This is a genomic window from Streptomyces sp. NPDC032940, assembly GCF_040636935.1.
Taxonomy (GTDB): domain Bacteria; phylum Actinomycetota; class Actinomycetes; order Streptomycetales; family Streptomycetaceae; genus Streptomyces.
In genome coordinates this window covers 259,458-316,987 of sequence record NZ_JBEZVJ010000005.1, presented here as the reverse complement: position 1 = coordinate 316,987, position 57,530 = coordinate 259,458, and the positions used below count along the sequence as shown (strand labels likewise).

48 protein-coding genes and 1 pseudogene (2 of these 49 cut by a window edge) are annotated in these 57,530 nt (G+C 72.1%); 32 read left to right on the top strand and 17 right to left on the bottom strand.

What is annotated here, in order from left to right; translation table 11 throughout:
- Positions 1–998, top strand: the 3' portion of a protein-coding gene (locus AB0E77_RS09985; RefSeq protein WP_361568157.1) for an alpha/beta hydrolase. It extends 592 nt beyond the left edge of the window; the window shows 998 of its 1,590 coding nt (coding positions 593–1,590); its start codon lies off the left edge, out of view; it ends in the stop codon at positions 996–998.
- 301 nt (positions 999–1,299) lie between these two features.
- Here AB0E77_RS09985 and AB0E77_RS09980 read toward each other — a convergent pair whose 3' ends face one another.
- The 3 genes from AB0E77_RS09980 to AB0E77_RS09970 form a co-directional block, all read right to left on the bottom strand.
- A complete protein-coding gene (locus AB0E77_RS09980) occupies positions 1,300–2,526 on the bottom strand; it encodes an MFS transporter (RefSeq protein WP_361568154.1) in 1,227 nt (408 codons plus the stop codon).
- A 160-nt stretch (positions 2,527–2,686) separates the two neighbouring features.
- Positions 2,687–4,072, bottom strand: coding sequence for an amidohydrolase family protein (locus AB0E77_RS09975; RefSeq protein WP_361568151.1), 1,386 nt, complete (start codon positions 4,070–4,072; stop codon positions 2,687–2,689).
- A 211-nt stretch (positions 4,073–4,283) separates the two neighbouring features.
- Positions 4,284–5,051, bottom strand: a complete 768-nt coding sequence (locus AB0E77_RS09970; RefSeq protein WP_361568148.1) for an Atu4866 domain-containing protein — start codon at positions 5,049–5,051, stop codon at positions 4,284–4,286.
- Between the two features lie 389 nt (positions 5,052–5,440).
- Between AB0E77_RS09970 and AB0E77_RS09965 the strand changes: the two genes are divergently transcribed.
- Positions 5,441–5,740, top strand: a complete 300-nt coding sequence (locus AB0E77_RS09965) for an Atu4866 domain-containing protein (protein ID WP_061441713.1) — start codon at positions 5,441–5,443, stop codon at positions 5,738–5,740.
- A gap of 191 nt (positions 5,741–5,931) precedes the next feature.
- Here AB0E77_RS09965 and AB0E77_RS09960 read toward each other — a convergent pair whose 3' ends face one another.
- The 3 genes from AB0E77_RS09960 to AB0E77_RS09950 all read right to left on the bottom strand — a co-directional run bounded on the left by AB0E77_RS09960 (position 5,932) and on the right by AB0E77_RS09950 (position 8,832).
- Positions 5,932–6,804, bottom strand: a complete 873-nt coding sequence (locus AB0E77_RS09960; RefSeq protein ID WP_359577798.1) for a helix-turn-helix transcriptional regulator — start codon at positions 6,802–6,804, stop codon at positions 5,932–5,934.
- Positions 6,805–6,889: 85 nt separating this feature from the next.
- Positions 6,890–7,765 carry a helix-turn-helix transcriptional regulator gene (locus tag AB0E77_RS09955; protein ID WP_030856485.1) on the bottom strand — a complete coding sequence of 292 codons (876 nt, stop codon included), beginning with the start codon at positions 7,763–7,765 and terminating at the stop codon, positions 6,890–6,892.
- 389 nt (positions 7,766–8,154) lie between these two features.
- Positions 8,155–8,832 (bottom strand): GntR family transcriptional regulator, encoded by a 678-nt coding sequence (locus AB0E77_RS09950; RefSeq protein ID WP_345594212.1) that lies wholly within the window; start codon positions 8,830–8,832, stop codon positions 8,155–8,157.
- 150 nt (positions 8,833–8,982) lie between these two features.
- Here AB0E77_RS09950 and AB0E77_RS09945 point away from each other — a divergent pair, with 150 nt between their 5' ends.
- Both AB0E77_RS09945 and AB0E77_RS09940 read left to right on the top strand, forming a co-directional pair.
- Complete coding sequence (locus AB0E77_RS09945) at positions 8,983–9,405, top strand: VOC family protein (protein ID WP_055469143.1); 423 nt, start codon at positions 8,983–8,985, stop codon at positions 9,403–9,405.
- Entirely contained in the window at positions 9,402–10,163 is a 762-nt protein-coding gene (locus tag AB0E77_RS09940) for an SDR family oxidoreductase (protein WP_361568145.1), read from the top strand. The genes AB0E77_RS09945 and AB0E77_RS09940 overlap by 4 nt, the downstream gene beginning before the upstream one ends.
- Before the next feature lie 378 nt (positions 10,164–10,541).
- Here AB0E77_RS09940 and AB0E77_RS09935 read toward each other — a convergent pair whose 3' ends face one another.
- The gene (locus tag AB0E77_RS09935) at positions 10,542–10,967 is read right to left on the bottom strand and encodes a hypothetical protein (RefSeq protein WP_361568142.1); all 426 of its coding nucleotides are present in this window, start codon (positions 10,965–10,967) and stop codon (positions 10,542–10,544) included.
- Positions 10,968–11,711: 744 nt separating this feature from the next.
- Here AB0E77_RS09935 and AB0E77_RS09930 point away from each other — a divergent pair.
- A complete protein-coding gene (locus AB0E77_RS09930) occupies positions 11,712–12,812 on the top strand; it encodes an IS110 family transposase (protein ID WP_356558462.1) in 1,101 nt (366 codons plus the stop codon).
- A gap of 1,473 nt (positions 12,813–14,285) precedes the next feature.
- On the opposite strand, the gene AB0E77_RS09925 is transcribed toward AB0E77_RS09930, so the two are convergent.
- The 3 genes and pseudogenes from AB0E77_RS09925 to AB0E77_RS09915 all read right to left on the bottom strand — a co-directional run.
- Complete coding sequence (locus tag AB0E77_RS09925; RefSeq protein ID WP_359578382.1) at positions 14,286–14,813, bottom strand: transposase; 528 nt, start codon at positions 14,811–14,813, stop codon at positions 14,286–14,288.
- A complete protein-coding gene (locus tag AB0E77_RS09920; protein WP_081239670.1) occupies positions 14,810–15,349 on the bottom strand; it encodes a winged helix-turn-helix domain-containing protein in 540 nt (179 codons plus the stop codon). Before AB0E77_RS09920 ends, AB0E77_RS09925 begins: the two co-directional genes overlap by 4 nt.
- Positions 15,350–16,342: 993 nt before the next feature.
- Positions 16,343–16,468: pseudogene (locus tag AB0E77_RS09915) on the bottom strand (MarR family transcriptional regulator); the annotation flags it as partial.
- Positions 16,469–16,714: 246 nt separating this feature from the next.
- Between AB0E77_RS09915 and AB0E77_RS09910 the strand changes: the two are divergent.
- The 5 genes from AB0E77_RS09910 to AB0E77_RS09890 all read left to right on the top strand — a co-directional run bounded on the left by AB0E77_RS09910 (position 16,715) and on the right by AB0E77_RS09890 (position 21,418).
- Positions 16,715–17,896 (top strand): tyrosine-type recombinase/integrase, encoded by a 1,182-nt coding sequence (locus tag AB0E77_RS09910; RefSeq protein ID WP_193458522.1) that lies wholly within the window; start codon positions 16,715–16,717, stop codon positions 17,894–17,896.
- Between the two features lie 29 nt (positions 17,897–17,925).
- On the top strand, positions 17,926–19,392 hold the full coding sequence (gene pcaC / locus AB0E77_RS09905; RefSeq protein ID WP_361568139.1) for a 4-carboxymuconolactone decarboxylase: 1,467 nt from the start codon (positions 17,926–17,928) through the stop codon (positions 19,390–19,392).
- Positions 19,393–19,444: 52 nt separating this feature from the next.
- Positions 19,445–20,080, top strand: a complete 636-nt coding sequence (locus AB0E77_RS09900; RefSeq protein ID WP_361568136.1) for an MBL fold metallo-hydrolase — start codon at positions 19,445–19,447, stop codon at positions 20,078–20,080.
- 71 nt (positions 20,081–20,151) lie between these two features.
- Positions 20,152–20,931 carry an exodeoxyribonuclease III gene (locus AB0E77_RS09895; RefSeq protein WP_361568133.1) on the top strand — a complete coding sequence of 260 codons (780 nt, stop codon included), beginning with the start codon at positions 20,152–20,154 and terminating at the stop codon, positions 20,929–20,931.
- A 79-nt stretch (positions 20,932–21,010) separates the two neighbouring features.
- Positions 21,011–21,418, top strand: coding sequence for a DUF6278 family protein (locus AB0E77_RS09890; RefSeq protein ID WP_361568130.1), 408 nt, complete (start codon positions 21,011–21,013; stop codon positions 21,416–21,418).
- 5 nt (positions 21,419–21,423) lie between these two features.
- Here AB0E77_RS09890 and AB0E77_RS09885 read toward each other — a convergent pair whose 3' ends face one another.
- Positions 21,424–22,182: a hypothetical protein gene (locus tag AB0E77_RS09885; protein WP_361568127.1), complete on the bottom strand. Its 759-nt coding sequence runs from the start codon at positions 22,180–22,182 to the stop codon at positions 21,424–21,426.
- A 105-nt stretch (positions 22,183–22,287) separates the two neighbouring features.
- On the opposite strand from AB0E77_RS09885, the gene ggt reads away from it, so the two are divergent.
- Complete coding sequence (gene ggt, locus AB0E77_RS09880) at positions 22,288–24,114, top strand: gamma-glutamyltransferase (RefSeq protein ID WP_361568125.1); 1,827 nt, start codon at positions 22,288–22,290, stop codon at positions 24,112–24,114.
- A gap of 6 nt (positions 24,115–24,120) precedes the next feature.
- Here the strand turns inward: ggt and AB0E77_RS09875 are convergent, their stop codons facing one another.
- Together AB0E77_RS09875 and map are read right to left on the bottom strand one after the other, a co-directional pair.
- Positions 24,121–26,649, bottom strand: coding sequence for an ATP-dependent Clp protease ATP-binding subunit (locus AB0E77_RS09875; protein WP_361568122.1), 2,529 nt, complete (start codon positions 26,647–26,649; stop codon positions 24,121–24,123).
- A 303-nt stretch (positions 26,650–26,952) separates the two neighbouring features.
- Positions 26,953–27,738 (bottom strand): type I methionyl aminopeptidase, encoded by a 786-nt coding sequence (gene map, locus AB0E77_RS09870; protein ID WP_361568120.1) that lies wholly within the window; start codon positions 27,736–27,738, stop codon positions 26,953–26,955.
- A 63-nt stretch (positions 27,739–27,801) separates the two neighbouring features.
- On the opposite strand from map, the gene AB0E77_RS09865 reads away from it, so the two are divergent.
- The 9 genes from AB0E77_RS09865 to AB0E77_RS09825 all read left to right on the top strand — a co-directional run bounded on the left by AB0E77_RS09865 (position 27,802) and on the right by AB0E77_RS09825 (position 38,570).
- Entirely contained in the window at positions 27,802–28,053 is a 252-nt protein-coding gene (locus AB0E77_RS09865) for a helix-turn-helix transcriptional regulator (RefSeq protein ID WP_361568118.1), read from the top strand.
- Positions 28,054–28,148: 95 nt separating this feature from the next.
- Complete coding sequence (locus AB0E77_RS09860) at positions 28,149–29,558, top strand: hypothetical protein (protein ID WP_361568115.1); 1,410 nt, start codon at positions 28,149–28,151, stop codon at positions 29,556–29,558.
- A gap of 176 nt (positions 29,559–29,734) precedes the next feature.
- Positions 29,735–30,577: a nitrilase-related carbon-nitrogen hydrolase gene (locus AB0E77_RS09855; protein WP_361568112.1), complete on the top strand. Its 843-nt coding sequence runs from the start codon at positions 29,735–29,737 to the stop codon at positions 30,575–30,577.
- Positions 30,574–31,857: an aspartate aminotransferase family protein gene (locus AB0E77_RS09850; protein WP_361568109.1), complete on the top strand. Its 1,284-nt coding sequence runs from the start codon at positions 30,574–30,576 to the stop codon at positions 31,855–31,857. The genes AB0E77_RS09855 and AB0E77_RS09850 overlap by 4 nt, the downstream gene beginning before the upstream one ends.
- 84 nt (positions 31,858–31,941) lie before the next feature.
- Positions 31,942–33,516, top strand: coding sequence for a PucR family transcriptional regulator (locus tag AB0E77_RS09845; RefSeq protein WP_361568107.1), 1,575 nt, complete (start codon positions 31,942–31,944; stop codon positions 33,514–33,516).
- A 102-nt stretch (positions 33,517–33,618) separates the two neighbouring features.
- Positions 33,619–34,461, top strand: a complete 843-nt coding sequence (locus tag AB0E77_RS09840) for a nitrilase-related carbon-nitrogen hydrolase (RefSeq protein WP_361568104.1) — start codon at positions 33,619–33,621, stop codon at positions 34,459–34,461.
- Positions 34,462–34,489: 28 nt separating this feature from the next.
- Complete coding sequence (gene hydA, locus AB0E77_RS09835) at positions 34,490–35,896, top strand: dihydropyrimidinase (protein WP_361568101.1); 1,407 nt, start codon at positions 34,490–34,492, stop codon at positions 35,894–35,896.
- A gap of 11 nt (positions 35,897–35,907) precedes the next feature.
- Positions 35,908–36,930: a TIGR03842 family LLM class F420-dependent oxidoreductase gene (locus tag AB0E77_RS09830; protein WP_361568098.1), complete on the top strand. Its 1,023-nt coding sequence runs from the start codon at positions 35,908–35,910 to the stop codon at positions 36,928–36,930.
- 113 nt (positions 36,931–37,043) lie between these two features.
- Positions 37,044–38,570: an NCS1 family nucleobase:cation symporter-1 gene (locus AB0E77_RS09825; protein WP_361568096.1), complete on the top strand. Its 1,527-nt coding sequence runs from the start codon at positions 37,044–37,046 to the stop codon at positions 38,568–38,570.
- Between the two features lie 16 nt (positions 38,571–38,586).
- Here the strand turns inward: AB0E77_RS09825 and AB0E77_RS09820 are convergent, their stop codons facing one another.
- From AB0E77_RS09820 to AB0E77_RS09810, 3 genes are all read right to left on the bottom strand, one after another.
- The gene (locus tag AB0E77_RS09820; RefSeq protein WP_361568094.1) at positions 38,587–39,252 is read right to left on the bottom strand and encodes a hypothetical protein; all 666 of its coding nucleotides are present in this window, start codon (positions 39,250–39,252) and stop codon (positions 38,587–38,589) included.
- Between the two features lie 139 nt (positions 39,253–39,391).
- On the bottom strand, positions 39,392–40,456 hold the full coding sequence (locus AB0E77_RS09815) for a biotin/lipoate A/B protein ligase family protein (protein WP_361568091.1): 1,065 nt from the start codon (positions 40,454–40,456) through the stop codon (positions 39,392–39,394).
- 89 nt (positions 40,457–40,545) lie between these two features.
- Positions 40,546–41,238, bottom strand: coding sequence for a GNAT family N-acetyltransferase (locus tag AB0E77_RS09810; RefSeq protein ID WP_361568088.1), 693 nt, complete (start codon positions 41,236–41,238; stop codon positions 40,546–40,548).
- Positions 41,239–41,413: 175 nt separating this feature from the next.
- On the opposite strand from AB0E77_RS09810, the gene AB0E77_RS09805 reads away from it, so the two are divergent.
- The 9 genes from AB0E77_RS09805 (at position 41,414) to AB0E77_RS09765 (ending at position 51,489) form a co-directional block, all read left to right on the top strand.
- Positions 41,414–43,249 (top strand): gamma-glutamyltransferase, encoded by a 1,836-nt coding sequence (locus AB0E77_RS09805; protein WP_361568085.1) that lies wholly within the window; start codon positions 41,414–41,416, stop codon positions 43,247–43,249.
- A gap of 118 nt (positions 43,250–43,367) precedes the next feature.
- Complete coding sequence (locus AB0E77_RS09800) at positions 43,368–44,222, top strand: inositol monophosphatase family protein (protein ID WP_361568082.1); 855 nt, start codon at positions 43,368–43,370, stop codon at positions 44,220–44,222.
- Between the two features lie 110 nt (positions 44,223–44,332).
- Complete coding sequence (locus tag AB0E77_RS09795; protein WP_361568079.1) at positions 44,333–45,742, top strand: NAD(P)/FAD-dependent oxidoreductase; 1,410 nt, start codon at positions 44,333–44,335, stop codon at positions 45,740–45,742.
- On the top strand, positions 45,739–46,248 hold the full coding sequence (locus tag AB0E77_RS09790; RefSeq protein WP_361568077.1) for an O-acetyl-ADP-ribose deacetylase: 510 nt from the start codon (positions 45,739–45,741) through the stop codon (positions 46,246–46,248). The genes AB0E77_RS09795 and AB0E77_RS09790 overlap by 4 nt, the downstream gene beginning before the upstream one ends.
- Before the next feature lie 113 nt (positions 46,249–46,361).
- Positions 46,362–47,951, top strand: a complete 1,590-nt coding sequence (locus AB0E77_RS09785; protein ID WP_361568074.1) for an ABC transporter substrate-binding protein — start codon at positions 46,362–46,364, stop codon at positions 47,949–47,951.
- Between the two features lie 20 nt (positions 47,952–47,971).
- Positions 47,972–48,940 (top strand): ABC transporter permease, encoded by a 969-nt coding sequence (locus AB0E77_RS09780; RefSeq protein WP_361568072.1) that lies wholly within the window; start codon positions 47,972–47,974, stop codon positions 48,938–48,940.
- A gap of 5 nt (positions 48,941–48,945) precedes the next feature.
- Positions 48,946–49,842 carry an ABC transporter permease gene (locus AB0E77_RS09775; protein ID WP_361568069.1) on the top strand — a complete coding sequence of 299 codons (897 nt, stop codon included), beginning with the start codon at positions 48,946–48,948 and terminating at the stop codon, positions 49,840–49,842.
- Positions 49,839–50,825, top strand: coding sequence for an ABC transporter ATP-binding protein (locus AB0E77_RS09770; protein ID WP_361568066.1), 987 nt, complete (start codon positions 49,839–49,841; stop codon positions 50,823–50,825). Before AB0E77_RS09775 ends, AB0E77_RS09770 begins: the two co-directional genes overlap by 4 nt.
- A complete protein-coding gene (locus tag AB0E77_RS09765; protein WP_361568064.1) occupies positions 50,818–51,489 on the top strand; it encodes an ATP-binding cassette domain-containing protein in 672 nt (223 codons plus the stop codon). Before AB0E77_RS09770 ends, AB0E77_RS09765 begins: the two co-directional genes overlap by 8 nt.
- Positions 51,490–51,578: 89 nt before the next feature.
- On the opposite strand, the gene AB0E77_RS09760 is transcribed toward AB0E77_RS09765, so the two are convergent.
- The gene (locus tag AB0E77_RS09760; RefSeq protein WP_361568061.1) at positions 51,579–52,196 is read right to left on the bottom strand and encodes a CGNR zinc finger domain-containing protein; all 618 of its coding nucleotides are present in this window, start codon (positions 52,194–52,196) and stop codon (positions 51,579–51,581) included.
- 166 nt (positions 52,197–52,362) lie between these two features.
- Between AB0E77_RS09760 and AB0E77_RS09755 the strand changes: the two genes are divergently transcribed.
- The 3 genes from AB0E77_RS09755 to AB0E77_RS09745 form a co-directional block, all read left to right on the top strand.
- Complete coding sequence (locus tag AB0E77_RS09755) at positions 52,363–53,106, top strand: phosphodiesterase (protein ID WP_361568058.1); 744 nt, start codon at positions 52,363–52,365, stop codon at positions 53,104–53,106.
- Between the two features lie 217 nt (positions 53,107–53,323).
- On the top strand, positions 53,324–57,238 hold the full coding sequence (locus AB0E77_RS09750; protein ID WP_361568056.1) for a glycoside hydrolase family 2 TIM barrel-domain containing protein: 3,915 nt from the start codon (positions 53,324–53,326) through the stop codon (positions 57,236–57,238).
- A gap of 49 nt (positions 57,239–57,287) precedes the next feature.
- Positions 57,288–57,530, top strand: partial view of a DUF72 domain-containing protein gene (locus AB0E77_RS09745; protein ID WP_361568053.1) — the 5' end (the start) only. Its footprint extends 648 nt past the window's final position; the window shows 243 of its 891 coding nt (coding positions 1–243); it begins with the start codon at positions 57,288–57,290; its stop codon lies off the right edge, out of view.

Here is a 57,530-nt window from a genome sequence, read left to right as displayed (position 1 = left end):
TACGCGCGTTCGCCCGGGCCTGCCAGAGCGAGTCGGGCGCGGTGCTGGATCACGTCGGCACCCAGGAGGCCGCACGTGACCTCGACCTGATGCGCCACGTCCTGGGCGACGAGAAACTCAACTACTTCGGCATCTCCTACGGCACACAGCTCGGCGGCGTCTACGCACATCTCTTCCCGAAGCGTGTCGGGCGCTTCGTCTTCGACGCCGTGGTCGACCCCACCGAGGACGCCCTGCACGGTGCCCTCGGCCAGGCGAAGGGGTTCCAGGGCGCACTGCGCAACTTCCTGGAGGACTGCGCACGGCAGGACTCCTGCTTCTTCGAAGGCACGAACCCGCAGCAGGGCGAGAAGGACATCATCGCGCTGCTCGAGCGCCTGGACACCGACCCCCTGCCCACGGAGTTCGGGCGTCCCCTGACGCAGAGCCACGCCCTCAACGGCATCGCCGCCGCCCTCTACGACCAGGAGAGCTGGCTGCTGCTCAGGGGCGGACTGGCCGCCGCCATGGACGGCGACGGCAGCGCACTGCTGCTGCTCTCCGACCTCCTCAACGAACGGATCGACGACGACGGATACGCCAACATCAACGCAGCCAACACCGCGGTGAACTGCGCGGACTACAAGGACCGCTTCACCCTTGAGGACGTACACCGTCACCTGCCCCGATTCCGCACGGCATCTTCAGTGTTCGGCGACTGGATGGCCTGGGGGCTGCTCCAGTGCACCGGCTGGCCCGCTGACGGCCACGCACCCACCGTCGAGGTATCGGCCGACGGCGCGAACCCAGTCCTCGTCATCGGCAACACCGGTGATCCGGCCACTCCCTACGAGGGTGCCAAGAAGATGGCGGACGAACTGGGAGAGAAGGTCGGCGTCCACCTCACCGTGGACGGCGAGGGGCACGGCACCTACGCCGTCAACGACTGTCTGACCGAGCTGGTCGACGCGTATCTGCTCGACGGGACGGTCCCGGCGAACGGCACCGTCTGCTCGTGACGTTGGCGTCCCCGCGGCTTCCCTGAGCCACCGTCCCCAGCGGCGGGCAGGTCCGCTGCCCGCCTCGGCAGACCGTTTCCGCTGCCCGCCCGGACAACGCTTCTACTCCGTCCGATGCGCCTCGATGGCCGGCATCCGCACCGGACGGACTCCGCTGCCGAGCCCGGGGCGTGCGGCCGGCGGCGGTTCCGGCTCTCGCGGGCCGGCCCGTGGTACGCCGGGGGAGCAGCGGTCGGCGTACGGCTGTCGGGGGAGGTCCTTGCGGGGGCCGATGCGCTGTGTGCCGGGCCGGTGGCGGGGGTCAGGGGGTGGGGTGGCGCATGGCCGGCAGGATCAGGGAGGCGCCCAGAAGGAGCACCCCGGCGACGACGAGCAGAATGCCGTCGAAGCCCAGTCCCGTGAGCGCACCGGCGAGCTGTGGGCCCAGGCTGGCGCCGATGAACATGCTGCACCCGTAGAGGGCGACCGCCGCACCACGTGCCTGCGGGGCGTTGGCGTTGATGGTCTCGACGACCGCGGGCGCCGCTACCGCGACGGCGGCCACGAACAGCAGCAGGGCCAGGGCGAGCATCGCCGTGTGACCACCGAGGAAGGAACCGGTGGCGACGGTGAAAGAGGCCAGAGTGAAGGCGAGAGCCGCGCGCAGGGGCGCGGGCAGCCGCCCGAGCACGGGGACCAGCAGGGGTACGGCGATCAGGGCGGGGAGCGCGCTGGCCCGCAGGGCGAGGATCGCCGTGGAATTGCCGGTGACGGCCGGTGGGCCCGCGATGGCCACCGCCGTGTAGAGGGAGACGAAAGCCGTCATCAGGGCGACGGTGGACAGGCACAGGGCGCCCAGCCGCGGCTGTCGCAGCAGCCGCGGCATCGCCGCGAACGCCTGCAGCAGTCCGCCGTCGGTGCCTCCACGCGGAGTGGGTCGCAGGACCCGGCGCACCGGGAACAGGTTCAGGGCCATCAGCACGGCACTGATCCAGAAGACCGCACGCCAGCCGATTCCGGCCGCAACGGCCTGCGCGCCGACCTGAACAACGACGGCGGCGGCGAGCATGCCACTGGTGATGCAGGTGAGGGAGGTGCCGCGGTGTCGAGGCGCGATGTGCCGGACGACGTAGGAGAGCGCGGCAGGGGCGAAGGTCGCGGCGGTCAGTCCCTGCAGGCTGCGCAGCACGACGGCGGTGGGAAGGTCGGAGACCGCGCTGACCGCCGCGGTGGACGCCGTGGCGGCCGCGAGCCCCACGGTGATCACGGCGCGTGGTCCGTAACGGTCGCAGAGCGGGCCGGCGAAGAGGAACCCGGCTGCGTAGGCGAAACCGAACGCCGTCGCCGTCCACGTGACCTGACCGGGTGTGGTGCCGAACTCGGTGGCCATGGGGTGCAGCAGCGCCAGGACGGTGTACATCTGACCGACCATCAGCATGCCCAGCGTGGCGAGCAGCGCTGTGGTCCTGGCGGCCGGGGCCCAGCCTGGTGGCCGACCGGGCGTTCCGCTCCCGGTCGTGCGATCGAGTGCGCTGGTGGGGTGGGACATGGGGACTCCGAAAGAACGTCTGGTGGTTCCGTGTGCGGCATGACCGGCCGATGGCATGCGCCGGGGACCGGGTCGCCCCCGGCCGGCGAGGGGCCGGCCGGGGGCGGTGACGGGATGATCAGGCTGCGTGGGGGGCCGGCCGGGGGCGGTGACGGGATGATCAGGCTGCGTGGGTGTTCAGCACGTACTCGCGCGAGGCGCGGACCTCGCTGCGCAGGGCGGGCAGGTCGACGTCGAGGACCTGTCCGTCCCACTTGCGGGGCTCGCCGTTGATGAGGACGGTGCTGATGTTGCGGGCGTCGGAGCCCAGTACGAGGGTGCCGATCGGGTCGTTGAGCGGCATGTTGTTGAGGTCCTCGGCCTGGATGACCAGCAGGTCGGCCTTCTTGCCGGGGGTGAGTGAGCCGGTGACGCCGGCGAGGCCGTTGGTGCGGGCGCCCTGGAGGGTGGCGAAGTCCAGGACGTCGTGGGTGGTGATGCGGACCGGCTGCCGGCCGGTGCCGTGGGCGGCGTTGACGGCCCGCATCCGCTGGATGGCGTGCAGGGCCCGCATCTGGGTGAACATGTCGCTGGCCAGGGCGACTTCGACGTCGATGCTGAGCCCGGGACGGATGCCGACGGACAAAGCCTCGTCGACGGCGGGGATCGCGGTCTCCAGGCCGATCTGGGCGTCGGAGGTGGGGGCGAGGGCCACGGTGGTGCCGCTTTCCCCCATCGCCTTCCATGCTTCGGAGGTCAGTCCGGTGGCGTGGATGAGCGTGACGTCGCTGCCGAGGATGCCGTCCTTCGCCCAGTTCAGGATCACCTCGGAGGAGGCTGTGCCGAAGACCGCGTCCACGCTCACCCCGATGCCCAGGTCCTTGGCGACGCGGGCGAGTTCGGGGCCGTAGGCGAGGGCCGGGCCGGCGATCTCGTCGGTGGCGAGCGTCGCCAGGCGCAGGGTCAGCAGCTGGTCGTCACTGTGGAAGTACTTCTCCCTGAGGCGTGTCAGGTCGCCGGGCCACTGCTTGTCCCAGTCACCGAAGTGCGGGCCCATGGAGGCGTGTACACCGCGGATGCCGGTGTCGCGGAGGGCCTCGACGGCGGCGTCGGAGTGTTCGGGGGTGCGGGAGTTGTGGGAGAAGTCGAGCATGGTGGTGATGCCGCTGTCGATCGCGGTGAGGGCGGCGAGCTTCGTGCCGGTGTACATGTCCTGGGGCCGGTAGACGGTGGCGTAGCCGGCCAGGGTGGACATGACGTAGGCGCCGAGGTCGTCGACGTCCGGCATGATCCGGCGCAGCTGGGCCTCCCAGGCGTGCCGGTGGGTGTCGACGAAGCCGGGACTGAGGACGGCGCCGGTGGCGTCGACGACCACGGCGTCACCGGCCTCGAGACCGGGACCGACGGCGGTGATGGTGTCGCCCTCGACGAGCAGGTCGGCGTTGGGCAGGACACCGAGGTCGGCGTCCATGGTGACGACGGTCGCGCCGGTGAACAGGATGCGCCGTTCGGCCGCGGGGCGACGGCGGAGCTGTTCGAGGGCGGCGATGGCGTTGACGTGGGTCATGGAAAAGCTGCTTTCAGTACTTCGGGGAGGGGGAGGGCTGCCGGGAACGCCCGGCAGCCCGGTTTCCGGTTCTGGCGGGGCCGGCCCCGGCAGCCAGGGCGCCGTTCACCCGGGCGTCGCGCGTCCAGGACCGAAAGGCTGCGGAGGCACGGTCCGGGCCCGGTGTTGTCGCCGTGTGCGCGGGCGGCTCGGCCGTTGCCGGCCGGGCGGCTCAGCCCAGCTTCATGACGTAGCCCGCGTGGTGCAGCTCGTCGCCCTTGAACTGTCCGTAGGCCCAGAAGCCGAGGTCGTCCAGGTAGTCGATGCGGTCGCCGTCGATCCAGAACCGCCCCTGGTAGGCGTGGGGGCGGCCGCCCCGTGTCTCGTCGTAACGGCCGTCCGCGGTGAGTTCCTGGTGCAGGAAGTCCTGCCGGTCGATCCAGACGCCGAGCCGCGGGCTGCCGGTCAGGTCCGGAGCGGCGGGGATGCCGGCCTGGGGGGTTGTGGGCCCGCCGGGGATTTCGGTGCCCGACCACCGGACGGGACGGCCGGCCGCGACCAGTGCGCGGACCTGCTCCGGGCGGGACATGAGGGTGGCCACCGCGCTCGGCACGTCGGCGGCGAGTGCGTCGGGTACCACCAGGAAGTCGGTGTTGTTGCCGGGCGTCAGCGTCGCGACGTACTCCGAGCGCCGGCCCCGGCCGCCGGCCAGGGCGACGGTGTCCACGACGGCGGGGACGATGGTCGTGCCCGTGCAGTCGACGACGATGGCGTTGTCGTCCTGTGCCGCGGTGATGATGCCGGGGCCGACGCCGACGATCAGGTCGCCGACGAACAGGATGTCGGCACCGGTCATGGTCCCGATCAGCGGGTCCATCGTCACGATCCGGGCGTTGGTGAACAGGACGGGGCGGCCCCCGTCGTTCGAGAGGATCTCGTCGAGCGCCTCCGGGTGCCAGCTCAGGGCGCCGGTGTGGGCGTGGGTGTCGTTGGTGGTCATCGTTTTCCTCAGGGGTTCGGCTCTTCGGTCCGCCCGGCGAACGAAGCGGGCTTCCTCACGGGCGGGTCGCGGCTGCTCGGCCGTCACGGCAGCCGCATGACCACCAGGTTCGTCCGGCCGGACAAGCGGAACCAGGCCGCCGTGCACCCGGGTGCACGGCACCCACCCATGCCCGGCCGGAGGAGAGCGGAAGGGGCCGGCACCATGGCCGGCAGGGAGATGACGGTCCGGCACAGGCCCGGCGCAGAGCGTCGGGGAGATCTGTCCGCCCCGGCACGTCACTTCCGCTCCGTTCCGCCCCGCATCATGGGTGCACGGCTCCCAGGAAGCCCGTACCCGGGGACGCGGCGGCCTGGCCACGTTCCGTCATGGGGCCCGAGAGTGAAGCCATGACCAGCAACGACACGCCTCGCGCTCCGCACCCGTACGTCGGGATGTGGGTGACCGCGGACGGATTCATCCGCCAGGAACTACTGCCGAACGGCCGCTACGACGAGGCCCGGGGACGGCGCCGGAGTGCCTACACCGGCCGGTACACCGTCAGCGGCAACCACATCGACTACGTCGACGACACAGGTTTCACCGCCACGGGGGACGTTCGTGACGGCGTTCTCTTCCACGAGCATCTGGTGCTCTACCGTGAGGGCGATCAGCGCGTCCGGCGGGAAGGTACGGGGTCGCGCGGCTGAGGGACCTGATCCTGGTTTCCCGTGGGGCCGTCGGTTCCGGGCGGCGACGCCGGGAACGGGCGGCCGACGGTACGAGGCACGGTTGCCCTCACCGGCCCGAACACGTCCAGATGCCACAGTGAGGGCTCGTCGCCGGCCGGCGAGCCCTCCTTCTCGTGCAGGGCCCTTTCACAGGCGGGGCCACACAGCAGTCAGCTGTTGCCGGACGACAGCGAAACCTCGCGCACCACCTCTACCGACGCCTCTTCGCCGGCACCGGATTGGAGCACGGCGAAGGCGGCCGCGGTGGCGCTCGCCGGCTCTGCCTGGTAGACGACCAGCTGCTGATGCGGGGCTCCCCCGACGGTGAAGGCCGAGAACTGGATCTCTAGAGCACCCACCTCGGGATGCGACAGGTACTTCTCCTGCTGCGTCTTGCTCCTGACCTCGTGCCGTGCCCACAGCCCGGCGAACTCGGGACTCCTCCCGCGGAGCGTGTCGACGACCTCGGTGATCCGCGGGGACTCGGGGTCGTGTCCGAAGGCCGCACGCAGTTCGGCCACGCACGAGTGGGCGGAGTCGTCCCAGTCCCTGTAGAAGGCACGTCCCGCCGGGTCGAGGAAGACCATGCGAGCCAGGTTGTCGAACCGTTGGAATCCGCTGTGCAGGGCCGCGGCGAGCGCATTGCGCGCCAGGATGTCCAGGGCCGGGCCCAGAACGAAGGCGGGGGTGTCGGGCCAGCCGTCGATCAGCCGCAGAAGGTGGGGGTGGACCCTGTCGTCGCCGGCCGGAACACCGCGACGTTCCTGGGGCGCCCTGGTGAGCCTGCGCAGATGGTCGTGCGCCTCGTCACTGAGGCGCAGGGCGGCGGCGACCGCGTCGATCACCTGCGGGGACGGGCTGGACTCCCGTCCCTGTTCCAGGCGCATGTAGTAGTCGGCGCTCACCCCGGCGAGCATGGCGACCTCCTCACGGCGCAGCCCCGGCACCCGCCGGCGCCCGTGCTCCGGAAGCCCCACGTCCAGCGGTTTCAGGGCTTCGCGCCGTGCTCTCAGAAAGTCTCCCAAGGGAGTGGTGTCGCTCATTGTTCCAACCTAACGGAGAGGCCGGCCCGCCCTTCGTCCCTCTCGTGCGGGCCTGGCCGGTGGACCCGGCCCGAACGGCGGCGACTCAGTCGAGCGCGGCGCCGGCCGCCGGCTCCTCGGCCACTGCGCCGGCACTGAGGGAGCCGAGCAGGGACAGTGCGTCGGCGGACGCCGTGCCTGGTTCGGCCTGGTAGACGACGAGCTGCTGCGTCGGGGCGCTGTTGACGGTGAAGGACTCGAAGTGCAGTTCCAGGTCACCGACCTGAGCATGGTGGAAGCGTTTCGCCTCCCGCGTCTTGGCGCGCACGTCATGCCGCGCCCACAGCGTGGAGAAGTCCGCACTTCTCAGGGACAGCTCACCTACGACCTGGCTCAGGCGCGGATCCTCGGGATCGATGCCGGCCGCACGGCGCAATGTGGCCACCGTCGACTCGGCCGCACGGTCCCAGTCCCGGTGAAACCGCCGCGCGACCGGGTCCAGGAACGTCATGCGCAACAAGTTGTCACTGTGAGTGAAGTCGGCGTGAAGAACGCTCGCGAGCCGGTTACGGGCCAGGATGTCCAGTACGGGGCTCATGACGAAGGCAGGCGTGTCACGCCACGTGTCGAGGAGACGCCTGAGGTGCGGGGCGACTCGTTCCACGCGCGGTGCTCGGCGTGTCCGGCGGGTGGTCGGGCCGGCCACGCGGTGCAGGTGGGCCATCGCTTCGCCGTCCAGCTGCAGTGCCCGCCCCACGGCCTCGAGGATCTGCCGGGACGGATGCCGCTCGCGGCCCTGTTCGAGACGCGTGTAGTAGTCGGAACTCACCCCCGCGAGGGCGGCCACCTCCTCACGTCGCAGACCGGGCACCCTGCGACGACCGGAGGTGGGAATCCCCACGTCGCAGGGGCGCAGGCGGGCGCGCCGCGCCCGGAGGAAACCTCCCAGCGTGTTGTCGACGAGCTCCTTCTCTCTGTCCATACGTCGAGGCTAGAGCGGCGCGACGCACTGCCGTAGGGGCGAGGGAGGGTGCGCTTACCCTGGGAACAGCACACCCTGGACAGTCATACCCTTGTTCGAGTCGGCGACGGCCTTGCTCTCCGAGGGCGGCACAGGCCGAGTGCTTCCCACCCGTCGCAGGTGAAGCGCCGCGACTGGTGAAGCGCCGCGACTCCTTAGCACTGTCTTGGCATGCGTCTGCCTGGCCGGTCCCGCCCTGCGCCGGGAGATCCGAGCCGTTGCGACGTGGTGACGAACCGGAACCGGAACCGGAGCCCACCCACAGCCACTCGCCGCTTTCCGGCTGCCTGGCGCATACGGGCACGCTCAGGTACGGCTGGACGCCTCGGTGCCTGACGTGGTGCCTGACGTCACGGTGCGGTCGGCAGACCGGCCAGCAGACTGCGCCGCGCGGATTCCACATGCTCTTCGGCCCGGCGGGCCAGCGTCCGGATGTCGCCGGAGCGCAGGAGAGCGGCCAGCTCGCGATGCTCGTCGACCACGCGTGCGCGGTAGTGGTCGTAGGCCACGTCGACGCGGCGCAACTGGAACAGGTGCACCTGAGAGCGGATCGCCTCCCAGGCGGAGGTGAGCCTGCCGTTCCCGGCCGCGGCGTAGATCTGGTCGTGGAAGGCGATGTCCAGCGCCACCAGCCGGGGGGCGTCACCGCCCTCGGCGATCTCGGCCGTCATCTCGGCCACCAGCCGATCCAGCGCGCACAGCTGCTCCGCGGTCGCGGCTCGCCGCGCGGTGGTCGCGGCCAGGCGGTCCAACGCGGCCCGCAGCGCGTAGACCTCCTGCGCGTCCTCGGCCGTCACCCTGATGACGGTGGTGCCGCGGTGCCAGCCGCCACGCACCAACCCCTCGTGCTCCAGCTGGGCCAGTCCTTCCCGGACCGAGCCACGGCTGACCCCGAGGCGTTGGGCCAACTCCACTTCGCGCAGTGGGGCTCCGGGCGGAAAGTGACCCGAGAAGATCGCGGCGCGCACCAGGTCGGCGGCTTCGTCGGCCAGCCCGCGCCGGGCGGCCTTCGGCAGTGCAGATGACATGCCGCCATGTTGACATCCGGACAATCGGAACCACCAGACCGGCCAGGCGACTCGCCCCGGACTTCCAGCCGACTCTTGTCCTAATGTTGACATTGAGACATCGGGTGGGTCAGGCTGCCCTGGCCGCCGACTCCACCAGAGGGGACCCCGATGCCACACCGACCCGCCTTCCACCTGGCAGTCCCGGTCGACGACCTGGTCGCCGCCCGCGGCTTCTACGGACAGGTGCTGGGTCTGCCCGAGGGGCGCAGCGCCGACCACTGGGTGGACTGGAATCTCGAAGGCCACCAGTTGGTGACCCACCTGGTACCGACCGTGCCGCAGCCGGCGGGTACCAGCGTGGTGGGACAGCACCGGGTGCCGATCCCGCACTACGGTCTCCTGCTGCCCGAACAGTCCTTCCACCAGTTCGCCGAGCGGTTGCGAGCCGCGGGGGTGCGCTTCGACATCGAACCGCATCGCCGTTTTCCCGGCGAACCCGGCGAACAGTGGACCATGTTCTTCCGCGACCCCGCGGGCAACGCCCTGGAGTTCAAGTCCTTCCGTGACGAGTCGATGGTGTTCGCCCGATGAGGGGCGTGCTCGTCACCGGTGGATCGCGGGGCATCGGCCGCGCCGTCGCGAGGGCCTTCGCCGCTGGCGGTGACCGTGTCGCGGTGCAGTACGCCGGTCGCCGTGCGGACGCCGAACGGACGGTGCGCGAGCTTCCCGGCACCGGGCACACGCTGCTGCAGGCCGACCTGGGCGAGCCAGGTGCGGCCGAGCGGACCGTGGCCGAGGCGGTGGCCGCGCTCGGTGCCGTGGACGTGCTGGTGAACAACGCGGCCCTGGCACCCGCGGCGGACACCCGGCACCCCATCGCCGAGACCTCGCTGGAGCACTGGCAGCAGGTCTGGCGGCGGATGGTCGACGTCAACCTGCTGGGCGCGGCCGACTTGTGCTGGGCCACAGCCCACCACCTCGTCGACCGGGGCACCGGCGGGGCGATCGTGAACATCGGCTCGCGCGGCGCGTTCCGGGGCGAACCCGATTTCCCCGCCTACGGGGCCACCAAGGCCGCCCTGCACGCCCTCGGTCAGTCACTGGCTGTGGCCCTGGCTCCGCACGGCATCGCGGTCACCTCCGTCGCGCCCGGGTTCGTGGCCACCGAACGGCAGAAGGGGAAGTTGTCCGGCCCGGAAGGCGAACGTCTTCGCGCGGAGAGCCCTTTCGGGCGCGTCGGCACCCCGGAGGAGGTCGCCGCCACGGTGCATTTCCTCGCCTCCCCGGCCGCGGCATGGGCCTCGGGAACCATCGTCGACCTCAACGGCGCGTCTCACCTGCGCACTTGACACCCAACCGTGCGAGAGAAGAACGGCGCGCGTGTGGGGCCCCGCCCACGCAGGGGACCAGCTCGGCCTGGAGGTGACGGTGCGCGGGAAACTGGAACCGCTGAGAACGAAGATGGCCGAGCTCGTCGATCGCGGCGGTACGGGCCCACGGCGAACGCAGCCCGACTCACCCGGCCGTCGTCGCCCTCGACCGACTCGGCATGACCGCTGCCCGAGCGACAGGAGTTGTCGCGCTCGGAGGTCCTGGCGCCGGCCTCGGCCGCACTCCGTGCCGCCGAGGCCGATCACCTCCCGCTCGAGCCGGGCGGCATCGGACCGTCCCTGCCACACCACGTGGCCCTGCAGCAGGATCCCCCGGGCGGATGCGCCTCTTCGGACCTACGCGCCGGCACGTGCTGCGCGTAGGCGACGGGCCTGGCTCACCAGCCGTGAGCTGCCCCGCCGGTCGGCTATCGGGTCGAGTCCCGGTATCTCGCCCTGGGCTCCGATGCGTTCGGCGCACTCGGCGACCACGGTGAGCAGTTCGCCGAGGCCACGGGACTCGGCGGGGGAGAGGTCTTTGGACAGGAACGGTGGCAGTGCGTCACGCAGTACGGTCCAGACGGTGCGGTACGCGCTGGTGGACGCGGCCGTTCCCAGGGAGTCCGCCAGGCGGCTCGGAGTGACGATCCCGATGAGCATCAGCGCACTGAGGTCGGTGGCGAGCGCACCGGGATCCAGCTTCTTGCGTGCCGCCAACAGCAGCAGTGCGTCGACCGCGGCGATTCTGTCCTCCTGGCGCTGGACGCCGAGCCCGCCGGCCACCACCAGGGACGTCGCGGGCCCGCTCGCGCCGGGGTGACTGCGCGAGCACGGGCAGTACAGAGCAGACGTTCTAATGACGGACCCGGCGGGTTCGTCCGAAGGATCACGCCCCGCCGATGAGGGCAGAAACGTGTCGCGAAGCGCGGGCGGCCTTCCCGCTCCGCATCTCACCTGGCGTCGAAGGACTCCCGTGCCTCCTCGATCTGGGGCATGTACGTCCGTACCCAGTCCAGGAGGACATCGACGGGCGGGCGCATGTTTTTCCCCAGCGGAGCGACCCGGTACTCCACAGCCCCCTTGCGGTGAATGGGCCCCATCGGGGTGCTGATCACGGAGTGGAGCCGCTGCCGTAGCCGACGAGGATACCACCTCCTTGCGTGACGCCCCCCCGTCAATATCGGTCAGGAGTGGACGAAAGGAAACGTCTTGTCAATCCACCTAATCAGATTGAGCATCGGTTCGGGCGAAGCCATCCGGCAATGATCGAGTCATGCCGCTGTGCCGGGTTCGATGGGACGGTTGTGCAGCGCCATCCCGGACGGGGTCTGACTCGTGAGATCTATGACCGAAGTGTCCAGTCACGGACCTGTCGACTGCCGTTGCGGGATGCTGCCTGCCGCCGAGCCACAGGGCGTGTCCCAATAGGGGCCTTGCCACGATCAGGCGCCATCACGGTTCAGACCGCCCGAGCAGGCCGGTGCCATCCACCCAGCCAGCACGTCATCACGTGGGAGGCCGACCACCATGAAGACCCGACAATGCAGCACCTCCTCGAGCACGGATCCTCTCGTTCGGCGCGAGGTCGTCCTGGGCGTGGACACGCACGGCGAGGTGCATGTCGCCGCCGTGATCTCCCCGCTCGGGAAGGTCCTGGGAACCGAGTCCTTTCCCGCGACGGCGGCCGGCTACCGACAACTGCTTGTCTGGGCCCGCAAACGGGGGACGGTGCGCCGGGCCGGCGTGGAGGGCACGGGCACCTTCGGTGCGGGCCTGTCCCGTTATCTGCTTGCTCAGCAGATCCAGGTGTTCGAAGTGAACCGGCCCGACCGGTCGGCCCGCCGGTTGCTCGGTAAGTCGGACCCGCTCGATGCGCAGGCCGCAGCGCGAGCCGTGCTCAGCGCTCGCGCCCGGGCCCAGGCCAAATCCGGCGACGGACCCGTGCACAGCGCCCGGATCTACAAACTCGCCAAGGACTCTGCGGTCAAGGCCCGCACCCAGGCGATCAACCAGCTCAAGGCCGTCCTGGTCATCGCCGACCCCGCCCTGCGGGAACGCATGTCGAGCCTCGGCAACGCCGAGCTGTTCCGCACCTGTGCGCGCCTCGGCCCGCACGACGGTGGTGGGGGAGACGAGGACGCGGTGGCCCAAGCCACCCACATGACATTACGCATGCTCGCCGAACGCATCGAGCAGCTCACCGGACAGATCAATGAGCTGAACCAGCGACTGACCCGGCTCGTCGAACGCCACGCGCCGCAACTGCTCGTACCGGTGGGCATCGGTCCGGACAGCGCCGTCACCCTGCTGATCACCATGGGGGACAACCCTGAGCGGCTCAACACCGAGGCGTCCTTTGCTGCCCTTTGCGGAGTCAGCCCCATCGAGTACTCCTCCGGCCGGCGGAGCACGCGTCGGCTCAACCACGGCGGCGACCGGCAGGCCAACGCCGCCCTGCACCGCATCGTCTTCACCCGCCTGCGTCACGACCCACGCACCCAGGAGTACTACGAACGCCGCACCCAGGAGGGCAAGACCCGACGTGAGATCATCCGATGCCTCAAGCGATACGCAGCCCGCGAGGTCTTCAACCTGGTCAGACCAGCTTCCCGCACCCCTGCGTTATAGGGGCGTCCGTGTGACGAGAAGCCCCGCAGGTGCTCCGGCGGGGCCGCTGAGTGCGTGGGGTTTCTTGTCCGCCGTGAGCACCGCCGCACTCGGGTTCTCCGCTCCCGAGCGCCGAAGCATGGACGCGGTGACGACACACCTCTTACGGCCGACGCACAGCATCCGACCCGGGAACTCTTCGCGACCAACCAAGTCGTAGCCTTCACCCCTGCAAAGCCCAACACCTTTGTCTGTTCCCTCCGATGTTGCGCGGCCCGCGTGGAGCGACCGCGACGGCATTGCCAGAGGCGATGGTCGCCAGCCTGCCAATCGTCACCGCGGAGGACTTTGCCCGCTTCACCGCGCGACCGCATCGCTCCGCTGGCCTTGTAGCGGGTGGCATCCCTACACGTCGCCCGCTGCCGAACGCTGCCCGCAACCCGGGACCTGGCCTGGAACGTCAGGGCAGTTGTGCCACAGTGCGGTCCGCTTCCTGTAGGCGCTCGCTACAAGGGGCTCATGACTCGACGAAGCCCCGCCGGCTCGGCGGGGCTTCTGTGCGCAGGGGTTATGACGGAGTGCAGCGACTGGTGTGGGCACCGTTGTACTCCGGCTCTCCGCTTTCGAGCACGCGGAGCAAGGACGCGGTGACGACACGCGTGGTACGTCCGATGCGCAGCACGCGGCACGGGAACTCTCCGCGACGCACGAGGTCGTAGCCCTTCGCCCGAGAGAACCCCAACGCCCTGGAAGCGTCTTCCACGCTGCCCGTTCCGTCCCAGGTGGCGCGGATGTGCGTAGGGCTGTAACGGGTGCCTTGCACCTCGTTGGTCTGTCCGTGCAATTCGGATACTCCAGTTGCTAAGGCGGTGCGGCTTGCGCGCAGCTGATGGCGTTTGAAGCTGCTGAAAACGTCTGGCGCCAATGCATGTGGCAGGGCCAGTGGGGCACGGTGCCGACCCGGAAATTGATCAAAACAGCAAGTGACATAAGTGAGGTCACCCGCCTTGCGCGCTTAGGTTGATGCCGATGAGCAGGCCACCGTGCTGCATGTCAACTTCATTCCCGGGTGCACTCGGGATGCAATAGAAATCGGTCTCCTGCGGTACGGGGAGGTGGGGAGACTGTTATGTGCATCGCAGGATCTTGAGCGCCCACGGCATCTGTTCCACAGCAGCTCTGCGGCAGCGCAGAGAGCTGAGAGCCGTGCGACGCTTTGAATTGACAGCCGTTTTGACGATTCCTTTCGACGTAGGTGCAGGTAGTGGCGGTGGACCATCAATGATCCGGGGAGACGCCGGTTTGGCTAACCGGCGATCCCGCGCTATGTTGCTTCGCTTCGCAACATGTCCGCGCAATGTGCGTCCGCTCGTGTAGTCGACTGTTGCAGCGCTGGCCCCGCCACCGCTTCGGCCTTCCACTGCTCCGTCGGCAACGACACCGACGCCTGTGCCTGGACTACTGAGGTTGAACTCGTGATGTCGTCTTCGGTGATCAGGGGGTGATGGTCAGTCCCGTCTCGGCGAGGCAGCCGTCTATGAGGTGGCTGCGGTACTGGATGTGGCGGAGACCGCGCCGGATGCGCTGGGCGAGGTGTTCGGGGGTGCTGAAGGCGACGTTGGAGAGCCAGCCGCGCCGTAGCAGGGACCAGATGCCTTCGACGGGGTTGAGGTCGGGTGCGTAGGGCGGCAGGTAGTAGATGGTCAGCCAGTCCCGGGCTGCCGCCCATTTGCGCAGGTCGGCGGCCTTGTGGACGTTGAGATTGTCCCAGATGAGGACGATCGGGCCGCCGAGCTGCTGGTGTGCTGTGGTCAGCAGGTCGCGGTAGTCGCGCCAGGAGAAGCTCTTGCGTCCGTCGCGGTTGCCGTCGTCGCGGCGGGGCCGGTAGATCAGCCTCGAGCGGTGGCCGGGTTTGTAGCAGGTCAACGCTGCGATGGAGATGCGTCTGCGGGAGCGGCCGCGGACCCGCACCACCGGGGTGCGGCCACGGGGCGACCAGGTCTTCGCGTGCGGCGGCGTCATGGAGAAGCCGGCTTCGTCCTCGAAGACGAGCCAGGCTCCACGGGCCGCCGCGAGTCTTCCGCGCAGGGCCAGGTCTCCTTCACCCAGCCGGCCACGGCATCGTCGTCGCGTTCCAGTGCCCGGCGGGCGGGGACCTGGCAGGACCAGCCGTTGCGCACCAACAGCTTGCGCACGCCCTGGATGGTGTAGGCCAGGTGGAAGCGCCGACCGATCACGGTCTTGATCCGGCCCAGGGTCCAGCGCTGGTCCTCCCAGCCGTGCGCGGCCGGCCCCTTGGCCAGCTCCGCCTCCAGCTGGGCGAACTGCTCGCCGCTCAGCCTCGGCAACGACGCCGGGCCCTGCGACCGCAGAGCACGCGGCCCGCCCTCGTCCCACGCCTGCCGCCATCGCTGCACCGATCGGACACTGACGCGCAGGTCCTTGGCGATCGCCGAACTCGCCTCGCCGCGGGCGAACCGCTCGGCCGCCTGAAGCCGTAACCCCTCGCGGAACTGCTGTCGTTCGGCGGTCAGCCCGCCCCCTTGTGGATACCGCATGCACCGGTGATACCGCAGGCGACTGCCGCCCGTCAGCCCTTACGACACCACGAGTTCAACCTCAGTAATCACGAGTAGCAACTCGTCTCATGGGCAGCCTTACCCATTTTAGACGCATCGCTTGATCCGCCATCGGACCCTGTGCCGCGATGCCTCCGGATTGCCGAAGCGACGAATTCGCCTACGGCAGACAAGAAAGATCGCAGAAAGACTGGATAGCTGCGCGAGGGCATGTCAACGTACAACGTCCCGCAAAGTCCAGGCCAGACGGTGCCACCGCTCGGCTACGCTCACTTCTTTGAAACCATTTGGGGTGGGCGTTGTGAGGGTTGGCCCGCTGGCGTGGCTCCCTCTTAGGAGGCCCGTCTGTCTGAGTCTGTTATCCGATCTGCTCGCTTCACTTCGCCCGTGCTCTTTGTCCTCGGTGGCCCAAATGTCTGCGGAGGTCGAACGGCCGGTAACTACCTCGCGGCCTCCACAGGGCTCTGTGTTTCCGCCTGCGCCGCCGTCAGCCTTTTCGGGGACAATCTCTTCCAGCGAGGCCACCGCGCAGATCGTGTCGTCCTCGCGCAATGGCACGGCATCCGGGTGCCACAACGAGGCAGGTCGCACAGACCCTACGGGTCCCTGAGCGCCGCGTCACGGCAAATCTCGACCGGCTCACGGGTGACGGTCCGCTGATGCTCGCCCCCAGACAGCGCTCCCGGAGCCTCGCGCTCACCTGCCGACTGCGAGGCCGAGCGGACACAGGGCCCGTGATGCGGCGGGCAACATAGCCGATGATCGCCGGTTCGCCAAACCGGCGATCGTGCGGACCATTGGCGCCGTACGTGCCGACATTTGGCGGCGACTCGGCGCGACATGGGCGTTCGTTGCCGCTTCTCGTACTCGGCGGACGACACGTGTCGAGGGCGATGCAGACCCATTCCTCGCCACATCCGGCGGTCCTTTGCGGAACCGGGCCGGGTTCGCGTCCTGCTCGGACCCGGCCGGTCAGGCCGGCACCGGCGCCTTCAGCGTCTCGACGGCGCGGACCAGCGGCGCCAGTTCCGGGTTGCGAGTGGCCTCGTCGAGGGCCTCACGCAGCGCCGTGTCGTTGGTGGGCCGGGCCGCTTCGAGCTAAGGCCGCCCGCTCGACCTGGACGGTGTCCTTCCCGGGGGCCCGTATTCAGGTCTGGTTGGCTTTGGATTTGTGGTTGAAGGATCCGGCAATCGCATTGGCAGACACGACTGAGCCGACCGACGTCGAGCGGGGTTGGTGCGGTTGGTCGGTGTTCAGCCAAGCTCCCGCGGACGGACACGCACTTGGTCGGCGCCCTGAGGGAAATCGCGAGCTGGCCCAGCACATCAGGAAAGGAACTTGAGATGCCCGAACCGATCAAGAAGCTGCCCCCAAACGCAAAGGGACAGGTGCGCTACCGCTTTGTGGTGGACGCCGGCACGGATCCGGAGACGGGGAAGCGGAAGCAGCTCCGGCGTACCTTCAACACGCTGAGGGAAGCGAAGGCGGAGTACGCCCGCATCACCAGCAAGCGGCATGAAGGGACGTTCGTCCCGCCCAACAAGATCACCGTGAACGAGTGGCTGGATCAGTGGCTCGTGATGAAGGCCGAAGACCTGGAGCCGACCACGGTCTACAACTACCGGGTGACGCTGGATCGTGTACGCGGGAAGCTCGGGAACGTCCGGCTGCAGGAACTCACGGAGGACCATGTGATGGCGTGGATGCAGTGGGCTCTCCAGGGGGGCCGTGTGCGGGGCGGGAAGGCGGGAACGGGGCTCGGGGTCACGTCGGTTGACATGAGCTTGGCCAGACTGAAGGACGCCCTGAACCGTGCTGTCACGCGCGGTCTGGTGACCGTCAACGTTGCCAGCGAGGTGCACATTCCGCTGAAGGCCCGGAAGGCGGAGCGGAGGACTAAGAAGGTTGTCCAGCCATGGAACGCCTCGGAGGTGGGTGCCTTCGTCGCTGCGATGAAGAGTGACCGCCTGTTCGCGCCGTTGCTGCTGTCCGTGATGGGGCTCCGTCCGGCTGAGGTCTGCGGCCTGCGGTGGTCGGACATCGACCTGGAAGCGGCCACGCTCGGCATCGCCAACACCCGGACGATGATGGGCAACCGCACGGTGGTGGAGAAGGACACGAAGAGTATGGCGGGGGAGCGTGTGTTGCCGATCCCGAGCCTTGTACGGGAGGCGCTGAAGACGTTCCGCGCCACGCAGGCAGTGGAACGCTTGGCGGCCGGCGAGGGGTACGAGGGGGGCGGGTATGTCCTCGTGGATGAACTTGGGTGCGCGCTGAACGGTCGGCAGCTTCGTACGCGGGCCTACAAAATAATGGACGCAAACGGCCTTCGCAGGGTCCGTCTGTACGATGCTCGGGCGTCTTGCCTCACGTACTTCGCGAACAACGGGGTGCCGGATCACCTGCTCGCCAGGTGGGCCGGACACACGAACGTAAAGACGACGAAGAAGTGGTACGTGAAGCCGGACGTGGCGGACCTGCTTCCGGCGGCGGAGGCATGGGGAGGTCTCGCAGGGGGCGTGTGACAGATCGTGACAGATGAAGGTGTGAACCCGTGACAGAAGGCAAGAGCGAGACGCTGCAATACCGCTTTGACGGGCCAGAACACCTACCAGTCCTGATCTTGGGCCCGTCTCTCGGTACCACATGGCACATGTGGGACCGGCAGGTTCCCGAGCTGGCGCAGCAGTGGCGGGTCTTCCGGTTCGACCTGCCCGGACACGGGGGCGCCCCGGCGTACGCGGCGGACTCCGTCGGGGACCTCACCGCGCGTCTGCTGGCCACGCTCGACGGGCTCGGCGTGCAGCGCTTCGGGTACGCGGGCTGTGCGCTCGGCGGCGCGGTCGGTGTCGAGCTGGCCCTGCGTCATCCCGAGCGGCTGGCCTCCCTCGCGCTGATCGCCGCCTCGCCGCGCTTCGGTACGGCCGACGAGTTCCGGCAGCGCGGTGTGATCGTCCGGACGAACGGGCTGGACCCCATCGCCCGCAGCGCGCCGGAGAGATGGTTCACCGGAGGGTTCGCCGCGGCCCAGCCCGCGATCACCGAGTGGGCCGTGCAGATGGTGCGCACCACCGACCCCGGCTGCTACATCGCCGCCTGCGAGGCCCTCGCCGCCTTCGACGTGCGCGGCGAACTCGGTCGCGTCGGCGTGCCGACCCTGGTCCTCGTCGGCTCCGACGACCAGGTCACCGGCCCCGCCGAGGCCCGCACCCTGGTCGCCGGGATCCCCGACGCCCGCCTCGCCGTCGTCCCCGGCGCCTCCCACCTGGTCCCGGTCGAGCAGCCCGCGGCCGTCACCGACCTGCTGGTCCGCCACTTCCAGACCGCCTGGCAGGCACCCCACGACGCCGCGACGGGGCAGATCCCCGTCCCGCCCGCCGCCGTTCACCCCGGTGTGTCCGCGGTTCCTGCCGGCCTCGCCACGCCCGTCGCGCCCGCCGGTCCGGCCGGCTCCGCGGCCCCCGTCCAGCCGGCCCTGGCGCCCGCCGCGCCCGTGCCGGCACAGGCCGCCCCCGTACCCGTGCCCGCATCCGCCGCACCGGTCGCCCCCGTGCCGCCCCAGGCAGCGCCCGCACCGCCGCGGGGTGTGCCCGTCGCCGAGATCGCCCCGGCCGTCGTACCGCCGCAGGAGCAGGGGCGGCCCGACCCCTACGACGCCGGGCTCAAGGTCCGCCGCGAGGTGCTCGGGGACGCGCACGTCGACCGGGAGCTGGCGCAGGCGGACGAGTTCTCCGGGGAGTTCCAGGAGTTCCTCACCCGCTACACCTGGGGCGAGATCTGGGACCGGCCCGGACTGGACCGCCGCACCCGCAGCTGCATCTCCCTCACCGCCCTGGTCGCGGGCGGTCACCTGGACGAGCTCGACCGCCACGTCCGGGCCGCCCTGCGCAACGGCCTCACCCCGGACGAGATCAAGGAAGTGCTGCTCCAGGCCGCCGTCTACTGCGGCGTACCTGCGGCGAACAGAGCCTTCCGGGTGGCGCAGCGGGTCGTCCGGGAGGAGACCACACCGCAGGAGTGAGCGGGCGCGGCGTCGTTCGCGCGACCGTGCGGTGCGGCGGCAGGATGGGGGCATGAGGTTCACCAAGAAGTCTCACTCCTGCGTCCGCCTGGAGAAGGACGGGCAGACGCTCGTCCTCGACCCCGGGGGATTCAGCGAGGAGGACGCCGCCCTCGGCGCGGACGCCATCCTCGTCACCCACGAGCACCCCGACCACTTCGACGAGCCGCGGCTGCGCGCCGCCCTGGAGAGCAGCCCGGCGGCGGAGATCTGGACGCTGAGGTCGGTCGCCGAGAGGATCTCGGCGGCCTTCCCCGGCCGTGTCCACACCGTCGGCCACGGGGACACGTTCACCGCCGCCGGCTTCGACGTCCAGGTCCACGGCGAGCTGCACGCGGTGATCCACCCGGACATCCCGCGCGTCACCAACATCGGCTTCCTCGTCGACGGCGGCACGGTCTTCCACCCCGGCGACGCGCTCACCGTCCCCGACCACCCGGTCGAGACGCTGATGCTGCCGGTCATGGCCCCCTGGAACAAGATCTCCGAGGTCATCGACTACGTCCGCGAGGTCAAGCCGCAGCGCGCCTACGACATCCACGACGCCCTCCTCACCGACCTGGCCCGCCCCATCTACGACCGCCAGATCGGGCAGCTGGGCGGCTCCGAGCACCTGCGGCTGACCCCGGGGGAGTCCGTCCGGGTCTGACCCTGCCCACCGCCCCGCGCCCGAACCGGGCGGGACCCGGGTTGTCAGTCCCGCCCGGTAGGTTGGTGGACATGCGCATCGCCACCTGGAACGTGAACTCGATCACCGCCCGCCTGCCCCGGCTGCTCGCCTGGCTGGAGAGCAGCGGCACCGACGTGCTGTGCCTCCAGGAGGCCAAGGTCGCCGAGGAGCAGTTCCCGTTCGACGAGCTGCGCGAGAAGGGCTACGAGGCCGCCGTGCACGCCACCGGCCGGTGGAACGGGGTGGCGGTGCTCTCCCGCGTGGGCCTCGCCGACGTCGTCAAAGGCCTGCCCGGAGACCCGGGGTACGAGGGCGTGCAGGAACCCCGCGCCATCTCGGCGACCTGCGGCCCGGTCCGCGTCTGGTCGGTGTACGTGCCGAACGGCCGCGAGGTCGAGCACGCTCACTACGCCTACAAGCTCCAGTGGCTGGAGGCGCTCCGCGCGGCCGTCGAGGGCGACACGGCAGGCGAGCGCCCGTTCGCCGTGCTGGGGGACTACAACATCGCCCCGACCGACGACGACGTCTACGACCGCGCCGCCTTCGAGGGCTCCACGCACGTCACCCCGGCCGAGCGCGCCGCCCTCACCTCCCTCCGGCAGGCCGGGCTGACCGACGTGGTGCCGCGCCCGCTGAAGTACGACCACCCCTACACCTACTGGGACTACCGCCAGCTCTGCTTCCCCAAGAACCGCGGCATGCGCATCGACCTGGTCTACGGCAACGAGCCGTTCGCCAAGGCCGTCACCGACGCCTACGTCGACCGCGAGGAGCGCAAGGGCAAGGGCGCCTCCGACCACGCGCCGGTCGTGGTCGACCTGGACGTCTAGCCGTCCCCCGCCCGGGCGCCCCGCTGTGCCCCCGCGTGCCCTGTGGTGCGCACGGCGGTACGAATGTCAGTCTGGGGGGATGCGCATCCCCTTCCTGGGCAGACGGCGCGAGCCCGACCGGGTCCACGACCCGGACGGCATCGCCGAGCTGCTCGCCGACTGTGATCTGCTCCGCTCGCAGGCGTGGCGGGAGGGGATCGAACTCGACGACTCCGAGGCCTCCCTGGCGCGCCTCGACCAGATGCTGCCCCGCTGGCGCGCCGACGAGGAGATCATGCTCTGGCTCGGCAACGACGCGGGTCTGTATCTGGGGACCGTGATCGTGCGGACGGTGCCCGGTGCCGCCTGGGCCATCCGGGAGGACGGCCAGCCGGTCGTCCGGCTCGGCTCGGGCCGCGAGTTCGACGTCGTGGCCTCGGGCTCCGCCTGGGCCGAGGACGGCGTCCCCGAACTGTCCCAGCTCTTCGCCGAGGTCTCCGAGCCCTGACGGGCTCAGGCCCGGTGGGAGTTGCGGGGGGCCGGTGCCGGGGCCGGCAGGGGGCTTGTCGCCGCTCGGGTCACGTCGCCGACGAGTTCGACGACGTCCGCGCCGTACGCCTGCGAGTTGACGACCTTCAGCAGCAGCACGAACGAGTTCTTGCCGTGCTTGCGCGCCAGCCGCTCGTGGTTCCGGGCGAGGTAGCGCGTGGCGGCCTGGTTGGTGATCGCGCGCTGGCCGCAGAACAGGAACGCCGGGCGTGCCTCGCGCCGGTCGCCGGCGGTGAGACGGGCCAGCAGGACGTACTCCGTGACCCCCGGGTCCATGCGGTAGCGCTCGGCGCCGATCTGGAAGGCGGCCCGGTCCGGGCCCGGCTCGGGATCCACGTTGATCCGCACCCCGGGCAGCATGGCCGCCATGTGGGCCACCATCCGCCGGTTCGACCCGGGCCCGCCCACGCAGAACTCCGTGCGCTCGCCGAAGCCCTGATGGACCGTGTCCTGGGTGACCACCTGGACGTGCGCGCCGCAGTCCTTGATCAGCGCGGCCAGCTCCAGCAGCGCGAACACGTCGAAGCGGTGCACCGCCGGTTCGGAGGTCGCGGGGTCCCGGTTGACGACGAGCAGCGACTCCGCGTTCTCCGGCAGCCCGAAGAACGCCTGCTTGCGGTGGAGTCTCCGCTTCCAGAGGTAGGTACGGGCGAGCCAGCCCAGCGCGGCGCTGATGCCCGCCGCTATCACACCCAGGACGATGTTGCGTACGTCGTCAGTCATGGGCGCGCATGCTAGCGGTCGCGGGGGTACCGGTGTCCGACGGGCCCCTGACGCGGCCATGACGATGACCTAAGCTGCCCGAACGGCCTTTCACTGGAGGTGCGGATGCGTCGCCCTGTCGCACGGAATCTGACGGTCCTGGCGGTCTCGGCCGCCGTGGTGTCGGTGGGGGCGGCGGCGCCGCCCACCGCGCAGCACGGACCCGCCCCGCAGCACCGACCCCCCGCCGCCGAGAAGACCCCGGTCGCCGCCGGCTACGGCGGGGCGGTGGCCAGCGTCGACCAGGACGCCTCCGCCGCCGGCATCGAGGTGCTGCGCAAGGGCGGCAACGCCGTCGACGCGGCCGTCGCCACGGCCGCCGCGCTCGGCGTCACCGAGCCCTACTCCGCCGGCGTCGGCGGGGGCGGCTACTTCGTCTACTACGACGCCAAGTCCCGTACGGTGCGCACCATCGACGGCCGCGAGACCGCGCCGCTGACCGCCGACGAGGACCTGTTCACCGAGAACGGCAAGCCGCTCGCCTTCGCCGACGCGGTCACCAGCGGCCTCGCCGTCGGCACCCCCGGCACGCCCGCGACCTGGCAGACGGCCCTGGACAAGTGGGGCAGCCGCAAGCTCGCCTCCGTGCTGGAGCCCGCCGAGCGCCTCGCGCGGAAGGGTTTCACCGTCGACGAGACCTTCCGCTCCCAGACCGCCGCCAACGAGCAGCGGTTCCGCTACTTCCCGGACACCGCCGAGCTCTTCCTGCCGGGCGGCGAGCTCCCGGCCGTCGGCTCCACGTTCAGGAACCCCGATCTGGCCCGCACCTACAAGGAGCTGGGCCGCAAGGGCGTCGGAGCGATCTACCACGGCGAGCTCGGCGAGGACATCGTCGCCACCGTCAACAAGCCGCCCGTCGACCCGGACTCCGGCTGGAACGCCCGCCCCGGCGACCTGTCCGCCAAGGACCTCGCGGCCTACGGGGCCAAGCTCCAGGCGCCCACCAGGACCACGTACCGCGGCCTGGACGTCTACTCCATCGCCCCCTCCTCCTCCGGCGGCACCACGGTCGGCGAGGCGCTCAACATCCTGGAGCGCTCCGACCTGTCGAAGGCGAGCAAGGCCCAGTACCTGCACCGCTTCATCGAGGCGAGCCGGATCGCCTTCGCCGACCGCGGGCGCTGGGTCGGCGACCCCGCCTTCGAGGACGTACCGGCGACAGAGCTGCTGTCGCAGCGGTACGCCGACTCGCGGGCCTGCCTGATCAAGGACGACGCCGTACTCACCAGCCCCCTCGCGCCCGGCGATCCCCGCCACCCTGCCCCCTGCGCGGGCGGTGGCACGGGGGCGCCGACGACGTACGAGGGCGAGAACACCACGCACCTCACGGTCGCCGACAGGTGGGGCAACGTCGTCGCCTACACGCTCACCATCGAGCAGACCGGCGGCAGCGGCATCACCGTGCCGGGCCGCGGCTTCCTGCTCAACAACGAGCTGACCGACTTCTCCTTCGCCCCCGCCGACCCGGCGGTCCACGACCCGAACCTGCCCGGCCCCGGGAAGCGCCCGCGCTCCTCGATCGCGCCGACCATCGTCCTGGACAAGCACCAGCGGCCGGTCGTCGCGGTCGGCTCGCCCGGCGGCGCGACCATCATCACCACCGTCCTCCAGACCCTCACCGGCTTCCTCGACCGGGGGCTGCCGCTGGTCGACGCCATCGCCGCGCCGCGAGCCAGCCAGCGCAACGCCGCCCGGACCGAGCTCGAACCCGGCCTGTACGACAGCGGGCTGCGAGCCGAACTGGAGGCGCTCGGGCACGCCTTCAAGGCCAACCCGGAGATCGGCGCGGCGACCGGCGTGCAGCGGCTGCCGGACGGCCGGTGGCTGGCCGCCGCCGAGAAGGAACGGCGCGGCGGCGGCTCGGCCATGGTGGTCAGGCCCGCGCGGCGGTAGCGCGGGTCACTGCTCGGGGGCGGGCCGCACCGGCGTACGGAACGCCAGCCGCCCGTCCTCGACGTCCACCGTGACCCGGCCGCCCTCCTGGACGCGGCCGTCGAGCAGCAGCCGCGAGAGCTGGTTGTCCACCTCGCGCTGGATGGTGCGGCGCAGCGGCCGGGCACCGTACTCGGGCTGGTAGCCGCGCTCGGCGATCCAGTCCACGGCCGCGTCCGTGAAGTCGACGGTGATGTCCTGCGCCCGCACCATGCGCCGGGTCTGTTCGAGCAGCAGGTTGGTGATCTGCCGCAGCTGCTCGCCGCTGAGCTGCCGGAAGACCACGATCTCGTCGATGCGGTTGAGGAACTCCGGCCGGAAGTGCTCGCGCAGCGGACGCAGCACCTGCTCGCGCCGGGCCTCCTCGTCGGCCTCGGAACCACCCGCCCCGAAGCCGATGCCGGCCCCGCGCCGGGTGATCACGTCGGAGCCCAGGTTGCTGGTCATCACGACGACCGTGTTGGTGAAGTCCACCGTCCGGCCCTGCGAGTCGGTCAGCCGGCCGTCGTCCAGCACCTGGAGGAGGATGTTGAAGACGTCCGGGTGCGCCTTCTCCACCTCGTCGAGCAGCAGCAGCGAGTACGGGTGCCGGCGCACCACCTCGGTGAGCTGGCCGGCCTCCTCGTGCCCGACGTAGCCGGGCGGGGCGCCGACCAGGCGGCTGACGGTGTGCCGTTCCTGGTACTCGCTCATGTCGAGGCGCACCATGCGGTCCTCGCTGCCGAACAGGGCCTCGGCCAGCGCCCGGGCCAGCTCGGTCTTGCCGACGCCGGTCGGGCCGAGGAAGAGGAAGGATCCGATGGGCCGGTCGGGGCTGGCGAGCCCGGCGCGGGAGCGCAGCACGGCGTCGGAGACGACCCGGACGGCCTCGTCCTGGCCGACGACCCGCTCGTGCAGGTGCGACTCCAGGCCGAGCAGGCGGTCCTTCTCCTCCTGGGTGAGGCTGCTGACCGGGATGCCGGTCTGCCGGGACACCACCTCGGCGATGGACTCGGTGCCGACCACCAGGTTCAGGCCCTCGTCGGCCTCGTCGGCGCCGTCCGCCTCGGTGATCCGCTGCTTCAGCTCGGTGATCCGGTCGCGCAGCTGCATGGCCTGCTCGTACTGCTCGTCCGCGACGGCCTGGTCCTTGTCCCGGATCAGCTGGTCGACCTCGCGCTCCATGGCCCGTACGTCGGTGCCCTTGGTGCGCGCCCGCAGCCGCACCCGGGCACCGGCCTGGTCGATCAGGTCGATGGCCTTGTCGGGCAGGCGCCGGTCGGTGAGATAGCGGTCGGACATCTCGACGGCCGCGACCAGCGCCTCGTCGGTGTAGCGGACCTGGTGGTGGGCCTCGTAGCGGTCGCGCAGTCCGCGCAGGATCTCGATGGCGTCCGCGACGGTCGGTTCGGGGACCAGGATCGGCTGGAAACGGCGGGCGAGGGCCGCGTCCTTCTCGATCCGGCGGTACTCCTCCAGCGTGGTGGCGCCCACGATGTGCAGCTCGCCGCGGGCCAGGGCCGGCTTGAGGATGTTGCCCGCGTCCATCGAACCGCCCTCGCCGCCGCCACCGGCGCCGACGACCGTGTGCAGCTCGTCGATGAAGATGATCAGCTGGTCCGAGTTGGCGCGGATCTCGCCGACGATGTTGTTCATCCGCTCCTCGAAGTCGCCCCGGTAGCGGGTGCCCGCGACCACGGCGGTCAGGTCCAGCGCGACCACGCGCCGCCCGATCAGCACGTCGGGCACGTCGCCGTCGGTGATGCGCTGGGCGAGACCCTCCACGACGGCCGTCTTGCCGACACCCGCGTCACCGATCAGGACGGGGTTGTTCTTGCCGCGCCGGGAGAGCACCTCGACGGTCTGCTCGATCTCGTCCTCACGCCCGATCACGGGGTCGATCCGGCCCTGCTGGGCCAGGTCGGTGAGGTCGCGGCCGTACTTGTCGAGGGTCGGCGTGCTGGTGGCCTTCGGCCCCTCCGGGCGTGCCTTCGCCGCGTCCGGCGTCTCCGTCGGCAGGCCCGAGGGGGCGAAGCGGGCGGCGTTCAGGATGTGCCCGGCGGCCGAGTCAGGGTTGGCGGCCAGGGCGCTGAGCACGTGCTCCGGGCCGATGTATCCGGTGCCGGTCGAGCGGGCCATCTCGTGCGCGTCCAGCAGGGCGCGCTTGACGGCGGGCGTCAGGGAGAGCGAGGTGGGCGGCGGGACCTCGCCCGGCGGGTGCTGCACCGGGCCGGTCCGCTCGTCGATCTGCGACGCCAGCGCGTCGGGGTCGGCGCCGGCCCGGCTGAGCAGGCCCCGGGTCGGTTCGGTGGCGAGCGCGGCGCGCAGCAGGTGCTCGGTGTCCAGGTCCCGGCTGCCGTGCTCGGCGGCGTACTGGGCGGCGCCGCGCACCAGCTCGCGGGCGGGCTGGCTGAGCAGCCGGCCGATGTCGATCTGCCTCGGCCTGGGCCCGCCGAAGAAGCGTGCCAGGAATTCCGCGAACGGGTCGCCCTCCGGGCCCATGTAGCCGCTGGTCATGGTGTACGGACCTCCGCTGCATCGCTGATCGACGTGCCGGGGGCGGGTAACCCGGTCGGGGTGCGGTCATGCCCAACATGACACGTTCTGTTCCTGCGGGCATGTCCTGGGCCTGACCGGGGCCCGGCGTGAGGGCGGGGCCGAGGGCCGTGGGTCGCGTGGCCCGGCGCTGCGGGGTGCCTTCCCCACTCCCGGCTTCTCCCCCACGAGCGGGGGACCCCCACGAGCGGGGGACCCTCGCCGCCGGCCGTGCCGCCCCTGCGGTACGACTGCCCGCAGCTGCGTGGCTGCGTGGCTGCGCGGCTACGCGGGACCGAGGAGCTCCCGGGACGTCAGTACGCGCGGGCCCGTCTTCGTGATCGCCACCGTGTGTTCCACGTGGGCCGCTCGGGAGCCGTCGTTCGTGCGGAGGGTCCAGCCGTCCGCGGCGGCGTGCCAGTCGTCGCGGCCGCTGCCGATCAGCATCGGCTCGATGGCGAGGACCATGCCGGGCCGGAGCGGGAGTCCGCGGCCCGGGCGGCCCTCGTTGGGGACCTCCGGGTCCTCGTGCATGCGGCGCCCGATGCCGTGGCCGCCGAAGCCGTCCGGGACGCCGTAACCCGCCGCCCGGCACACCGAGCCGACGGCGTGCGCGATGTCGCCGATGCGGTTGCCGACGACGGCCGCGTCGATCGCCGCCGCGAGGGCCCGCTCGGCCGTGTCGATCAGGGCCGTGTCCGCGGGGCGCGGGGTGCCCACGGTGAAGCTGATCGCCGAGTCGCCCGCCCAGCCGTCCAGCGTCGCCCCGCAGTCGAGGGAGACGAGGTCGCCGTCGCGCAGCCGGTAGCCGTCCGGGATGCCGTGCACGATCGCGTCGTTCACCGAGGCGCAGACGACGGCCGGGAAGGGCGTCGGCGCCCACGCGGGCCGGTAGCCGAGGAAGGGCGAGGTCGCGCCGGCCTCCCGCAGCACCTCACGGGCCACCGCGTCCAGCTCCAGCAGGGACACCCCCACGTCGGCGGCCTGCCGCGCGGCGGTCAGCGCGCGGGCGACGACCTGCCCGGCCGCGTGCATGGCCTCGATCGACGTGTCCGTCTTCAGTTCCATCATGCCAATTACTATACCGGTATTTGAATTGGGGTCGTCGTGGTGGTGCGGTATTAGAATGACGGCATGGTGCGCACCCCTTTGACCCCGGAAGAACGCGAACGCGGCGAGCGGCTCGGGCGGCTGCTCCGCGCTGCCCGCGGCGACCGCACCATGACGGAGGTCGCCGCGCAGGCCGGTGTCTCCGCCGAGACGCTGCGCAAGATCGAGACCGGGAGGGCGCCGACGCCGGCGTTCTTCACGGTGGCCGCGCTGGCCGCCGTCCTGGGCGTGTCCATGGACGATCTCGTGGGGCAGTGCGCGCTCGTCGGCGTCTGATGTCCGCTCCCGAAAACTCCCCGTAGCCGACCCGTAACACCGCTGGTGTTCCCTACAGCCGGAGCGGTGACCTCCAGTGGGGCGGGAGTCGGACGATGGTCGTGGAACAACTGCCGGAGCACGTACGGGAGTTCGCGCGCCACCTGGCGGGGCTGCTGGCCCGCCTCGACCCGGACACCGGCTGGTACGCGGTGTTCGGGCAGCGGGACCCCGACGGCATGCGCGCCTGCCTCGACGGGCGCGAGGTGCCGCCCTGGGACGTGGTGGAGGCGCTGCTCCAGGATCTCGCCGGGCGGCACGGCGCCGCCGTCGCCGCGTCGGAGACGGGCACGGCCCGTGCCCTGCACCGGGCCGCGCTCACCGCGTACGACGCGCTGCCCGGTGCCCGGGACGCCCTCGGGGACCGGCTCGACGTGATGCTCCGCGAGCAGCGGTACGCCGCCGAACGGCAGGTCGCACTGGGCCGCCTGCTCGCCGGGGCCACCACCCCCGAGGCGGCCGACGCCCTCCGCCGCGACCTGGCCTGGGCCCGCGACGACCACACCCGGGCGACCGCCCGGTGCGCGGAGATACGGGCCCGGATGGCGGAACTCGACCGCGCCGGGGAACGGGACGCACCGGCCGGCCGGGGCAGGGGCGACGCCGGCGGGGCGGCCGGACCCGCCGCGGACACGGGCGGGCACCACCACGCGCCGGCCGAGCCCGCACGGCCCGCCCCCGAGCACCCGGCCCCTGCCCCCGGGCATCCCGTCCCCGCGCAGCGCCGACGCCGCCGTGGCGGTGCCCGCTTCGCCGGCAGCCCGGACGTGGACGCGACGCCCGTCGCCGTGGCGCCGGACCACCTGCCGGAACCCCTCGCCGCCCCCGCCGGGCGCACCCCGGGCGGCGCCCGCTTCGCCGGGGCCATGCCGGACGCCGAGCCCGTAGGACCGCCGTCCGCACCATCGGCCGCACCGCCGTCCGCGCCGCCCGCCGAGGACGACCGTGCGGAGGCCGTCCGGATCGTCGAGGCGCTGGCGCGGCTGCGCGCCGAGGGGCGCAGCGGTGAGGCGCACGCCCTGCTGGCCGAGGCCGCGCGCGGGCCCGCCGCCCGTTTCCCGCTGCTCGCCGAGCACCTGGACCGCGCCGGTCTCGGCGCCGACCGGACGACCCTGCTGTGGGAGGCCGCCTCCCTGCCCGCCGACCGGCTGGCCGCCGCCGCCGAGGCACTGACCGCGGCCGGGCGCGAGGCCGACGGGGAGCAGGTCCTGCGGCAGGGCGTCGTACGGCCCGGTGCGGAGACGGGCAGCGCCGTGCTCGCCCTGGCCGCCGAGGGCCGTCACCGCGAGGCCCGCGCGCTCCTCGACGCCTGCGTCCGGGCCCGCACCCCGCAGCAGGCCGCACGCGTCGCCGAACCCGCCCCGCCGGTGCTCGTACCGCTGCTGCTGGACGCGGCACGGGCGGTCTCCGCCGAACGGCACCGGGACCTCGTCCACGCCCTGCGCGTCGCCGGACTGGCCGGCTGACGGAGTCACATGAACCTCTTCCGCCCCACCACTCACCCGCAGGAGTGCGAATCACGATCGACACCGCGGCTTGGCGACGATGGTCTTGGCAAGCCCGTCCGAGAGGCTTACGTTCGTCCCTCTACGGCCTGCTCTACGGGCGTAGAGGCTCTGACGTCGTGTCGAAGGAGCAGCTCATGGCCAACGTCGTACGTGCCGCTCTGGTCCAGGCCACCTGGACCGGCGACACCGAGTCCATGGTGGCGAAGCACGAGGAGCACGCCCGCGAGGCGGCCCGGCAGGGTGCCCGGGTCATCGGGTTCCAGGAAGTCTTCAACGCCCCCTACTTCTGCCAGGTCCAGGACCCCGAGCACTACCGCTGGGCCGAGCCCGTGCCCGACGGCCCGACCACGCGCCGTATGCAGGACCTCGCGCGCGAGACCGGCATGGTGATCGTCGTCCCCGTCTTCGAGGTCGAGCAGTCCGGCTTCTACTACAACACCGCGGCCGTGATCGACGCCGACGGCACCGTCCTCGGCACCTACCGCAAGCACCACATCCCACAGGTCAAGGGCTTCTGGGAGAAGTTCTACTTCCGGCCCGGCAACCTCGGCTGGCCCGTCTTCGACACCGCCGTCGGCAAGGTCGGCGTCTACATCTGCTACGACCGGCACTTCCCGGAGGGCTGGCGGCAGCTCGGGCTCGGCGGCGCCCAGCTCGTCTACAACCCGTCCGCCACCCACCGCGGCCTCTCCGCCCACCTGTGGCAACTGGAGCAGCCCGCCGCGGCCGTCGCCAACGAGTACTTCGTCGCCGCGATCAACCGGGTCGGGCAGGAGGAGTACGGCGACAACGACTTCTACGGGACGTCGTACTTCGTCGACCCGCGCGGTCGGTTCGTCGGCGACGTCGCGAGCGACAGCAAGGAGGAACTCGTCGTCCGCGACCTGGACTTCGACCTCATCGACCAGGTGCGGCAGCAGTGGGCCTTCTACCGCGACCGCCGCCCCGACGCCTACGAGGGGCTGGTGCGGCCGTGACCAAGGACCTGTTCGCCCGGCACCGCGCCGTCCTGCCCGACTGGCTCGCCCTCTACTACGAGGACCCGCTGGAGATCACCCACGGCGAGGGCCGCCACGTGTGGGACTCCTCCGGCAACAAGTACCTCGACTTCTTCGGCGGCATCCTCACCACGATGACCGCCCACGCCCTGCCCGAGGTGACCAAGGCGGTGAGCGAGCAGGCCGGGCGGATCATCCACTCCTCGACGCTCTACCTCAACCGGCCCATGGTCGAACTCGCCGAGCGCATCGCCCAGCTGTCCGGCATCCCCGACGCACGCGTCTTCTTCACCACCTCCGGCACCGAGGCCAACGACACCGCCCTGCTTCTCGCCACCGCCTACCGGCGCAGCAACACCGTCCTGGCGATGCGCAACAGCTACCACGGCCGCTCCTTCAGCACCGTCGGCATCACCGGCAACCGCGGCTGGTCCCCGACCTCGCTCTCCCCGCTCCAGACGCTCTACGTCCACGGCGGCGTGCGCACCCGGGGGCCCTACGCGCACCTGGACGACCGGGACTTCATCGACGCCTGCGTCGCCGACCTGAAGGACCTCCTCGGCCACACCCGCCCGCCCGCCGCGCTGATCGCCGAACCCGTGCAGGGCGTCGGCGGCTTCACCTCCCCGCCCGACGGCCTCTACGCCGCCTTCCGCGAGGTGCTGCACGAACGGGGCATCCTGTGGATCGCCGACGAGGTGCAGACCGGCTGGGGCCGCACCGGCGAGCACTTCTGGGGCTGGCAGGCCCACGCCCGCAGCGGTCCGCCGGACATCGTGACCTTCGCCAAGGGCATCGGCAACGGCATGTCCGTCGGCGGCGTCATCGCCCGCGCCGAGATCATGAACTGCCTGGACTCCAACAGCATCTCCACCTTCGGCGGCACCCAGGTCACCATGGCGGCCGGCCTCGCCAACCTCACCTACCTGCTGGAGCACGACCTCCAGGGCAACGCCCGGCGCGTCGGCGGACTGCTCGCCGAACGGCTGCGGGCCGTCGCCGCCCAGGTGCCGCACGTGCGGGAGGTGCGCGGGCGGGGCCTGATGCTCGGCATCGAGCTGACCCGGCCCGGCACCGACGAGGCCGACCCGCGGGCCGCCTCCGCCGTGCTGGAGGAGGCCCGCGCCGGCGGGCTGCTCATCGGCAAGGGCGGCGGCCACAGCACCAGCGCCCTGCGCATCGCCCCGCCGATGTCCCTCACCGTCGCGGAGGCCGAGGAGGGCGCCGCGATCCTCGAACGCGCCCTGCGAAGCCTGTGACGGCCGTCCGTCCAGCCGCGCGCTGAGCCGTGGCCCTGGGCCGAGCCGTCGGCGAGCCGTGCACCGAGCGGAGGAACCGCCGCCATGACCACCACCGCCCGGGACACCCGGGACTCCTGGGAACCCGCCCTGTCGGTCCGCCAGGTCCTCGCCCTGGAACGGGTCCTCGCCGGGCAGCCCGAGGTGGTGGCCGGCGCCGGCCTGCTCGACCGGCCGGTGCGCTGGGTGCACGTCGCCGAGGCCGCCGACGTCGGCGTGATGCTCAGCGGCGGCGAGATGGTCCTCACCACCGGAGTGCTGCTCGCCGGGGACGAGGACCGGCAGACCGAGTACATCCGCTCCCTGCACCGCGCCGAGGCCGCGGCCGTCGTCCTCGGGCTCGGCCGGGCCTTCCCCGCCCCGCCGGACGTGATGCGCCGGACGGCCGAGCGGTGCGGGCTGCCCATGGTCGTCCTGCACCGGCCCTTCCCCTTCGCCGAACTGACCGAGGAGGTGCAGTCCCGGCTGCTGCGCCGCAAGTACGCCGCCGTCAGCCTCTCCGAGGCCGTCCGCACCGAGCTGACCGGCCTGATCACCGCGGGCGCCCCCGTGCAGCGTCTGCTCGACGAGGTGGCCCGGCACGCCGGCTGCCCGGTCGTCGTCGCCAACCTCGCGCACCGCGTCCTCGCCACGGCGGGGGAGCGGGCGGCCGTCGACGACGTGCTGCGCGACTGGGAGCGCATCGCCCGGCAGGCCGGCGCCGGCGCCGCCGACGGCTGGATCCGCGCCGAGCTGACCTGCCGCGGGGAGCGCTGGGGGAGGCTGGTGCTGTGCGGCCACCGCGGCGACCGGGCCGCCGGACGGCTGCTGGCCGACCGCGCCGCCGAGGCCCTCGTCCTGCACCGCATGCTGGGCGGCCCCACCACGCCGTCCTGGGAGGAGCAGTCCGCCCGGAGCCTGCTCACCGACCTGGCCGGCGGTGCCGTACCGGCGCGGCAGCTGCTGCCGCGGGCCCGGGCCGCCGGACTGCCGGTCAACCGGCGCGTCTTCGTCCCGCTGGCCGTCCGCGACGGGGACCCGGCCCGCCTCGGCCGGATCCTGCGGCTGCTGGGCCTGCCCGGCCTCGTCGCCCGGCTCACCGACGACACCACCGCCGTCCTGCTCAGCCTCGCCCGCGACCAGGACGCCCGGGCGCTGACCGACCACTTCGCGGCCCGGCTGCGCACGGAACCCGGCGCCACCGCCGTCGTCGCCGCGGCCGACGCCCGCACCGCCTGGGACGAGGTACCGGCCGGGCTGCGCGAGGCGCAGCACGTCGCCGACGCCGTCACCGACTCCGCGGCGGCCCGCGACCTGCCGCCCGTCGTCCGCCTGCGCGACATCCATCTGCGCGGACTGGTGCGGCTGCTGCGCGACGACCCGCACGTGCAGTCCTTCGCCGAACGGGAGCTGGACGGGCTGCTGCGCGGCCCCGACGAGGATCTGCTCCCCGTCCTGCGCACCTACCTCGCCACCGGCCGCAACAAGTCCCGCACCGCCCAGCTGCACCACGTCTCGCGCCCCGCCCTCTACCGCCGCCTGGAGGCCATACAGGCCCGGCTCGGCGTGGACCTCGACGACTTCGAACAGGCCGCGTCCGTGCACATCGCGCTCCTCGCCCACGACGCCCAGCAGGGGTGACACCGTGCAATGCCCGACCCCCGCAGACGTGACACCGTGCCCGTCGAACCGGCCGGCCGCCGTCCCTACGCTCACAGCACACCGAGCGAGTGGAGGCCGACAATGAGCCGAGTGATCCGTGCCGCGCTCTTCCAGACCGCATGGACGGGCGACAAGGAGTCGATGATCCGGGTCCACGAGCAGGCGGTCCGCGACGCCGCCGCCCAGGGGGCCCAAGTCCTGTGCTTCCAGGAGCTGTTCTACGGGCCCTACTTCTGCCAGGTCCAGGACCCCGAGTTCTACGCCTACGCCGAGCGCATCCCCGACGGCCCGATCGTCGAGCGCTTTCGCGCCCTGGCCCGTGAGCACGGCATCGTCCTGGTGCTGCCGATGTACGAGGAGGAGCAGCCGGGCGTCCTCTACAACACCGCCGCCGTGATCGACGCCGACGGCTCCTACCTCGGCAAGTACCGCAAGACCCACATCCCCCAGGTGCGCGGCTTCTGGGAGAAGTTCTACTTCCGCCCCGGCAACTCCGGCTGGCCCGTCTTCGACACCGCCGTCGGCCGCATCGGCGTCTACATCTGCTACGACCGGCACTTCCCGGAGGGCTGGCGGGCGCTCGGCCTCGAAGGCGCCGAGGTCGTCTTCAACCCGTCGGCCACCTCACGCGGCCTGTCCGGCTACCTGTGGCAGCTGGAGCAGCCGGCGGCGGCCGTCGCCAACGAGTACTTCGTCGGCGCCATCAACCGCGTCGGCGTCGAGGAGTACGGCGACAACGACTTCTACGGCACCTCCTACTTCGTCGACCCCGAGGCGCAGTTCGTCGGCGAGGTCGCGAGCGACAAGGAGAGCGAACTCGTCGTCCGCGACCTCGACATGGGCAGGCTGCGCGAGGTCCGCGACCGCTGGCAGTTCTACCGCGACCGGGCGCCGGGCGCGTACTCGCCGCTGACCGCGCCCTGACCGACCGCTTCCGACAGGAGGGACCAGCATGCCCCGTAGTCGTACCGTCATCCGCGGTGGTCTCGTCATCACCGCGTCCGACGAGATCCACGCCGACGTGCTGATCGAGGACGGCCGCGTCGCCGCCCTCGCCGCGTCCGGCACCCCGGCCGCCGAGGCGTTCTCGGCCGAGAGGACGATCGACGCCACCGGCAGGTACGTGATCCCGGGCGGCGTCGACGGCCACACCCACATGGAGATGCCCTTCGGCGGCACCTACGCCGCGGACACCTTCGAGACGGGCACCCGGGCCGCCGCCTGGGGCGGTACGACCACCATCGTCGACTTCGCCATCCAGAGCGTCGGCCGCTCCCTGCGCGAGGGCCTCGACGCCTGGCACGCCAAGGCCGAGGGCAACTGCGCCGTCGACTACGGCTTCCACATGATCGTCTCCGACGTGAACGAGCACACGCTCAAGGAGATGGACCTGCTGGTGGAGGAGGGCGTCACCTCCTTCAAGCAGTTCATGGCCTACCCCGGCGTCTTCTACTCCGACGACGGCCAGATCCTGCGGGCCATGCAGCGCGCCGCCGGCAACGGCGGACTGATCATGATGCACGCCGAGAACGGCATCGCCATCGACGTCCTCGTCGAGCAGGCCCTCGCCCGCGGCGAGACCGACCCCCGCCACCACGGCGAGGTCCGCAAGGCCCTGCTGGAGGCCGAGGCCACCCACCGCGCCATCAGGCTCGCCCAGGTCGCCGGAGCGCCCCTCTACGTCGTGCACGTGTCGGCGCAGGAGGCCGTCGCCGAGCTGACCCGGGCCCGCGACGACGGCCTGAACGTCTTCGGCGAGACCTGTCCGCAGTACCTGTTCCTGTCCACCGACAACCTCGCCGAACCGGACTTCGAGGGCGCCAAGTACGTGTGCAGCACCCCGCTGCGGCCGCGCGAGCACCAGGCGGCGCTGTGGCGGGGCCTGCGGACCAACGACCTCCAGGTGGTCTCCACCGACCACTGCCCCTTCTGCTTCACCGGCCAGAAGGAACTGGGCCGCGGCGACTTCTCCAAGATCCCCAACGGCATGCCGGGCGTCGAGAACCGCATGGACCTGCTGCACCAGGCCGTCGTCGACGGGCACATCAGCCGGCGCCGCTGGATCGAGATCGCCTGTGCCACCCCGGCCCGCATGTTCGGCCTCTACCCGAAGAAGGGCACCATCGCGCCCGGCGCCGACGCCGACATCGTCGTCTACGACCCTCACGCCGAGCAGGTCATCTCCGCCGAGACCCACCACATGAACGTCGACTACTCGGCGTACGAGGGCAAGCGCGTCACCGGCCGCGTCGAGACCGTGCTCTCGCGCGGCGAACCGGTCGTCACCGAGCGGGAGTACACCGGGCACAAGGGCCACGGCGTCTACACCCCGCGCTCCACCTGCCAGTACCTGAACTAGGAGCGGTGCCCATGGACTTCGGACTCGTCCTGCAGACCGACCCGCCGGCCTCCCGGGTCGTCAGCCTGATGCAACGGGCGGAGGACAACGGGTTCACCCACGGCTGGACCTTCGACTCCGCCGTGCTGTGGCAGGAACCCTTCGTGATCTACAGCCAGATCCTGGCCCACACCGCGCGGCTCAAGGTCGGCACGATGGTCACCAACCCGGGCACCCGCACCTGGGAGGTGACCGCCTCCACCTTCGCCACCCTCAACGACATGTACGGCAACCGCACCGTCTGCGGCATCGGCCGCGGCGACTCCGCGATGCGCGTCGCCGGCCGCAAGCCCAACACCCTGGCCCGCATCAGCGAGGCCATGAAGGTCATCCGGGCGCTCGGCAGGGGAGAGGAGGCCGACCTCGGCGGCGGCACCGTCGTCCGGTTCCCCTGGATCAAGCCCGACGCCGAACTCCCCGTGTGGATGGCCGCGTACGGGCCCAAGGCCCTGAAGATGACCGGCGAGGAGGCCGACGGCTTCATCCTCCAGCTCGCCGACCCCTACCTCACCGAGTACATGGTCCGGGCCGTCAAGGACGCCGCGGTGGCGGCCGGCCGCGACCCGTCCGAGGTGACGATCTGCGTCGCCGCCCCCGCCTACGTCACCGCCGACGACTCGCCCGGGGCACTCGCCCACGCCCGCGAGCAGTGCCGCTGGTTCGGCGGCATGGTCGGCAACCACGTCGCCGACCTGGTCGCCAAGTACGGCGAGCACTCCTCCGCCGTCCCCGAGGAACTCACCGACTACATCAAGGCCCGCCAGGGCTACGACTACGCCCACCACGGACGCAGCGGCAACCCGGACACACAGTTCGTGCCGGACGAGATCGTCGACCGGTTCTGCCTGATCGGACCGGCCGAGAAGCACATCGAGAAGCTGACCGCCCTGCGCGCCCTCGGCGTCGACCAGTTCGCCCTGTACGACATGCACGACGCACAGGAAGCCGTCATCGACGCCTACGGCAGCCAGATCATCCCGGCCGTCAACGGCTGACACCCCCGCACGCCCCCTCCCCGCCCGGGGCAGGGGGCCCAGGGCGCACCCGCGCACCCCCCTCGGCACCGCCCGCACGGCCTCTCCCGACCCACCGCATGATTGGCCTGCCCATGACCGACACCGCGCCCACGGCCATACCGCCGTCCGCCCACGTCACCCTCCCCGACGGGCGGGTGGAGCTCGCCCCCGGCTCCCCGCCGCCGAGCGGCCCCTACGCCAACGCGGACCTGCTGCCGGTCCCCGTCGAGGGGCGCACCTGGACCACGTACAACTTCTCCGCGCTGTGGGTCGGCATGGCCCACAACACGGCCTCCTGGACCCTCGCCTCCGGTCTGATCGCCGTCGGCATGGACTGGAAACAGGCGGTGTTCACCATCGCCCTGGCCAACCTGATCGTGCTCGTCCCGATGCTCCTCACCGGGCACGCGGGACCCAAGTACGGCATCCCCTTCCCGGTCTTCGCCCGCGCATCCTTCGGCATCCGCGGCGCCAACCTGCCTGCCGTGGTACGGGCGTTGGTGGCCTGCGGCTGGTTCGGCATCCAGACCTGGATCGGCGGCGAGGCCATCTACTTCCTGGCCGGCAAGCTCATCGGCGACAGCTGGTCGGGCGCGGCGGCGTTGGGCGGCCACCCCTGGACGATGTGGCTGTCGTTCGCGATCTTCTGGGCGATCCAGGTCGTCATCATCTACCGGGGCATGGAGACCATCCGCCGCTTCGAGAACTGGGCGGCGCCCTTCGTCCTCGTCGGCGCCTTCGTGATGCTGTGGTGGATGACCGACCAGGCGGGCGGCTTCGGCCCGCTCTTCGACCAGCCGTCGAGGCTGGGCTGGGGCGGCGACTTCTGGAAGCTGTTCTGGCCCTCCCTCATGGGCATGATCGGCTTCTGGTCCACGCTGTCCCTGAACATCCCGGACTTCACCCGCTACGGCAAGAGCCAGAAGGCCCAGACCCGCGGCCAGGCCCTCGGCCTGCCGACCACGATGACCCTGTTCGCCTTCCTGTCCGTCATGGTCACCTCCGGCTCGCAGGCCGTCTACGGCGAACCGATCTGGGACCCGGTGCAGCTCGCCGCGAAGACGGACAACGTGGTGGGACTGCTCTTCGCCCTCGTCACCGTCCTGGTGGCGACCCTGTCCGTGAACATCGCGGCCAACCTGGTCTCGCCGGCCTTCGACTTCTCCAACGTGGCGCCGCGCAAGGTGAGTTTCCGGGCCGGCGCGATCATCACCTGCGTCCTCGCCGTGCTGATCTTCCCCTGGAAGCTGTACTCCGACCCCCAGGGCTACATCTTCACCTGGCTCGGCCTGGTCGGCGGGCTGCTCGGCACGGTCGCCGGCATCCTCATCGCCGACTACTGGATCCTGCGCCGCGCCCGCCTCGACCTCGCCGACCTCTACCGCGCGGGCGGACGCTACTGGTACTCCGGCGGCTGGAACTGGCGGGCGGTCCTCGCCTTCCTCACCGGCGGGGTCCTGGCCGTCGGCGGCGCCGACTTCCACCCCCTGATCGACGGCCGGCCGGTGCCGTTCCTCGAACCACTGGCCGACTACGGCTGGGCGGTGGGCCTCGGCACCTCGATGCTGCTGTACCTGCTGCTGATGCTGCCGGGCGCCCGGGACCGGGCCGCCCGCTGATACGCCGTCGGGGCGGTCAGCCGGCCTGACCGCCCTGGAGGGCGGCCACCGCCTCCTTGGCCGCCTTGATGGCCCCCTTGTTGATCTCGTCCGTGCCGGGGGCCTTCTTGGTCTCGAAGTCACTGCCGTTGTACGTGACCGTCACCAGGGCGTTGGCCGCGCGGACCAGCACGGTGCCCTCCCGGGTCTGCTGCTTGTCCTCGGTCGTGAGGTTCACGACGGAGTACCCCTCGTCGCCGAGGCCCGGGACCGCGCCACCGCCGCTGCGGTCGGCGACCCGCTCCCTGTACGACTTCTGCGCCGCCTCGTCCGAGGCCATCACCTCGTAGGAGACGTCCAGCCAGCGGTAGTCGTACCCCTTGAGCGCGTTCCACGAGCAGGTGCGGCGCACCTGGGTGTCCGTGGACGGTATCTCCTTGCCCTCCGCCTTGGTGCCGGGGACCAGCGACGTGACCGTCTTCCCGGCCAGGCTCTCGCAGGGCGCCGGGGCGGCGGCGTACGTCTTCGTCACCGCCTGCGTCGCCGGGGCCGAGGCGGACGGGCGCCCGCCGTCGGGCGGCGTGCTGTCCTCGGCGGCCGGTTTCGTGTCCGGCCCGGACGACAGCACCCAGCCCGCCGTGGCGAGCACGGCGACCGGGGCCAGGCGCGCGGTCAGGGCGAGCGGCAGGGGAAGAGAACGCACGGCGCACTTCTCGTGGGGGACGGTGCGGAAGGAGTCCGCACTGCGGACGGGGACGCCAGTGTCACACGAGTACCTGTGGGGCGGAAGGGTGAACTCGCTGCGTGCCCGGCCGGTGACGCAGACGGACCGGCCGGGGTCGTCAGGGCACCCGTGCCGTCCACTCGGGCGCGGAGAATTTCGTGCTCGCCAGCTCCCGCGCACGGGCCAGCTCCTCGTCGGTCACCTTGCCCTGGGTGAGGCCGTAGCGGGCGCCGAAGGAGGAGATCATCCGCTCGATCACGGCCTCGCGCGGCAGACCGGTCTGCCGGCGCAGCGGATCCACCCGCTTCCTCGCGCTCTTGATGCCCTTGTCGCTGAGCTTCTCCCGCCCGATGCGCAGCACCTCGAGCATCCTGTCGGCGTCGATGTCGTACGACATGGTCACGTGGTGCAGCACCGCCCCGGCGCTGCCGCCGTGTCCCACGAGCCGCTTCTGCGCGGCGCCCGCGATCTTGCCCTGGTCGGTGGCGATGTCGTTCAGCGGCTGGTACCAGGCCCGGATGCCCATGTCGCCGAGCGCGCCGAGCACCCAGTCGTCGAGATAGGCGTAGCTGTCCTGGAAGGACAGGCCCCGCACCAGCGCCTCCGGCACGGACAGCGAGTACGTGATCGTGTTGCCGGGCTCCACGAACATGGCGCCGCCGCCGGAGATCCGGCGCACCACCTCGACTCCGTGGCGCTCGGCTGCCTCCGCGTCCACCTCGTTGCGCAGCGACTGGAAGCTGCCGATGATCACCGCGGGGGAGGCCCACTCCCACACGCGCAGCGTCGGCGGGCGCCGGCCCGCCGCCACCTCGGCGGTCAGCACCTCGTCCAGGGCCATGTGCAGGGCGGGGGACTGCGGGGCCTCGTGGACGAGCTGCCAGTCGTAGTCCGTCCAGTCCGTGGCGTGCGCGAGGGCCCGGCGCACGGCGATGCCGACGCCCTCCGAGGTCAGCCCGTACATCACGGTGCCCTCGGGCAGGGCCGCGTCGATCCGCGCGGCCAGTCCGGCTGCGTCGGTGTCGGCCGGGGCGCCCTCCAGGGCGCGGTTCACGGCGTCGAGCGCCTCGTCCGGCTCGAGGAAGAAGTCGCCCGCCACGCGCACGTGCCGCAGCACCCCGTCCTCGGCCTCCAGGTCCACGACGACCAGCTTGCCGCCGGGAATCTTGTACTCACCGTGCACCGTTCCGCCTCCGTTTCCGCACATGGGGGCAACAGCTGGGCGCAGGCCGGTGTTCCCGGCGGGCCGGGCGGGCCGTCGGGGGGCAGGCCTCACGGAGTGCGGAAGCCCTGGAAGGTCACCTTCCTGCGGGTCGTGAAGCCGAGCCGCTCGTACAGGGCGATCGCTCCCGCGTTGGCCTCGGCCACATGCAGGAAGGGACGTTCACCGCGCGCCAGGACACGGGCGGCGAGCGCACCCACCAGACGGGCGGCGTGCCCGCGCCCACGGGCCTCGGGGGCGGTGCAGACGGCGCTGATCTCGCTCCAGCCCGGGGGCCGCAGCCGCTCGCCCGCCATCGCCACCAGGGCGCCGTCGACCCGGACACCGAGGTAGGTGCCGAGTTCACGGGTGCGCGGCCGGAAGGGGCCCGGCTCGGTCCGCGCGACGAGGCCGAGCATCTCGGGCACGTCGTCCGCACCCAGCTCGACGAGGCCGGCGCCGGCCTCCTCCGCAGGCGAGCCCCCGGCCCAGATCATCTGCCGGCCCTCGAGCCGGAAGACCGGCTCCCAGTCCGGCGGCGGAACGGCCGGCGAACTGAACAGGTCGGCGAGGGCCCCCGGCCCCAGCAGCGCGGCGAGGTCGGCCCAGTCCTGCGCGCCGGGGCCGGCGGACACGGCGGAGAAGGTCGCGACCTCCGGCACATACCCGACGGCCCGGCCGAGCCGCCGGGCGTAGGACGCGTGCCGGCCGCCCAGTGACCGGCTCACCGGGTCGTCGAGTACGGACTCGTCGTCGCTCGTCATCGGGCCGTGCTCCTCCACTGTCCTTGCCGCGTGAGCCGGGCGAGGATACCTCCCCCGGTGCCGGCGCCCCGCGGGGAGTGGCGCGGGTGACGGATAGCCTGCCGGGAATCGGGGGAGGGGACCCGCGCGAACCCCCGGAATCTCCGGCGGCAGCCGACAGCGAGGTGAGAGGCCCATGTTCACGACCCGACCGACCCTCCAGGGCACCTTCGGCATGGTGGCCTCCACCCACTGGCTGGCGTCGCAGTCGGCGATGGCGGTGCTGGAGGGCGGCGGCAACGCCTACGACGCCGCCGTGGCCGGCGCGTTCGTGCTGCACGTCGTCGAGCCGCACCTCAACGGGCCCGCCGGCGAGGTGCCGATACTCCTCGCGCCGGCCGGCGGCGAGGTGCGGGTGCTGTGCGGGCAGGGCGTCGCCCCGGCCGGTGCCACCGTCGCGCACTACCGGGGGCTCGGCCTGGACCTCGTGCCCGGCACCGGGCCGCTCGCCGCCGCCGTGCCCGGCGCCTTCGACGCCTGGATGCTCCTGCTGCGCGACCACGGCACCAAGAGCCTCGCCGACGTGCTGACGTACGCCATCGGCTACGCCGAGGACGGGCACCCGCCCGTCGAGCGCTTCACGGAGACCGTCGAGACCGTCCGCGGGCTGTTCGAGACGGAGTGGACCTCCTCGGCCGAGGTCTATCTGCCCGGCGGCCGGCCGCCCCGCCCGGGGGAGCCGTTCCGCAACCCCGCCCTCGCCGCGACCTGGAAGCGGCTGCTCGCCGAGGTCGCCGGGGCGGGTGACCGGGAGGCCGAGATCGAGGCGGCCCGCGAGGTCTGGCGCACCGGGTTCGTCGCCGAGGCGTTCGTACGGCAGGCCGCCCGGCCCACCATGGACACCAGCGGACGGCGCCACACCGGCACCCTGACCGCCGCCGACCTCGCCGGCTGGTCCGCGTCCTACGAGGCGCCGGCGACGTACGACTGGAACGGCTGGACCGTCTGCAAGGCCGGCCCCTGGAGCCAGGGCCCCGTCCTGCTCCAGCAGTTGGCGCTGCTCCCGCCCGAGCTGCCCCGGTACGGCTCCGCCGACTACGTCCACCTGCTGGTCGAGGGCTGCAAGCTCGCCATGGCCGACCGGGAGGCCTGGTACGGGGACGCCCACGGCGCGTCCGCCGTGCCGCTCACCGACCTGCTGTCGCCGTCGTACAACGCCGCCCGGCGCGAGCTGGTGGGGGACAAGGCCTCCTACGAGCTGCGGCCCGGCGGACCGGGCGGGCGCATACCGCGGCTCAGTGCCCACGCGCGCGTGGCGGCCGTCGAGGGGGAGGGCCTGGACGCCCTCGGGGTCGGCGAGCCGACCGTCGCCAAGGGCCCGGCGTCCCCGGTGCCCGGCGAGCCCGCCGTCGACGCCGACGGCACGACTCGCGGCGACACCTGCCACCTGGACGTCGTGGACCGCTGGGGCAACATGGTCTCGGCCACGCCCAGCGGCGGCTGGCTCCAGTCCAACCCCGTCGTCCCCGAACTCGGCTTCCCGCTCGGCACCCGCCTCCAGATGACCTGGCTGGAGGAGGGCCTGCCGAACTCGCTCACCCCCGGCCGCAGGCCGCGCACCACGCTGACGCCGTCCATCGCCCTGCGCGACGGCGTGCCCGTCATGGCGTTCGGCACGCCCGGCGGGGACCAGCAGGACCAGTGGCAGCTGCACTTCTTCCTGGCGGCCGCCCTGCGCGCACCGGTGCGCGGCGGCCTCGACCTCCAGGGCGCCGTCGACGCCCCGAACTGGCACAACGACGGCTTCCCCGGCTCCTTCTTCCCGCGCGGCATGCGGGCCGGCAGCGTCACCGTGGAGTCCCGGACGCCCTCGGAGGTCGTCGAGGAGCTGCGGCGCCGCGGGCACGACGTCACCGTCGGCGGGCCCTGGTCGGAGGGGCGGTTGTGCGCCGTCGCGCGGGACCCGGAGACCGGCCTCTTGTCGGCCGCCGCCAATCCGCGCGGGATGCAGGGGTACGCGGTGGGCCGCTGAACCGCCCGTCACCGACCCGCGCACCACGAGGTGCCGCGCACCGCGAGTTCATGCCGATTCCACCCGGAGTACACCACCCGGGTGGGGATTGTCAGTGGCGCGTGCTCTCATGGGAGGCATGATCGAGAGCAACGAAACCATCGACGAGTTTCTCGCGCGGCACGCCGACGAGGTGGAGGAGGCCGTGCGCAAGGCGGCCGCCCAGGAGATCATGCCGCGCTGGCGCCGGCTCGCGGACCACGAGGTCGACCAGAAGTCCGGCCCGCACGACCTGGTGACGGACGCCGACCGCAAGGCCGAGCTGTACCTCACGGAGATACTCCCCGCCCTGCTCCCCGGCTCCGTCGTGGTCGGCGAGGAGGCGGTGCACGCCAACCCCGCCTCGTACGAGGCGATCCGGGGCGAGGCGCCGGTGTGGATCGTCGATCCCGTCGACGGGACACGGCAGTTCGTACACGGCGACGCCGGGTTCTGCACGCTGGTGGCCCTGGCCCACCGCGGCGTGGTGCACGCCTCGTGGACCTACGCGCCCGTCCCCGACCAGCTCGCCACGGCCGTCCGGGGCCGGGGCGCCTTCCTGGACGGCGAGCGGCTCTACGCCGGGCCGCCCGAGCCCGGGCACGACCTGCGGGTCGCCACCTCCCACCCGGACTACACGACGGACGAGCAGAAGCGCGCACTGCTCGGCCTGCGCACCCCGGGCGTGGCACCGCGTCCCTGCGGCTCGGCGGGCCTCGAGTACCTCGCCGTCGCGCGCGGCGAGTCCGACGCCACGGCGTTCTCGTGGGAGGCGGCGTGGGACCACGCGGCGGGTCTGCTGCTGGTCGAGGAGGCGGGCGGCACGCATCTGACCCGCGCGGGCGAGCCGTTCCGCATCACCGGGGACAACGACCTGCCGTTCACCGCGGCCCGCGACGCGGCCACGGCCCGCCGGGTGGTGGCCCTGCTCTCCGGGGAGGAGACGGCCGCCTGACGCCGCGGTCCCGCCGCCGGCCCTCACCCGCGGCCCGGGTGTGCCGGCGCCCCGGCATATCCTGACCCCGAGTGGCCATCGGCTGACGAAGGAGTCCGAAGGTGCCGTCGATGCTCGATGCGGTCGTGGTGGGTGCGGGGCCGAACGGACTGACGGCTGCCGTGGAGCTGGCCCGCCGCGGCTTCTCCGTGGCCGTCTTCGAGGCGCGGGACACCGTCGGCGGCGGCGCCCGCACGGAGGAACTGACCCTCCCCGGATTCCGCCACGACCCGTGCTCGGCCGCCCACCCGCTCGGCGTCAACTCACCCGCCTTCCGCGCCCTGCCCCTGGAGCGGTACGGCCTGGAGTGGCTGCACCCCGCGCTGCCCATGGCGCACCCCTTCCCCGACGGCTCGGCCGCCGTGCTGTCCCGGTCCGTCGGCGAGACCGCCGCCTCCTTCGGCCCGCGCGACGCCGGCACGTACCGCAGACTGGTCGAGCGGTTCCTGCCCCGGTGGGACACCCTGGCCCGCGACTTCATGTCCCTGCCGAACACCGCGCTGCCCCGCGACCCGGTCACCCTCGCCCGCTTCGGCCTGGTCGGACTGCCGCCGTCGACCTGGCTGATGCGCCGCTTCCGCGACGAGAAGGCGCGGACCCTCTTCGCCGGACTCGTCGCGCACGTCATGGCCCCGCTCGGCGGCTTCGCCACCGGCGCCATCGGCCTGGTCTTCGCGCTCGCCGCCCACGCCCGCGGCTGGCCGGTGGCCCGCGGCGGCTCCCAGGCCGTCTCCGACGCGCTGGCCGCCTACCTCACCGACCTCGGCGGCACCGTCCACACCGACTACGAGGTCAAGCGCCTCGACGACCTGCCGCCGGCCCGCGCGTACGTCTTCGACACCTCGCCCACCGCCCTGGCCCGCATCGCCGGCCTCGGCAGCTACTACGACTCCTACCGGTACGGACCGGGCGTCTTCAAGATCGACTACGCGCTGGACGGCCCGGTCCCGTGGACGGCCGAGGCACCCCGCACCGCCGGCACGGTGCAGATCGGCGCCGACAGCGCGGAGATCGGCGCCGCCCTGCACGCCGCATCCCGCACCGGCCGGGCGCCCGACCGGCCGTTCCTCATCACCGTGCAGCCCGGCGTCGCCGACCCCACCCGGGCCCCAGCCGGCCGGCAGGTCTTCTGGGTGTACGGACATGTGCCGGGCGGCTGGACCGGCGACCTCACCGACGCGATCGAGCGCCAACTGGAGCGCTTCGCCCCCGGGTTCCGCGACCGCGTCCTCGCCCGCGCCACCGCCGGCCCGCCCGAGATCGCCGCCCGCAACGCCAACTACGTCGGCGGGGACATCGCCTCCGGCGCGGTCTCCGGACTCCAGCTGCTGCTGCGCCCCAAGCTCTCCCTGTTCCCGTACGCCACCCCGCACCCGGCCGTCTTCATCTGCTCGTCGGCGACCCCGCCGGGCCCCGGGGTGCACGGCATGTCCGGACACAACGCGGCGAAGGCCGTCTGGCGAAGACTGAGGCAGACATGACCACCATCACGCTGGTCCGGGGCGACATCACGCGCCAGAGCGCCGACGCGATCGTCAATGCGGCCAACTCCTCCCTGCTCGGCGGGGGCGGCGTCGACGGCGCCATCCACCGGCGCGGCGGCCCCGCGATCCTGGCGGCCTGCCGCGAGCTGCGCGCCGGGCACCTCGGCAAGGGCCTGCCCACCGGACAGGCCGTCGCCACCACCGCGGGCGAGCTCGACGCCCGCTGGGTGATCCACACCGTCGGCCCGGTCTGGTCGGCGAGCGAGGACCGCTCCGAGCTGCTGGCCTCCTGCTACCGCGAGTCCCTCCGGATCGCCGGCGAACTGGGCGCCCGCACGGTCGCCTTTCCGGCGATCTCCGCCGGTGTCTACCGCTGGCCCATGGACGACGCGGCCCGCATCGCCGTCGAGACGGTGCGTGACACCCCGACGTCGGTGACGGAGGTCCGGTTCGTCCTCTTCGACGACCGGGCGTACGAGGCGTTCGCCGCCCGGACGCGCTGACCCGCGGCCGAACTCACTCCCGCCCGGCACCCGGGTCCCTTCCCACCTGGCTTGACGCCACTCTTGCAACTGATGTGCAATAGCGGCGCATCAACAACAAGTGTGGGGGAGACATGACGACCCGTCGGATACGAAGTGCCGCCGCCGCGGCGGCGTTCGCCGCCGGCGTCACCGCCTGTTCCGCACCGGGGGGCGGAACAGGCGGTGACGCCGAGGGGGCGGAGTCCGTCGTGATCGGGGTGGCCTCCGAACCGGACACCCTCAGCCCCCTGCTCGGCTACGGCAAGGACGGCAACTCCAAGATCTTCGACGGGCTGCTCGCCCGCGACGCCGGACTGAAGCTGAAGCCCGCCCTGGCCGCCGCGCTCCCCGAGGTCGCCGACGGCGGGCGGACGTACACCTACACCCTGCGCAAGGGCGTGAAGTTCAGCGACGGCGAACCGTTCACCGCCGCCGACGTGGTCTACACGTACAAGACCGTCCTCGACGCGAAGACCAACAACACCGCCCGCAGCGAACTGGACGCCGTCAAGGACGTCCGCGCGAGCGGAGACGACACCGTCGTCTTCACCCTCAAGTACCCCTACGCGCCCTTCCCCGCCCGCACGGTGCTGCCCATCGTCCCCGAGCACGTCGCGGGCGGACAGGACCCCAACACCGGTGACTTCAACACCGAGCCGGTCGGCACCGGCCCGTACGTCCTGGCGCACTGGAGCAAGGGCGAGAAGCTCACCTTCAAGGCCAACCCGCACTACTGGGGCGGCGAGCCCGCGGTGAAGTCCTTCACCATGGCGGTCATCGCCGACGACAACGTGCGCGCCACCCGGCTGCGCTCCGGCGACCTCGACGGCGCCGTCCTGCCGCCCAACCTCGCCGCGACCTTCGAGAAGGACGACGGCAGACGCACCTACGCGGCGAAGTCCTACGACTTCCGTGCCGTCACCCTGCCCACCGCCCACAAGGTGACCGGCGACCGCGCGATCCGCCAGGCCCTCGACGCCGCCGTGGACCGCCGGGCCATGGTCGACACGATCCTCGACGGGGCCGGCACGCCCGCCTACGGGCCGCTGCCCGCGAACGACCCCTGGTACGCCCGGGACATCGAACGCCCCCACGACCTCGCCGAGGCGAAGCGCGTCCTCGACGAGGCCGGCTGGAAGCCCGGCTCCGACGGCATCCGCGCCAAGGACGGACAGCGCGCCGCGTTCACCCTGTACTACCCCTCGGGCGACAAGGTCCGCCAGGACCACGCGCTCGCCTACGCCTCCGACGCCAAGAAGGCCGGCATCGAGGTGAAGGCGGAGAGCGCTACCTGGGAGGTCATCGAACCCCGCATGAAGCACGACGCGGTGCTGGCCGGCTTCGGCAGCGTCGGCGACCCCGACTTCGGCCTCTACACCCTGCTGCACTCCTCCCTGGCGGGCGACGGCTTCAACAACATGGCCGGCTACGACAACCCGGCGGTGGACAAGGCGCTCGACGCGGGCCGCCGCAGCCAGGACGCCGGGACCCGGGCCGCCGCCTACACCGGCGTCCAGAAGGCGCTCGTCACCGACCCCGGCTACACCTTCCTCACCCACATCGACCACCTCTACGTACTCGCCGACCGCTGGGACGGGCTGACCACCCAGCTCGAGCCGCACGAGCACGGATTCGCCAGCGGGCCCTGGTGGGACATCGAGGACTGGCAGCCCAAGAAGTGAGCCCCGTCCCCTGGGGAGGAATGGCGCGGCTGGCGGGACGGCGGGCCCTGTTCGCCGTCCCCGTCGTCCTCGTCGTCACCTTCGCCGTCTTCGCGGTCGCCGCCGCCTCCCCCTTCGACCCCGTCAAGGCGTACGCCGGCACCGCCGCCCTCGGCGCCGACCAGGAGACCCTGGACCGGCTGCGGGACAACCTCGGCGTGGACCGGTCCTTCGTCGCCCGCTGGTGGCACTGGCTGACCTCCGCCCTCACCGGCGACCTCGGCCACTCCTCGGTGATGCGGCAGCCGGTCACCCAGGTCATCGGCGAACGCCTCGCCTGGTCGGCGCTGCTGTGCGCCGTCGCCTTCGCGGCGGCCGTGCTGGTGGGCACGCTGCTCGGCGTCCTCGCCGCCCGCCGCCCCGGCGCGCCGCTCGACCGCGCCGTCACCGCGCTCGCCTACTCCCTGCAGGCGGCGCCGGTCTTCTGGACCGCGCTGCTCGCCGTCTGGCTGTTCGCCCTCCAGTGGGACGTCCTCCCGGCCGGCGGCCTGACCGACACCGCCAGCGAACAGGTCACCCCGGGCCAGGTCGCCGGCCACGTCATCCTGCCCGCCGGCGTGCTCGCCGTCTCCCAACTGCCCTGGTTCACGCTGTACGTACGCCAGGGCGTCGGCGACGCCCTCGCCGAGGACCCGGTGCGCGGCGCCCGCGCCCGCGGCGTCGCCGAGCGCACCGTCCTGCTGGGCCACGCCCTGCGCTCCGGACTGCTGCCGGTGCTCACCCTGATCGGCTCCCGCGTGCCCGAACTCATCACCGGCGCCCTGCTGGTCGAGAGCGTCTTCAGCTGGCCGGGCATCGCGGCGGCCACCGTCGAGGCGGCCACCGCCGTCGACTTCCCGCTGCTGGCCGCCCTGACCACCCTCGCCACCGTCGCCGTCCTCGCCGGGAACCTGCTCGCGGACCTGCTCTACGGACTGTTCGACCCGAGGGTGAAGCTCAGTGAGATGTGATTCCCATGGCTGACTCCGCGACCGGCAAGACCGCACGGCCCGCCACGACCTGGCGGTCGTACGGCACCGCACGCCGTTCCACGCGGGCCCTGCGCCTGCGCACCTCGGCCGCGGTACTGGCCGTCGCCCTCCTCGCCGTCCTGCTGGTGCCGCCCCTGGTCCAGCTCGACCAGCAGGCCGTCGACCTGGCCGCCAAGCTGCGGGCGCCGAGCCGGCACCACCCCTTCGGCACCGACGACGTGGGCCGCGACCTGCTGCTGCGCTGCGTGTACGGACTGCGCGTCTCCCTCCTCGTGGGAGTGACCGCGGCGCTGACGGCGACCGTGGTCGGCACCGCCGTGGGAGCCGTGGCCGGGGCGCTGGGCGGCTGGGCCGACCGGGCCCTGATGCGGGTGGTCGACGCCTTCTCGTCCGTGCCGCACCTGCTGCTCGGCATCTTCATCGTCGCCATGTTCCGGCCGGGCGTATGGCCCGTGGTGGTCTCGGTGGGGCTCACCCACTGGCTGTCGACCGCCCGCATCGTCCGCGCCGAAGTGCTCTCCCTGCGCTCGCGGCCCTACATCGACGCGGCGGTCACCGGCGGCGCCTCCCGGTGGCGGGTGACCGTGCGGCACCTGCTGCCCGGCGTGCTGCCGCAGGCCGCGCTGGCCGCCGTGCTGATGGTGCCGCACGCCATGTGGCACGAGTCGGCGCTGTCCTTCCTCGGGCTCGGGCTGCCCACCCACACCGCGAGCCTCGGCACTCTCATCCAGGACGCGAGGGGCTCCCTGCTCGCCGGGCAGTGGTGGCCGACGCTCTTCCCGGGCCTGTTCGTCATCGTCCCCACCCTCGCCGTCGCCGGCCTCGCCGGGGCCTGGCGGGAGCGGATCAACCCCCGCCGCCGATCGGAGCTGATGCTGTGACCGGGCGAACCCCCGTGCTGTCGGTGCGCGGACTGTCGGTGCGCTTCCTGATGCCGGGCGGGCGGCGCGTCGAGGCCGTCACGGACGCGCACTTCGACGTCGCGGCCGGCGAGTGCCTCGCCCTGATCGGCGAGAGCGGCTGCGGCAAGTCCGTGCTGGTCTCCGCGCTCCTCGGCCTGCTCCCCGGCAACGCGCAGACCGCGGGCAGCGCGCTGCTCGGCGAACTCGACCTGCTCGGCACCGACGAACGGACCTTCGCCCGGACCGTACGAGGCCGCCGCATCGGCCTCGTCCCGCAGAGCCCGGCCGCCCACCTCACGCCCGTGCGCACCGTCCGCTCCCAGCTGGAGGAGACGGTCGCCCAGCTCACCGGCGTGCGGGGCCGCGCGGCGCTGCGCGAGGCCGCCGAGCGGGCCGCCGAACGCGCCGCGTTCCCCGCCGGCCACCTCGACCACCATCCGCACGAACTCTCCGGCGGCCTCGCCCAGCGCGCCGCCACCGCCCTCGCCCTCGTCGGCGACGCCCCGCTGCTGCTCGCCGACGAGCCCACCACCGGACTCCACCGCGACCTGGTGGACCGCACCGTCGACGAACTGCGCCGGCACGTCGACAAGGACGGCGACGGCGACCGGGCCCTGCTGATGATCACCCACGACCTCGCCGCGGCCGAACGCATCGCCGACCGCGTCGCCGTGATGTACGCGGGCCGCGTCGTCGAACTGGCCGACGCCGCCGCCTTCTTCGGCACCCCGGGACCGCGCCACCCCTACAGCCGCGGCCTGCTCGAAGCGCTGCCCGACCGGTCCTTCACCCCGATCCCCGGGCTGCCGCCCGAACTCGGCGACCTCCCCGCCGGCTGCGCCTTCGCCGCCCGCTGCGACCGGGCGACCGGCGCCTGCGCGGACCTGCCGCCGCTGACCGGCACGGTCGCCTGCCACCATCCGCACCCCACGCCCGTCGAGGAGGCGGCCGACCGTGCTTGAACTGCGCGACGTCACCGCCGGATACCTGAGAAACGCACCGGTCGTCCGCGACGTCTCCCTGACGGTCAGGCCCGGGGAGGCCGTCGGGCTGCTCGGCCCCAGCGGCTGCGGCAAGTCCACCCTCGCGCGCGTCGCCGCCCTGCTGCACCGACCCGACTCCGGCACCCTGCTCCTCGACGGCGCACCCGTACGCCACTGGCGCCACCGGGCACCCCGCGCGCAGCGCACCGCCTTCGGCGTCGTCTTCCAGCAGGCCCGTCTCTCCGCGGACCCCCGGCTGCCGCTGACGGACCTGATCGCCGAACCGCTGCGCGCCACCGGCCGCCGCGAGGGGCTCGCCGGCCGGGTCGCCGAACTGGCCGCCACCGTCGGACTGACCGCCGACCTGCTGAACCGGCGCCCGCACGAGGTCAGCGACGGCCAGCTGCAACGCGCCTGCCTCGCCCGCGCCCTCGTCCTGCGCCCGCGCTGGCTGGTCTGCGACGAGATGACCGCGATGCTCGACGCGTCCACCACCGCCGCCCTCGTCGCCGTGGTCGAGGAGTACCGCGCCGCCACCGGCGCCGGACTGCTGGCCGTCGGCCACGACCGCACCCTCCTCGACCGCTGGTGCGACCGGACCGTCCACTGGTCCGCCCTGACCCCCGCCCCGACCGACATGTGACGGTCAAGTCCGGTCCACGGGGTCAGCAGTCGGGGTTCATCCTGCGCCCCGAGGCCGGCGTCGCCGGAGTCCGGAACGCCTGATCGCCGTCACGCGGCGGTGCCGCCGTCGCCGGCGCCCGGGTGCCGGCGACGGTAGTGGCGCGCCGCCCGCGCGCGGTTGCCGCAGGACGGCTTGCACCACTCCTGCCGTCCGTGGGACTTGACGAAGTAGCGCACGCAACGGGGCGCGGTGCAGGCGCGCAGCCGCTCGCGCTCGGGGCCGCTCAGGAAGTCGACGGCGGCCCGGGCCAGCGCCGCCAGGAGCCGCGTCCCCGGATTCTCCTCCGCCGAGCGCAGCAGCGTGGAGGGGGCCTCCTCCGGGGGCCAGGCCAGCTGCGGGACGACCGGTTCACGGGCGGCGACGGCGTTGACATGGGCCACCGCGCGGTCGGCCGGCATCAGGCGTCCGGCGTCCGCCGGGCTCGGGGGCGCCGGACTGACCGCCCGTGCGAACAGCGCACGGACCGCGCGGCGCAGCTCGACGAGTTCGCTCCGCAGCCCCTCGTCAACGGCCGGTTCCCCGGGCGGGACACGGAGGTCCGGCAGGCCGGCCCGGGCCTCGATCCACTCGGCGGCCCCGCGCACCGTGGCGAGGTCGTCGGCGACGCCGCCGTCCCCGTCGTGGCGGATCGTGCCCGCCAACTCCAGTGCCAGCCAACGCTCCACCTCTGCATCCCCTTCCACGGCCGGTCGTCCCTCTGCTTGATCGTATGCCCGTCACACTCTAGGGTCTCTAACGGAAAAACGATAACAACCGTTAGGTGCCGACGGGTGGGACGCCCGGCCCGGCGCCCGGGACGGCGGCGAGGGCCGCTCACGGGGAGGACGATTCATGTCCGTGCTGCTTGCACAGATCAGCGACCTGCACCTGGACGGCAGCGAGCGCGCCACCCGGCGTGCCGTGCGCGTCATGGACCACCTGCGGTCCCTGCCGCGCCCGGTCGACGCCCTCCTGGTCACCGGGGACATCGCCGACCACGGGACCGAGGCCGAGTACGAGGAGGCGGCGCGCATCCTGGAGGCGCCCTTCCCGGTGCTCACCTGCCCCGGCAACCACGACGCGCGCGCCGCCTACCGCAAGGCCCTGCTCGGCGAGAGCCCGGACACGTCACCCGTCAACCGGATCCACCACGTCGCCGGCACCGCCGTCCTGATGTGCGACTCCACGATCCCCGGCCGCGACGAAGGCCGCCTCGACGACGAGACGTACGACTGGATCGAGGCTCGGCTCGCCGCACTGCCGCAGGGCACTCCGGCGCTGATCGCCTTCCACCAGCCGCCGGTGGCGCTCCACCACCCCCTGCCCGACTCCGCGATGCTCGAGCGGCCCGAGCGCCTGGCCGCCCTGCTGGACGCACACCCCCGGGTCGCCGCCGTGCTGACCGGCCACGCCCACACGGCCGCCGCCTCGGTCTTCGCTGGCCGGCCCCTGGTCGTCGGACCGGCCGTCACCTGGACCCTGCGCATGCCCTGGGAGGGCGACCGGCCCGCCGACCGCGAGCAGCCGCCCGGCCTCGCCTTCCACGTCCTGGACGACGGCCTGCGGCTGACCACCCACTACCGGGTGGTCCTCTGACCTTGGGCCGAGGAGTGACGGGAAGGGGTGGCGGGGCGGTCTGCCATCAGGAACCAACAAAGTCCGACGGGGTAATTGATTCGGTTGTGTGCGAGTCCTAGGGTGACCCTGATCCAGTAGCCGCTCCATCACCGGCAGTTGGCGTCCGCATCACCGCCACCAGCCGGTGCAGCACCGTGCTTGAGCCGCCCCCGACGCCACACGGAAGGCCACGGTCATGCCGCACTCACCCGTGTCACCCGCCGGTATCCCGGCCCCCCGCCCCCGCCCGGTCGTCAGCCGCCGCCGCCTCCTGGAGGGCGGTGCCGCCCTCTTCGGCGCGCTCGCCCTGTCCGCCTCGCCCGTCGCCGCGCTCGCGGCCGGGCGGCGCGCGGCGGCCGGGGAACCCCCCGCGTGGAACGACTTCGGCGTCTTCCGGATCGGCACCGAGCCGCCGCACACCACGCTCATGCCCTACGCGGACGTGCGCCAGGCCCTGGCCGCCGACCGCACCCGCTCGCCGTACCGGCTGAGCCTCGACGGCACCTGGAAGTTCGCCTACGCCGACCGCCCCGACGACCGCGACGCCGACTTCCACCGCACCGACACCGACGACAGCGACTGGGGCACCATCCCGGTCCCCTCCGTCTGGCAGACGCACGGCCACGACTTCCCGATCTACCTGAACATCACCTACCCGTACTGGGGCCCCAACGGCCGGGGCGAGGAGCCGCAGCCGCCCGCCGCGCCGACTCGCTACAACCCGGTCGGCCAGTACCGGCGGACCTTCACCGTGCCGCGCGACTGGTCGGGCCGCCGCACCTTCCTGCACTTCGAGGGCGTCAAGTCCGCGCACTACGTGTGGATCAACGGCGAGCCGGTCGGCTACGACGAGGACTCCTACACCCCGTCCGAGTACGACGTCACCGACCACCTGAAGCCGGGCACCAACCAGATCGCGGTGGAGGTGTACCGCTACTCCGACGGCGACTGGCTGGAGGACCAGGACATGATCCGGCTGAGCGGCATCTTCCGCTCGGTATACCTCTACTCCACGCCGGCCGCGCACATCCGCGACTTCAAGCTGGACACCCCGCTGAACGCCACCTACACCGCCGCCGAGCTGAAGGTCACCGCGAGCGTGCGCGCGTACGGCGGCGGCGACGCCGGCCGGTACACGGTGGAGACCCAGCTCTACGACGCCCGCGGCCACGCCGTCTGGTCCCGGCCGCTCCGGCAGAGCGCCGACCTCGGCACGGTCCGCGCCGGCGAGGACGTCACCGTGAGCGCGGCCAAGGCCGTGGCGGCGCCGAAGCTGTGGTCGGCCGAGCACCCGGACCTGTACACCGCCGTGCTGCGCCTGCGCGACCCCTCCGGCAAGGTGGTCGAGACCCTGTCCCACCGGGTCGGCTTCCGCGAGTTCGCCCTCAAGGACGGGCTGATGCGGATCAACGGGAAGCCCGTCTCCTTCCGCGGCACCAACCGGCACGAGATGCACCCGGTCCGCGGCACGGCGCTGACGCGCGAGGACCTGATCGAGGACATCAGGATCATCAAGCGGATGAACATCAACAGCGTCCGCACCTCGCACTACCCCAACAACCCGTACTGGCTCGAACTCGCCGACGAGTACGGCCTCTACCTCGTCGACGAGACCAACCTCGAGACCCACGGCATCCGCGGCGAGTACCCGGGCGACCACCCCGACTGGACCGCGGCCTGCGTGGCCCGCGCCCAGAACATGGTCCACCGCGACAAGAACCACGCCTCGGTCGTCATCTGGTCCCTGGGCAACGAGGCCGGCGGCGGCTCCACCTTCACCGCCATGCACGACTGGATCCGCTCCTACGACGACACCCGCGTCATCCAGTACGAGGGCGACGACCGCCCCGGCATCAGCGACGTCCGCTCGGAGATGTACGACAGCCCCCAGCGCGTCGAGCAGCGCGCGAAGGACACCGCCGACACCCGGCCCTACGTGATGATCGAGTACGCCCACTCCATGGGCAACTCCACCGGCAACCTCAAGAAGTACTGGGACCTCGTCCGCCGTTACGACGTCCTCCAGGGCGGCTGGATCTGGGACTTCGTCGACCAGTCCCTCTACACGCCCGTCCCGGCCCGCACCCTGCTCACCGAGTCCGGCCCGGCCGGGCTGCGCGGCGAGATCCTGGCCACCCGCGGCACCCTCGACCGGGACAAGGGCCTGTCGGGCATCACGGTCTTCCAGCGCCACGACAGCCTCGACCTCACCGGCTCCCTGACCCTGGAGGCCTGGGTCACCCCGCACGTCACCGGCTACCACCAGCCCATCCTCGCCAAGGGCGACACCCAGTACGCGCTCAAGCAGACCGACCGCAGGCTGGAGTTCTTCATCCACTCGGCCGGCCAGTGGATCACCGCGACCTGGAACGTGCCGGACGACTGGACCGGCCGCGAGCACCACGTCGCGGGCGTCTTCGACGCGGACGCGGGTACCCTGACCCTGTACGTCGACGGCGAGGTGAGAGCCACCCGCAGCACCGACCGGCGCCCCAGCGTCAACACCGCGCCGCTGTCCCTGGCCACCGACGCCGACAACCAGACCCGCGAGTTCAGCGGCACCATCCGCCGCGCCCGCGTCTACGCCCGCGCCCTCGCCGGCTCCGAACTCGCCTCCGACGGGCGCGGTCCGGACGACGAGGGCGTGCGCTTCTGGTTCGACGCCGCCACCGTGAAGACCGAGACGAAGCGGCCGAAGGAGAAGACCTTCCTCGCCTACGGCGGCGACTGGGGCGACAACCCCAACGACGGCGCCTTCGTCGCCGACGGCATCATCACCGCGGACCGCGGCCACACCGGCAAGGCCACCGAGGTCAAGCAGGTCTACCAGGCCGTCAACGCGGCCGCCACGCCCGGCGGCGCACCGGGAGCGGTCACCCTCACCAACGAGTTCCTGTTCACCGACCTCCGCGAGTTCGACGGCCGCTGGGAACTGATCGCCGACGGCAAGACCGTACGGCAGGGCAGGCTGACCCGCGAGCAGCTGACCGTCCCGCCGCTGTCGAGCAAGGACATCACCGTCCCCGTGCGCCTGCCGGCCGGCCCCGAGCCGGGTACGGAGTACTTCCTGCGGCTCTCCTTCACCACCAAGGAGTCCACGCCGTGGGCGAAGGCGGGCTTCGAGGTGGCCCGGCAGCAGCTCCCGCTCGACGCCGGCAGCCCGGCCGTCACCCCCGCACCGCTCACGAGCGTCCCCGCGCTGCGCCACGACGAGCGCGACCAGGACGTCACCGTGCGCGGCGAGGACTTCTCCGTCACCGTCGACAAGCGCAGCGGCACCATCACCTCCTACGAAGCGAACGGCACCCGCCTGATCACCTCCGGGCCCGTGCCCAACTTCTGGCGGGCGCCCACCGACAACGACAAGGGCAACGGCCAGCACACCCGCAACCAGACCTGGCGCGACGCCGGCGCCCGCCGCACCGTCACGGACGTCACCGTGCGGACCCTGGGCGACCGGGCCGTCGAGATCAAGGTCAGCGGCACCCTGCCGACCACCACCGAGTCGGCGTACACCACCACCTACACGGTCTTCGGCAACGCCGAGATCAAGGTCGACAACACCCTGCACCCCGGCGCCGCGAACCTGCCCTACATCCCCGAGGTCGGCACCCTGCTCCTGCTGCCCGGCCGCCTGGACCGGCTGCACTACTACGGCCGTGGCCCCGACGAGAACTACTGGGACCGCAACACCGGCTCCGACGTCGGCCTGTACTCCGGGACCGTCGCCGAGCAGTGGACGCCCTACATCCGCCCCCAGGAGAACGGCAACAGGACCGACGTCCGTTGGATCGCGCTCACCGACTCCCGGGGCAGGGGTCTGCTCGCCACCGGCGAACCCCTGCTGGAGGCCAACGCCTCGCACTTCACGCCCGAGGACCTGTCGGCCGGCGTGCGCCACGACTACCAGCTCACCCCGCGCGACGAGGTGGTACTGCGCCTGAACCACCGACAGATGGGTGTCGGCGGCGACAACAGCTGGGGCGCGCACACCCACGACGAGTTCAAGCTGTTCGCCGACCGGGACTACACGTACACCTACCGGCTGCGCCCGCTCACCGACGTGCGCGACGCCATGGCGGCCTCGCGGCTGCCGACGGCGACCGAGTAGACGCGGATCCAGCCGGATCGAACCGGGAACCCGGGGTAACCGGGCTCCCATGGGTGACGTTCTGGTCGGGGCATGCTCGTGGACGGACCGGCAACTCGTCGCGAGCGGCTGGTATCCCCGCGGACGGCGGGACGCCGAGGGGCGGCTGCGGCACTACGCCTCCCGGCTGCCCGTCGTCGAAGTGGACGCCGGCTACTACGCGTTGCCCAGCCGCCGCAACAGCGAGCTGTGGGTGGAGCGCACCCCGGACGGCTTCCGCTTCGACGTGAAGGCCTTCTCCCTGCTGACCGGC

Coding starts and splice junctions, on each gene's coding strand:
- hydA (WP_361568101.1), top strand. CDS start 34,490: ATGCCCCGTAGTCGTACCGTCATCCGCGGTGGTCTCGTCATCACCGCG.
- AB0E77_RS09940 (WP_361568145.1), top strand. CDS start 9,402: ATGAGGGGCGTGCTCGTCACCGGTGGATCGCGGGGCATCGGCCGCGCC.
- AB0E77_RS09860 (WP_361568115.1), top strand. CDS start 28,149: ATGGTCGTGGAACAACTGCCGGAGCACGTACGGGAGTTCGCGCGCCAC.
- AB0E77_RS09925 (WP_359578382.1), bottom strand. CDS start 14,813: ATGACGCCGCCGCACGCGAAGACCTGGTCGCCCCGTGGCCGCACCCCG.
- AB0E77_RS09780 (WP_361568072.1), top strand. CDS start 47,972: ATGGCGCGGCTGGCGGGACGGCGGGCCCTGTTCGCCGTCCCCGTCGTC.
- AB0E77_RS09795 (WP_361568079.1), top strand. CDS start 44,333: ATGCTCGATGCGGTCGTGGTGGGTGCGGGGCCGAACGGACTGACGGCT.
- AB0E77_RS09830 (WP_361568098.1), top strand. CDS start 35,908: ATGGACTTCGGACTCGTCCTGCAGACCGACCCGCCGGCCTCCCGGGTC.
- AB0E77_RS09755 (WP_361568058.1), top strand. CDS start 52,363: ATGTCCGTGCTGCTTGCACAGATCAGCGACCTGCACCTGGACGGCAGC.
- AB0E77_RS09885 (WP_361568127.1), bottom strand. CDS start 22,182: ATGACTGACGACGTACGCAACATCGTCCTGGGTGTGATAGCGGCGGGC.
- AB0E77_RS09775 (WP_361568069.1), top strand. CDS start 48,946: ATGGCTGACTCCGCGACCGGCAAGACCGCACGGCCCGCCACGACCTGG.
- AB0E77_RS09930 (WP_356558462.1), top strand. CDS start 11,712: ATGAAGACCCGACAATGCAGCACCTCCTCGAGCACGGATCCTCTCGTT.
- AB0E77_RS09865 (WP_361568118.1), top strand. CDS start 27,802: ATGGTGCGCACCCCTTTGACCCCGGAAGAACGCGAACGCGGCGAGCGG.
- AB0E77_RS09840 (WP_361568104.1), top strand. CDS start 33,619: ATGAGCCGAGTGATCCGTGCCGCGCTCTTCCAGACCGCATGGACGGGC.
- AB0E77_RS09895 (WP_361568133.1), top strand. CDS start 20,152: ATGCGCATCGCCACCTGGAACGTGAACTCGATCACCGCCCGCCTGCCC.
- AB0E77_RS09950 (WP_345594212.1), bottom strand. CDS start 8,832: ATGTCATCTGCACTGCCGAAGGCCGCCCGGCGCGGGCTGGCCGACGAA.
- AB0E77_RS09875 (WP_361568122.1), bottom strand. CDS start 26,649: ATGACCAGCGGCTACATGGGCCCGGAGGGCGACCCGTTCGCGGAATTC.
- AB0E77_RS09855 (WP_361568112.1), top strand. CDS start 29,735: ATGGCCAACGTCGTACGTGCCGCTCTGGTCCAGGCCACCTGGACCGGC.
- AB0E77_RS09965 (WP_061441713.1), top strand. CDS start 5,441: ATGACCAGCAACGACACGCCTCGCGCTCCGCACCCGTACGTCGGGATG.
- AB0E77_RS09955 (WP_030856485.1), bottom strand. CDS start 7,765: ATGGACAGAGAGAAGGAGCTCGTCGACAACACGCTGGGAGGTTTCCTC.
- AB0E77_RS09790 (WP_361568077.1), top strand. CDS start 45,739: ATGACCACCATCACGCTGGTCCGGGGCGACATCACGCGCCAGAGCGCC.
- AB0E77_RS09810 (WP_361568088.1), bottom strand. CDS start 41,238: ATGACGAGCGACGACGAGTCCGTACTCGACGACCCGGTGAGCCGGTCA.
- AB0E77_RS09825 (WP_361568096.1), top strand. CDS start 37,044: ATGACCGACACCGCGCCCACGGCCATACCGCCGTCCGCCCACGTCACC.
- AB0E77_RS09960 (WP_359577798.1), bottom strand. CDS start 6,804: ATGAGCGACACCACTCCCTTGGGAGACTTTCTGAGAGCACGGCGCGAA.
- AB0E77_RS09975 (WP_361568151.1), bottom strand. CDS start 4,072: ATGACCCACGTCAACGCCATCGCCGCCCTCGAACAGCTCCGCCGTCGC.
- AB0E77_RS09800 (WP_361568082.1), top strand. CDS start 43,368: ATGATCGAGAGCAACGAAACCATCGACGAGTTTCTCGCGCGGCACGCC.
- AB0E77_RS09945 (WP_055469143.1), top strand. CDS start 8,983: ATGCCACACCGACCCGCCTTCCACCTGGCAGTCCCGGTCGACGACCTG.
- AB0E77_RS09805 (WP_361568085.1), top strand. CDS start 41,414: ATGTTCACGACCCGACCGACCCTCCAGGGCACCTTCGGCATGGTGGCC.
- AB0E77_RS09970 (WP_361568148.1), bottom strand. CDS start 5,051: ATGACCACCAACGACACCCACGCCCACACCGGCGCCCTGAGCTGGCAC.
- AB0E77_RS09785 (WP_361568074.1), top strand. CDS start 46,362: ATGACGACCCGTCGGATACGAAGTGCCGCCGCCGCGGCGGCGTTCGCC.
- AB0E77_RS09845 (WP_361568107.1), top strand. CDS start 31,942: ATGACCACCACCGCCCGGGACACCCGGGACTCCTGGGAACCCGCCCTG.
- AB0E77_RS09980 (WP_361568154.1), bottom strand. CDS start 2,526: ATGTCCCACCCCACCAGCGCACTCGATCGCACGACCGGGAGCGGAACG.
- map (WP_361568120.1), bottom strand. CDS start 27,738: ATGATGGAACTGAAGACGGACACGTCGATCGAGGCCATGCACGCGGCC.
- AB0E77_RS09890 (WP_361568130.1), top strand. CDS start 21,011: ATGCGCATCCCCTTCCTGGGCAGACGGCGCGAGCCCGACCGGGTCCAC.
- AB0E77_RS09900 (WP_361568136.1), top strand. CDS start 19,445: ATGAGGTTCACCAAGAAGTCTCACTCCTGCGTCCGCCTGGAGAAGGAC.
- AB0E77_RS09910 (WP_193458522.1), top strand. CDS start 16,715: ATGCCCGAACCGATCAAGAAGCTGCCCCCAAACGCAAAGGGACAGGTG.
- AB0E77_RS09750 (WP_361568056.1), top strand. CDS start 53,324: ATGCCGCACTCACCCGTGTCACCCGCCGGTATCCCGGCCCCCCGCCCC.
- ggt (WP_361568125.1), top strand. CDS start 22,288: ATGCGTCGCCCTGTCGCACGGAATCTGACGGTCCTGGCGGTCTCGGCC.
- AB0E77_RS09920 (WP_081239670.1), bottom strand. CDS start 15,349: ATGCGGTATCCACAAGGGGGCGGGCTGACCGCCGAACGACAGCAGTTC.